46 protein-coding genes, 1 pseudogene and 1 riboswitch (1 of these 48 running past the window's edge) are annotated in these 57671 nt (G+C 51.4%); of the genes and pseudogenes, 26 read left to right on the forward strand and 21 right to left on the reverse strand.

Going from position 1 to position 57671, the window contains the following annotated elements; genetic code table 11:
* Nucleotides 1-268: 268 nt before the first annotated feature.
* Together murI and btuB are read right to left on the reverse strand one after the other, a co-directional pair.
* Nucleotides 269-1126, reverse strand: coding sequence for a glutamate racemase (gene murI / locus ACJHWR_RS15230; RefSeq protein WP_000201825.1), 858 nt, complete (start codon nucleotides 1124-1126; stop codon nucleotides 269-271).
* A complete protein-coding gene (btuB, locus tag ACJHWR_RS15235; protein WP_000591346.1) occupies nucleotides 1071-2915 on the reverse strand; it encodes a TonB-dependent vitamin B12 receptor BtuB in 1845 nt (614 codons plus the stop codon). Before btuB ends, murI begins: the two co-directional genes overlap by 56 nt.
* 64 nt (nucleotides 2916-2979) lie before the next feature.
* Nucleotides 2980-3170: riboswitch (cobalamin riboswitch) on the reverse strand.
* A 113-nt stretch (nucleotides 3171-3283) separates the two neighbouring features.
* Here btuB and trmA point away from each other — a divergent pair.
* Nucleotides 3284-4384 (forward strand): tRNA (uridine(54)-C5)-methyltransferase TrmA, encoded by a 1101-nt coding sequence (gene trmA / locus ACJHWR_RS15240; RefSeq protein WP_000187018.1) that lies wholly within the window; start codon nucleotides 3284-3286, stop codon nucleotides 4382-4384.
* Nucleotides 4385-4423: 39 nt separating this feature from the next.
* Here trmA and ACJHWR_RS15245 read toward each other — a convergent pair whose 3' ends face one another.
* Both ACJHWR_RS15245 and fabR read right to left on the reverse strand, forming a co-directional pair.
* Nucleotides 4424-4783 carry a YijD family membrane protein gene (locus tag ACJHWR_RS15245; protein WP_000806411.1) on the reverse strand — a complete coding sequence of 120 codons (360 nt, stop codon included), beginning with the start codon at nucleotides 4781-4783 and terminating at the stop codon, nucleotides 4424-4426.
* Entirely contained in the window at nucleotides 4783-5433 is a 651-nt protein-coding gene (gene fabR, locus ACJHWR_RS15250) for an HTH-type transcriptional repressor FabR (protein WP_001309117.1), read from the reverse strand. Before fabR ends, ACJHWR_RS15245 begins: the two co-directional genes overlap by 1 nt.
* Nucleotides 5434-5764: 331 nt before the next feature.
* On the opposite strand from fabR, the gene sthA reads away from it, so the two are divergent.
* Nucleotides 5765-7165, forward strand: a complete 1401-nt coding sequence (gene sthA, locus ACJHWR_RS15255; RefSeq protein WP_001120806.1) for a Si-specific NAD(P)(+) transhydrogenase — start codon at nucleotides 5765-5767, stop codon at nucleotides 7163-7165.
* Here sthA and oxyR read toward each other — a convergent pair.
* From oxyR to argC, 4 genes are all read right to left on the reverse strand, one after another.
* A complete protein-coding gene (oxyR, locus tag ACJHWR_RS15260; RefSeq protein ID WP_001025939.1) occupies nucleotides 7148-8065 on the reverse strand; it encodes a DNA-binding transcriptional regulator OxyR in 918 nt (305 codons plus the stop codon). The two genes, sthA and oxyR, sit on opposite strands and share 18 nt — an antisense overlap.
* 266 nt (nucleotides 8066-8331) lie before the next feature.
* Nucleotides 8332-9705 carry an argininosuccinate lyase gene (gene argH / locus ACJHWR_RS15265; RefSeq protein WP_001230093.1) on the reverse strand — a complete coding sequence of 458 codons (1374 nt, stop codon included), beginning with the start codon at nucleotides 9703-9705 and terminating at the stop codon, nucleotides 8332-8334.
* Between the two features lie 60 nt (nucleotides 9706-9765).
* A complete protein-coding gene (gene argB, locus ACJHWR_RS15270; RefSeq protein ID WP_001309116.1) occupies nucleotides 9766-10542 on the reverse strand; it encodes an acetylglutamate kinase in 777 nt (258 codons plus the stop codon).
* Between the two features lie 7 nt (nucleotides 10543-10549).
* Entirely contained in the window at nucleotides 10550-11554 is a 1005-nt protein-coding gene (gene argC, locus ACJHWR_RS15275; RefSeq protein WP_000935356.1) for an N-acetyl-gamma-glutamyl-phosphate reductase, read from the reverse strand.
* Between the two features lie 153 nt (nucleotides 11555-11707).
* On the opposite strand from argC, the gene argE reads away from it, so the two are divergent.
* From argE to ACJHWR_RS15295, 4 genes are all read left to right on the forward strand, one after another.
* A complete protein-coding gene (gene argE / locus ACJHWR_RS15280; RefSeq protein WP_001361903.1) occupies nucleotides 11708-12859 on the forward strand; it encodes an acetylornithine deacetylase in 1152 nt (383 codons plus the stop codon).
* A 301-nt stretch (nucleotides 12860-13160) separates the two neighbouring features.
* Nucleotides 13161-15812, forward strand: coding sequence for a phosphoenolpyruvate carboxylase (gene ppc / locus ACJHWR_RS15285; protein ID WP_001005578.1), 2652 nt, complete (start codon nucleotides 13161-13163; stop codon nucleotides 15810-15812).
* Nucleotides 15813-15994: 182 nt separating this feature from the next.
* The gene (locus ACJHWR_RS15290) at nucleotides 15995-17728 is read left to right on the forward strand and encodes a phosphoethanolamine transferase CptA (RefSeq protein ID WP_000556317.1); all 1734 of its coding nucleotides are present in this window, start codon (nucleotides 15995-15997) and stop codon (nucleotides 17726-17728) included.
* Nucleotides 17729-17876: 148 nt separating this feature from the next.
* Complete coding sequence (locus ACJHWR_RS15295) at nucleotides 17877-18728, forward strand: AraC family transcriptional regulator (RefSeq protein ID WP_000274636.1); 852 nt, start codon at nucleotides 17877-17879, stop codon at nucleotides 18726-18728.
* Here the strand turns inward: ACJHWR_RS15295 and ACJHWR_RS15300 are convergent.
* From ACJHWR_RS15300 to ACJHWR_RS15320, 5 genes are read right to left on the reverse strand one after another with little or no spacing between them, the layout of a single operon-like run.
* Nucleotides 18715-19056, reverse strand: coding sequence for a PTS fructose-like transporter subunit IIB (locus tag ACJHWR_RS15300; protein WP_000323846.1), 342 nt, complete (start codon nucleotides 19054-19056; stop codon nucleotides 18715-18717). The genes ACJHWR_RS15295 and ACJHWR_RS15300 overlap by 14 nt on opposite strands.
* Nucleotide 19057: 1 nt before the next feature.
* A complete protein-coding gene (locus ACJHWR_RS15305; protein ID WP_000204133.1) occupies nucleotides 19058-19936 on the reverse strand; it encodes a [formate-C-acetyltransferase]-activating enzyme in 879 nt (292 codons plus the stop codon).
* Nucleotides 19902-22199, reverse strand: coding sequence for a formate C-acetyltransferase (locus tag ACJHWR_RS15310; protein ID WP_000184837.1), 2298 nt, complete (start codon nucleotides 22197-22199; stop codon nucleotides 19902-19904). The genes ACJHWR_RS15305 and ACJHWR_RS15310 overlap by 35 nt, the downstream gene beginning before the upstream one ends.
* Nucleotides 22200-22249: 50 nt before the next feature.
* A complete protein-coding gene (locus ACJHWR_RS15315) occupies nucleotides 22250-22570 on the reverse strand; it encodes a PTS fructose-like transporter subunit IIB (RefSeq protein ID WP_000161265.1) in 321 nt (106 codons plus the stop codon).
* Nucleotides 22571-22584: 14 nt separating this feature from the next.
* Nucleotides 22585-23664, reverse strand: a complete 1080-nt coding sequence (locus ACJHWR_RS15320) for a PTS fructose transporter subunit EIIC (RefSeq protein ID WP_001004467.1) — start codon at nucleotides 23662-23664, stop codon at nucleotides 22585-22587.
* A 308-nt stretch (nucleotides 23665-23972) separates the two neighbouring features.
* Between ACJHWR_RS15320 and ptsP the strand changes: the two genes are divergently transcribed.
* The 4 genes from ptsP to ACJHWR_RS15340 all read left to right on the forward strand — a co-directional run bounded on the left by ptsP (nucleotide 23973) and on the right by ACJHWR_RS15340 (nucleotide 29154).
* Nucleotides 23973-26474, forward strand: coding sequence for a phosphoenolpyruvate--protein phosphotransferase (gene ptsP, locus ACJHWR_RS15325; RefSeq protein ID WP_001185129.1), 2502 nt, complete (start codon nucleotides 23973-23975; stop codon nucleotides 26472-26474).
* A gap of 11 nt (nucleotides 26475-26485) precedes the next feature.
* Nucleotides 26486-27148, forward strand: coding sequence for a fructose-6-phosphate aldolase (fsa, locus tag ACJHWR_RS15330; RefSeq protein WP_000424845.1), 663 nt, complete (start codon nucleotides 26486-26488; stop codon nucleotides 27146-27148).
* Between the two features lie 10 nt (nucleotides 27149-27158).
* The gene (gene gldA, locus ACJHWR_RS15335; protein WP_000374017.1) at nucleotides 27159-28262 is read left to right on the forward strand and encodes a bifunctional L-1,2-propanediol dehydrogenase/glycerol dehydrogenase; all 1104 of its coding nucleotides are present in this window, start codon (nucleotides 27159-27161) and stop codon (nucleotides 28260-28262) included.
* 274 nt (nucleotides 28263-28536) lie between these two features.
* Nucleotides 28537-29154 carry a DUF1287 domain-containing protein gene (locus ACJHWR_RS15340; protein WP_000648015.1) on the forward strand — a complete coding sequence of 206 codons (618 nt, stop codon included), beginning with the start codon at nucleotides 28537-28539 and terminating at the stop codon, nucleotides 29152-29154.
* A gap of 24 nt (nucleotides 29155-29178) precedes the next feature.
* Here ACJHWR_RS15340 and yijE read toward each other — a convergent pair whose 3' ends face one another.
* The 4 genes from yijE to ACJHWR_RS15360 all read right to left on the reverse strand — a co-directional run bounded on the left by yijE (nucleotide 29179) and on the right by ACJHWR_RS15360 (nucleotide 35512).
* Nucleotides 29179-30084, reverse strand: a complete 906-nt coding sequence (gene yijE, locus ACJHWR_RS15345) for a cystine transporter YijE (protein WP_001271242.1) — start codon at nucleotides 30082-30084, stop codon at nucleotides 29179-29181.
* A gap of 93 nt (nucleotides 30085-30177) precedes the next feature.
* On the reverse strand, nucleotides 30178-32358 hold the full coding sequence (gene katG, locus ACJHWR_RS15350; protein ID WP_001296626.1) for a catalase/peroxidase HPI: 2181 nt from the start codon (nucleotides 32356-32358) through the stop codon (nucleotides 30178-30180).
* A 328-nt stretch (nucleotides 32359-32686) separates the two neighbouring features.
* Nucleotides 32687-33577, reverse strand: coding sequence for a methylenetetrahydrofolate reductase (metF, locus tag ACJHWR_RS15355; RefSeq protein WP_000007512.1), 891 nt, complete (start codon nucleotides 33575-33577; stop codon nucleotides 32687-32689).
* A gap of 381 nt (nucleotides 33578-33958) precedes the next feature.
* Nucleotides 33959-35512: a bifunctional metallophosphatase/5'-nucleotidase gene (locus ACJHWR_RS15360; protein WP_000694763.1), complete on the reverse strand. Its 1554-nt coding sequence runs from the start codon at nucleotides 35510-35512 to the stop codon at nucleotides 33959-33961.
* A gap of 132 nt (nucleotides 35513-35644) precedes the next feature.
* Here ACJHWR_RS15360 and ACJHWR_RS15365 point away from each other — a divergent pair, with 132 nt between their 5' ends.
* The 4 genes and pseudogenes from ACJHWR_RS15365 to ACJHWR_RS15380 all read left to right on the forward strand — a co-directional run.
* Nucleotides 35645-36772 (forward strand): hypothetical protein, encoded by a 1128-nt coding sequence (locus tag ACJHWR_RS15365; protein ID WP_000067197.1) that lies wholly within the window; start codon nucleotides 35645-35647, stop codon nucleotides 36770-36772.
* Nucleotides 36773-37004: 232 nt separating this feature from the next.
* Nucleotides 37005-38555, forward strand: a complete 1551-nt coding sequence (locus tag ACJHWR_RS15370) for a bifunctional metallophosphatase/5'-nucleotidase (protein WP_001261171.1) — start codon at nucleotides 37005-37007, stop codon at nucleotides 38553-38555.
* Between the two features lie 40 nt (nucleotides 38556-38595).
* Nucleotides 38596-40215, forward strand: a complete 1620-nt coding sequence (locus tag ACJHWR_RS15375) for a bifunctional metallophosphatase/5'-nucleotidase (RefSeq protein ID WP_001361700.1) — start codon at nucleotides 38596-38598, stop codon at nucleotides 40213-40215.
* Between the two features lie 77 nt (nucleotides 40216-40292).
* A pseudogene (locus ACJHWR_RS15380) lies at nucleotides 40293-41138 on the forward strand (nucleoside-specific channel-forming protein Tsx); the annotation flags it as partial.
* Between the two features lie 231 nt (nucleotides 41139-41369).
* Here the strand turns inward: ACJHWR_RS15380 and metL are convergent.
* Complete coding sequence (gene metL / locus ACJHWR_RS15385; protein WP_000110774.1) at nucleotides 41370-43802, reverse strand: bifunctional aspartate kinase/homoserine dehydrogenase II; 2433 nt, start codon at nucleotides 43800-43802, stop codon at nucleotides 41370-41372.
* A 2-nt stretch (nucleotides 43803-43804) separates the two neighbouring features.
* Nucleotides 43805-44965 carry a cystathionine gamma-synthase gene (gene metB / locus ACJHWR_RS15390; protein WP_001361701.1) on the reverse strand — a complete coding sequence of 387 codons (1161 nt, stop codon included), beginning with the start codon at nucleotides 44963-44965 and terminating at the stop codon, nucleotides 43805-43807.
* A 276-nt stretch (nucleotides 44966-45241) separates the two neighbouring features.
* Here metB and metJ point away from each other — a divergent pair, with 276 nt between their 5' ends.
* Nucleotides 45242-45559, forward strand: a complete 318-nt coding sequence (gene metJ / locus ACJHWR_RS15395) for a met regulon transcriptional regulator MetJ (RefSeq protein WP_000852812.1) — start codon at nucleotides 45242-45244, stop codon at nucleotides 45557-45559.
* Nucleotides 45560-45618: 59 nt separating this feature from the next.
* On the forward strand, nucleotides 45619-46227 hold the full coding sequence (locus ACJHWR_RS15400) for a YiiX family permuted papain-like enzyme (protein WP_000702304.1): 609 nt from the start codon (nucleotides 45619-45621) through the stop codon (nucleotides 46225-46227).
* A 60-nt stretch (nucleotides 46228-46287) separates the two neighbouring features.
* On the opposite strand, the gene rpmE is transcribed toward ACJHWR_RS15400, so the two are convergent.
* Entirely contained in the window at nucleotides 46288-46500 is a 213-nt protein-coding gene (gene rpmE, locus ACJHWR_RS15405; protein WP_000710769.1) for a 50S ribosomal protein L31, read from the reverse strand.
* A 202-nt stretch (nucleotides 46501-46702) separates the two neighbouring features.
* Here rpmE and priA point away from each other — a divergent pair, with 202 nt between their 5' ends.
* The 9 genes from priA (at nucleotide 46703) to ACJHWR_RS15450 (ending at nucleotide 56151) form a co-directional block, all read left to right on the forward strand.
* Nucleotides 46703-48901: a primosomal protein N' gene (gene priA, locus ACJHWR_RS15410; RefSeq protein ID WP_012311784.1), complete on the forward strand. Its 2199-nt coding sequence runs from the start codon at nucleotides 46703-46705 to the stop codon at nucleotides 48899-48901.
* A gap of 155 nt (nucleotides 48902-49056) precedes the next feature.
* Complete coding sequence (gene cytR, locus ACJHWR_RS15415) at nucleotides 49057-50082, forward strand: DNA-binding transcriptional regulator CytR (protein ID WP_000644904.1); 1026 nt, start codon at nucleotides 49057-49059, stop codon at nucleotides 50080-50082.
* Between the two features lie 91 nt (nucleotides 50083-50173).
* Nucleotides 50174-51133 carry a cell division protein FtsN gene (ftsN, locus tag ACJHWR_RS15420; protein WP_000068834.1) on the forward strand — a complete coding sequence of 320 codons (960 nt, stop codon included), beginning with the start codon at nucleotides 50174-50176 and terminating at the stop codon, nucleotides 51131-51133.
* Nucleotides 51134-51225: 92 nt separating this feature from the next.
* Entirely contained in the window at nucleotides 51226-51756 is a 531-nt protein-coding gene (hslV, locus tag ACJHWR_RS15425) for an ATP-dependent protease subunit HslV (protein WP_000208242.1), read from the forward strand.
* A 9-nt stretch (nucleotides 51757-51765) separates the two neighbouring features.
* A complete protein-coding gene (gene hslU, locus ACJHWR_RS15430; protein WP_001293344.1) occupies nucleotides 51766-53097 on the forward strand; it encodes an HslU--HslV peptidase ATPase subunit in 1332 nt (443 codons plus the stop codon).
* Between the two features lie 66 nt (nucleotides 53098-53163).
* Nucleotides 53164-54090 (forward strand): 1,4-dihydroxy-2-naphthoate polyprenyltransferase, encoded by a 927-nt coding sequence (gene menA / locus ACJHWR_RS15435; RefSeq protein WP_001305044.1) that lies wholly within the window; start codon nucleotides 53164-53166, stop codon nucleotides 54088-54090.
* A gap of 92 nt (nucleotides 54091-54182) precedes the next feature.
* The gene (gene rraA, locus ACJHWR_RS15440; RefSeq protein ID WP_000872908.1) at nucleotides 54183-54668 is read left to right on the forward strand and encodes a ribonuclease E activity regulator RraA; all 486 of its coding nucleotides are present in this window, start codon (nucleotides 54183-54185) and stop codon (nucleotides 54666-54668) included.
* A gap of 59 nt (nucleotides 54669-54727) precedes the next feature.
* Entirely contained in the window at nucleotides 54728-55402 is a 675-nt protein-coding gene (locus ACJHWR_RS15445; protein WP_001572157.1) for a hypothetical protein, read from the forward strand.
* 122 nt (nucleotides 55403-55524) lie between these two features.
* The gene (locus tag ACJHWR_RS15450; RefSeq protein WP_122991692.1) at nucleotides 55525-56151 is read left to right on the forward strand and encodes a hypothetical protein; all 627 of its coding nucleotides are present in this window, start codon (nucleotides 55525-55527) and stop codon (nucleotides 56149-56151) included.
* Nucleotides 56152-56189: 38 nt separating this feature from the next.
* Here the strand turns inward: ACJHWR_RS15450 and zapB are convergent, their stop codons facing one another.
* Entirely contained in the window at nucleotides 56190-56435 is a 246-nt protein-coding gene (gene zapB / locus ACJHWR_RS15455) for a septal ring assembly protein ZapB (RefSeq protein WP_001296623.1), read from the reverse strand.
* A 424-nt stretch (nucleotides 56436-56859) separates the two neighbouring features.
* On the opposite strand from zapB, the gene glpF reads away from it, so the two are divergent.
* Nucleotides 56860-57671: the 5' portion of a glycerol uptake facilitator protein GlpF gene (gene glpF, locus ACJHWR_RS15460; protein ID WP_000084268.1), read on the forward strand. It continues 34 nt past the right edge of the window; 812 of the gene's 846 nt are visible here — the first part of the coding sequence; its start codon is at nucleotides 56860-56862; the stop codon falls past the right edge of the window.

The following is a 57671-nucleotide window of genomic DNA, read 5'->3' on the forward strand; positions in this document are numbered from 1 at the left end:
GAGTGCCCACACAGATTGTCTGATAAATTGTTAAAGAGCAGTGCCGCTTCGCTTTTTCTCAGCGGCGCGGGGTGTGCATAATACGCTTTCCCGCTACAGAGTCAAGCATTTTTTTGCTTTTCTCTGTTGAGATTCTCAGGAGAACCCCGCTGACGCGGCGGCGTGTTTGCCGTTGTTCCGTGTCAGTGGTGGCGCATTATAGGGAGTTATTCCGGCCTGACAAGAGGAAATTTAAAATAATTTTCTGACCGCGCAACATTCAACCAAATCAGCCTAAAACTGCCAGTTTTTCGAGCGTTTCGAAGCCGTAACGCTGTAAAACGGGCAATAATTGTTCAGCTTCTGGCGTCATTGCCATACAAAAGGCAATATTCGCATCGGCAGATTTTGCATCCGGGGCTTCATGTTCTAACAGCCAGGCCGTTCGGCGAGCAATCGCTGCGCCAGAATCCACCAGCCGGGTTCCCTCTGGCAGCACCTGTAACAGTTCTTCTTGTAGTAGAGGGAAATGGGTACACCCCAGTACAACGGTATCTGGCGGCTCTTTCATTCTTAACCACGGACGCAAGATACGTTTTAGCGCATCCAGAGAAACATCTTCGCCATGCAGCTTCGCTTCAGCCAACTCAACCATCTCTGCCGAGCCCAGCATTTCTATCTGGCATTCATTAGCGAAACGCGCGATCAGCTCATGAGTATAAGAACGTTTAACTGTTCCGCGGGTTGCCAGTAATCCGACAATGCCATTTGCCGTCAGACGTGCAGCAGGTTTAATCGCCGGCACGACACCAACAACCGGGAAGTCGAACTTTTCGCGTAATGCAGGAAGTGAAACGGTACTGGCAGTGTTGCAAGCGACCACAGCCAGCGCAAGGGGATAACGTTTTTGCACTGCGGTGACAATTGCCACCACTCGCTCAACAATAAACGCTTCGCTTTTTTCGCCATACGGGAAAGCGACGTTATCGAAAGCATAAATGTAATGGAGATCCGGTAAGAGATGCCGGATCTCGTCATAGACCGACAACCCACCGACGCCGGAGTCAAACACCAGCACGGTGGGACGTGGTTCAGAAGGTGTAGCTGCCAGACAAGGTGTATTCCCGTCCTGCAGTTTGGTAGCCATAGACTGTCTCATAATCTTTGTCGAACAGGTTGGCTATTTTACCACGAACTGTCAGATGAGAGGTGACCGGATACGCAACCGCAAGATCCCACAAGCTCACACCGCCCATTTTAACGGTTTGATAAGGATAAGATGAGTAATCCTTATCATAGCGAGTGCCTAAATACTGATAAGTAATACCCCAGTCGAAGTCATACAATTGCCAGTCGAGCTGGTATTTCACCTGCTGTTTAGCACGGCGTAACAACGGCACGTCGGTAATCGCATTACGCGCATCGACATAATCATAACTCACAGTATGCGTCAGTGGTCCGGTATCAAAATTGGCGGTCGCCTCGACCCCCTTAATCCGCGCTTTCCCTTCGTTGTAATATTTCAGGGTGTGATCATCATAATCGATCAAATCACTGACATCGTTACGATATCCGGAAATACGCCAGTTCACCCCAGCGGTTAAGCCTTCAAACGCGCCTTCCCACTGTTTGCTTTTCTCAGGATTCAGATTCGGATTTCCGTAGAAACCATACAGTTGCCCAAGATTAGGTGCCTTGTACGACGTGCCATAAGAAGCGATAAAACGATAGCCTTCGATGAATTCCCAACCGGCACTCGTTTGCCAGGTTCCATGACGACCAAACTGTGAGTTATCGTCGCTGCGGGCTGCGCCTTCAAATGTAAAATCGCCGACTTGTTGCAATCCGGTCAGATAGATACCAGTGTTACGTTGATCATACCCATCCTCAACATAACCAGTACCCGGCGTCGTAGTCTGTTTCTGCCAGTCAACGCCCGCACCAATATTACCGTGGCCAACGGTAACGTTATTTGCCCACTGGACGGTGTACTGCTTCATCTCATCCAGCGTCGCGGACGAATCATAACGACCATAATGGGGATCGTAGTTGTAATCTTTGCTATGGCTATAGCTGGTAATGAGTTGTGATTTAATCAGTTCACCGTTATAGCGCAGCCCGGCGTCCCAACTTTGGCTATAGAGTTTACGGGTATCGAGCAACGGTGAGCCGGGAGAATAATACGCGTCATAATTGGTACGGTTATCATAGCCATAGCCGCGCACAAAGCCGCTCCAGGCATCAGTAAAGTTATGCTCCAGCGCGCCATAAAGCGTTTTACTTAAAAAACCATCGTTATCTGTCTGCGCTTGCGTTCCGGTATTACCATAGGCAACAACATCATAACCATGAGTATGGGCATAATCGCCCAACAGCGTTACCCGTGTCTTATCCCCCAGTTGTTGCTGCGTGGAGACATCATAGTTCTGATAACTATTGCTTCCCCACCCTGCTGAAATTTCCGTTCCGGGTTCATCGCGCGTCGTGATGATATTCACCACCCCGCCTATTGCATCGGAACCATAAACAGCGGAGCGCGGTCCACGGATATATTCAATACGCTGGACAAGCGCAATAGGGAACTGGCTAAGGTCGGCAGAACCACTCACTCCCGCCAGATTCAGGCGGACGCCATCAATTAACACCAGCACATGACTGGCATTTGTACCGCGAATAAAAATAGATGAGAGCTGACCTGAACCGCCGTTTTGGGTGATATCGACGCCCGGAAGACGGCGCAGCACATCATTGACCGAGGTCGACTGCCAGCGGTCGATATCCTGACGGGTCACAACGGTGGTTGGTGCAAGCACAGTGCTGCGCGGCTGTTCAAAACGGTTAGCAGTAACGACGAGAGTATCCGGGCTGGTATCCTGTGCCCAAGCAGAAAAGGCTGTGACAGAACACGCCGTCAGCAGCGAAGCTTTTTTAATCATTGTAAAGCATCCACAATAGAAGAAGGATGCCGCAGGTTTCATCAATATTACGCGATGATGAGAACCAGATGCGACGTTAGCCGGCAGGTCTTCGGGCTTGGAGGGGTATCTAAGATACTAAGAGATGATGACTTCCCACCGGATGGCAGTGTCCGCATAACGCAATCATCGCACCTTTCCTTACCGCTGCGCGTCAGCTCCAGATTCGCACTGGATTCCCTATTAACTCACAGGACCGGCAAGTGGATGCTACAGGTTGTAACAAGTTACTGTCCAGACGTAGCTCACAAATAGGAATTCATCAAGATCTGGACATCTGATGAGCAATCCCTACAATCGCCGCGTACTTTAATTTTTCAGGATACATCATGACCCCCGAACACCTTCCAACAGAACAGTATGAAGCGCAGTTAGCCGAAAAAGTGGTACGTTTGCAAAGTATGATGGCACCGTTTTCTGACCTGGTTCCGGAAGTGTTTCGCTCGCCGGTCAGTCATTACCGGATGCGTGCGGAGTTCCGCATCTGGCACGATGGCGATGACCTGTATCACATCATTTTCGATCAACAAACCAAAAGCCGCATCCGCGTGGATAGCTTCCCCGCCGCCAGTGAACTTATCAACCAGTTGATGACGGCGATGATTGCGGGTGTGCGTAATAATCCCGTTCTGCGCCACAAGTTGTTCCAGATTGATTACCTCACCACGCTGAGTAATCAGGCGGTGGTTTCCCTGCTGTACCATAAGAAGCTGGATGATGAGTGGCGTCAGGAAGCGGAAGCCCTGCGCGACGCACTGCGAGCGCAGAATCTGAATGTGCATCTGATTGGTCGGGCAACGAAAACCAAAATCGAGCTGGATCAAGATTACATCGATGAACGTCTGCCGGTCGCAGGGAAAGAGATGATCTACCGTCAGGTAGAAAACAGCTTTACCCAGCCGAACGCGGCGATGAATATTCAGATGCTGGAATGGGCGCTGGACGTAACCAAAGGCTCAAAAGGCGATTTACTGGAGCTGTACTGCGGCAACGGTAACTTTTCATTAGCACTGGCGCGCAATTTTGATCGGGTATTAGCCACCGAAATCGCTAAGCCGTCGGTCGCTGCCGCGCAATACAACATTGCCGCTAACCATATTGATAACGTACAAATTATTCGTATGGCGGCAGAAGAATTTACTCAGGCGATGAATGGCGTACGCGAGTTTAACCGCCTGCAAGGGATCGATTTAAAGAGTTATCAGTGCGAAACCATTTTTGTCGACCCACCACGCAGCGGTCTGGACGGTGAAACCGAGAAAATGGTGCAGGCGTATCCACGTATTCTGTATATCTCCTGCAATCCGGAAACGTTATGCAAGAATCTGGAAACATTAAGTCAGACGCACAAGGTCGAACGTCTGGCTCTGTTTGATCAGTTCCCCTACACGCACCATATGGAGTGCGGCGTATTACTGACCGCGAAGTAAAACCCATGCCGGATGCATCAGCATCCGGCATGATACCGATTACTCAGCAACTTCCTGCTTACGGTTACGCATCTTCGCGCCAATCCAGAACACCATAATGACGGACAGTACTGCCGGGAAGAAGTTAGAGCCGATATCCGGATACTCCGCACGAACTACCGTGCTGTACAGCAGTACGCCGAGAATAAAACAGGCAGCTGCCAGACCCGGCAAGCCTACCGGCATAGTGCGATTAAGATAACGTTGATGCAGGCAGTAAACCGTCAGCACCAGGGAAATAATCGGGAATACAGAAAATGGCACAATGGAGCTAAACAGCGCTGCGAAAGTACCATTAATCGATAAGCCAGCAACTAACGCCAGCAGCAGCGTACCTCTATCTTGATTTGCTTGTTTCATTACTCGTCCTTCACATTTCCCGGAATAATTGCGGTTTTCTCTTGTTCACGGCGATACCAGTAATAAGCCCCTTTCGAAATCATTCGCAGTTGCAGTACCAGTCGCTCTTCTAATTGCCGACGTTGTTCAACGCCGACGTCCAACGCCTCGGCACCCGCACTGAAGACAATCGTCACCATGGCTTCGGCTTGCGCTTCAGTAAACGCACGCGGCATATGGTTTTCGAGTTCCAGATAGTCCGCAAGTTCCGCAATGAAGTGCTGAATTTCACGCGCAACGGCGGCACGAAACGCAGCGGAGGTACCGGAGCGTTCCCGCAATAATAACCGGAAGGCGTTAGGATTATTACCGATGAACTCCATAAATGTGGAGACCGAGGTGCGGATCACACTCCCGCCTTTGGCGATACGCTGACGCGCCTGGCGCATGAGTTGGCGTAGCATTAAACCGCTCTCATCAACCATGGTCAGACCCAGTTCGTCTACGTCGCGGAAATGCCGATAAAAAGAGGTGGGAGCAATGCCCGCTTCACGCGCCACTTCACGCAAACTCAGGCTGGCGAAGCTGCGTTCAGCACTTAATTGGCTAAATGCGGCTTCCACCAGCGAACGGCGGGTTTTTTCTTTTTGTTGCGCTCTTACGCCCATCACGATGTCTGAATCCTTGCCAAAAGTACTGCTGGCACTATACCAGAGAATGAACATACTGGATTGCTCCAGTGTTGTGAATGAACGGTAACGCAATAAAACATATTTACTGCAATTCTTTGGCCGGTTCTTTTACGTACAACGGAAACCTGCCGCTTAAACGGAGAGTATCGTCGATAAAAATCCAATAAAACGTTCAGGTCAAAAGTAAGAAACAGACAAAGCAAAGGCCGCTCACGATATAGCCAGATAAATGACGGGGATCAATTGGCTTACCCGCGATAAAATGTTACCATTCTGTTGCTTTTATGTATAAGAACAGGTAAGCCCTACCATGCCACATTCCTACGATTACGATGCCATAGTAATAGGTTCCGGCCCCGGCGGCGAAGGCGCTGCAATGGGCCTGGTTAAGCAAGGTGCGCGCGTCGCAGTTATCGAGCGTTATCAAAATGTTGGCGGCGGTTGCACCCACTGGGGCACCATCCCGTCGAAAGCTCTCCGTCACGCCGTCAGCCGCATTATAGAATTTAATCAAAACCCACTTTACAGCGACCATTCGCGACTGCTCCGCTCTTCTTTTGCCGATATCCTTAACCATGCCGATAACGTGATTAATCAACAAACGCGCATGCGTCAGGGATTTTACGAACGTAATCACTGTGAAATATTGCAGGGAAACGCTCGCTTTGTTGACGAGCACACGCTGGCGCTGGATTGCCCGGACGGCAGCGTTGAAACACTAACCGCTGAAAAATTTGTTATTGCCTGCGGCTCTCGTCCATATCATCCAACAGATGTTGATTTCACCCATCCACGCATTTACGACAGCGACTCAATTCTTAGCATGCACCACGAACCGCGCCATGTACTTATCTATGGTGCTGGAGTGATCGGCTGTGAATATGCGTCGATCTTCCGCGGTATGGATGTAAAAGTGGATCTGATCAACACCCGCGATCGGCTGTTGGCGTTTCTCGATCAAGAGATGTCAGATTCTCTCTCCTATCACTTCTGGAACAGTGGCGTAGTGATTCGTCACAACGAAGAGTACGAGAAGATCGAAGGCTGTGACGACGGTGTGATCATGCATCTGAAGTCGGGTAAAAAACTGAAAGCTGACTGCCTGCTCTATGCCAACGGTCGCACCGGTAATACTGATTCGCTGGCGTTACAGAACATTGGGCTGGAAACTGACAGTCGCGGACAGCTGAAGGTCAACAGCATGTATCAGACCGCACAGCCGCACGTTTACGCGGTGGGCGACGTGATTGGTTATCCGAGCCTGGCGTCGGCAGCCTATGACCAGGGGCGCATTGCCGCGCAGGCGCTGGTGAAAGGTGAAGCCAACGCACATCTGATTGAAGATATCCCTACCGGCATTTACACCATCCCGGAAATCAGCTCTGTGGGCAAAACCGAACAGCAGCTAACCGCGATGAAAGTGCCATATGAAGTGGGCCGCGCCCAGTTTAAACATCTGGCACGTGCACAAATCGTCGGCATGAACGTGGGCACGCTGAAAATTTTGTTCCATCGGGAAACAAAAGAGATTCTGGGTATTCACTGCTTTGGCGAGCGCGCTGCCGAAATTATTCATATCGGTCAGGCGATTATGGAACAGAAAGGTGGCGGCAACACTATTGAGTACTTCGTCAACACCACCTTTAACTACCCGACGATGGCGGAAGCCTATCGGGTAGCTGCGCTAAATGGCTTAAACCGCCTGTTTTAACACTTTATCGAAATGGCCATCCATTCTTGCGCGGATGGCCTCTGCCAGCTGCTCATAGCGGCTGCGCAGTGGTGAGCCAGGACGATAAACCAGGCCAATAGTGCGGCGTGGTTCCGGCTTAATGCACGGCAGATAAACAACCCCATCGCGTTTGCGTTCCGGCGGCACAGCCAGCGCAGGCAGTAAAGTGATTCCGCTACCTGCCGCCACCATGTTGCGCAGCGTCTCCAGGCTGGTCGCGCGGAAGTGTGTATCTTCATCCGCCCCGGCTTCAAAACAGAACCCCATTGCCTGATCGCGCAAACAGTGACCATCTTCCAGCATCAGCAGTTTTTCTCCTGCCAGATCGGCCATCGGTACGCATTCGCGGTTCGCCCACGGGTGATCTTCATAGATAGCCAGCAACATTGGCTCATCAAACAACGGCACTTCAATGAATGCTTCGCTCTCTTTCACCAGCGCGAGGATCACGCAATCGAGCTTGCCGCTGTCCAGTTGCGCCAGTAACTGGTGGGTCTGTGCTTCATGCAGATACATTTCCAGCTTTGGAAAGGTCTGGTGCAGCATCGGGATAATATGCGGTAGCAGATACGGTCCAACCGTGGGAATCAAACCAATATGCAGCGGCCCGGACATCGTCTCGCCCTGCTGGCTTGCCATCTCTTTAAGGACTTTCACCTCACGCAGCACGGTACGCGCCTGATCCACCAGCAGCATTCCCGCCTGGGTGAACAATACTTTACGGCTGGTCCGCTCCAGCAACATCACGCCCAGCTCATCTTCCAGCTTACGAATTTGCCCGCTAAGCGTCGGCTGGCTAACGTGGCAGGAATCTGCCGCACGCCGAAAATGGCGGTGTTCAGCCAATGCCACCAGGTACTCAAGATCACGAATATTCATTATCCATCCTCCATTGCCACGATAGTTCGCGGCGATAGGTAGCATAGCAACGAACGATTATCCCTATCAAGCATTCTGACTGATAATTGCTCACAGAAACGGAGCGGCACCTCTTTTAACCCTTGAAGTCACTGCCCGTTTCGAGAGTTTCTCAACTCGAATAACTAAAGCCAACGTGAACTTTTGCGGATCTCCAGGATCCGCTTTTTTTTTGCCATAAAAAGCCCAGCGATAAGCCAAGCTCAAATTAATACATATAAATGTTCTTACCCCAACCGAGCCTGCGCAAAAGCAATCGCCTGCGCCACCTGCTGCGGTGAGACGCCGCCTTTTGCCGCACGCTTGTCGAGGCACGATTGTAGCGACAGAATCGGATAGACATCTTCGCCAATCACCTGACTGAATTTCTGCAACTCACTGAGCGGTAGTTCTTCCAGCGGTTTGCCCTGACGAATGGCTTCCACCACCGCTTCACCCACAATATGATGCGCCTCGCGGAACGGTACGCCTTTCGCCACCAGGTAATCCGCCAGTTCAGTGGCGTTCGCATACCCCTGCTGCGCCGCTTCCTGGCAACGCGGACGTTTCACCTGAATGCCGTCCAGCACCAGCGCCGCCATATGCAGGCAGTCCAGCCAGGTATCGAGCGCGTCGAACAGACCTTCTTTGTCTTCCTGCATATCTTTGTTGTAAGCCAGCGGCAAACCTTTCAGCGTCATCATCATGCCGGTTAACGCACCCTGCACCCGGCCGCATTTACCGCGAATCAGCTCCAGCGCATCCGGGTTTTTCTTCTGCGGCATTAATGATGAACCGGAAGTCACGCGGTCCGAAAGCTCGACAAACCCCGCTTCGCCGGTGTTAAAGAAAATCAGATCTTCAGCAAAACGCGACAGATGCACCATGCCGATAGCGGCAGCAGAAAGCAGTTCCAACACATGGTCACGGTCAGAAACGCTGTCGAGACTGTTACGGGTCGCCGAAGCAAAGCCCAGCCAGCCTGCTAACTGTTCTCGGTCGATTTCATAGGCCGTTCCTGCCAGTGCGCCACAGCCTAGCGGGCTGACATCCAGACGCTTAAGCGCGTCCTGCAAACGGCTTTCATCACGCGCCAGCATCTCAACGTAGGCCAGGCACCAGTGCGCGAACGTCACCGGTTGAGCACGTTGCAGGTGAGTGTAACCCGGCATCACCGCGTCCTGATTGTTCTGCGCGGTCTCGACCAGAGCGGATTGTAACTGCCGGTTAGCCGTCAGCAACTCGCTAACGGTATCTTTGCACCACAGTTTCAGGTCAGTTGCTACCTGATCATTACGGCTACGCCCGGTATGCAGTTTTTTGCCTAACTGACCCACTTTGTCGATCAGTTTACCTTCCACCCAGCTATGGATATCTTCGGCGTCGCTTTCAAGGATTTGTTGTGGCCTGGCGCGAACATCTTCCAGCAGCACGTTCAGCGCCTCTTCCAGTTGCGCCTGCTCTTCTGCGGTTAACACGCCGACCGTTACCAGGGCTTTGGACCAGGCCACAGAGCCAACAATATCCTGCTCCGCCAGACGGTAATCAAAGCGCAGTGAGTCGTTGAATTGTTTGAACCGTTGATCTGCTGCCTGGGTAAAACGCCCGCCCCAAAGTGCCATAACTCTGTTTCCTTATTTTGAAATTCAATGCCGGAAAGCTGCGCCTCCGGCCAACAAAACTTAAGCTAAAATCCGCGTACCCATCGGCATACCGTTAAACAGTGCCGGAAGCTGTTCCGCATGACGCCAGGAGGCGATATCCACCGGGCGGCCCAGCGTGCGCGCAGCATCCAGCGCCGCGTTCACTTTCACTATCATGCCGTCAGTAATAATGCCCTGCTCAATCAGTTGTTCTGCTTTCGCGGCGGTCATTTCGGCAATACGTTGCCCTTTGCCGTCGAGAATGCCGCTGACGTCGGAGAGCAAAATCAGATCCGCGCCCAGCGTTGCCGCCAGCGCCGTTGCCGCCTGATCGGCATTGACGTTCATCAGTTGCCCTTCGTCTGTTACGCCAATGGAGCTGACCACCGGCAGATAACCGTTCTCCAGCAAGGAGTTGATAAGCTTAGGCGAACCTGGCTGCGCCAGTCCAACATGGCCTAACTCTTCATCAAGCTGGGTCACTTTGACGCTGTCGCCGTCACCGAGAAACAAACCTACGGCCGCAATCTGATGTTTCTTCGCCCATGCCAGCAGGGTTTTATTTGCCGTTCCCGCCAGTGCTCCGGTGATAATGTCAATCTGATCAGCAGGCGTCACCCGCAGGCCGTTTTTCTTTTTCACCGGCAGATTCAGCCCTTTCATCAGCTCATCCACCACGCAACCGCCGCCGTGCACAATCACCAGCGGACGCTGATGTGACACACGATAATTCACCAGTGCACTAAACAGACGTTCCAGCGCCTCTTCACTATCCAGCAGTACGCCGCCCAGTTTGATAATTAATGGATTCATCATTGCACCCTTAAATAAGAGACTGCGTTTCCGCATAGCCGAAACGAATATTGGCGCACTGTACCGCTTGTGCCGCCGCGCCTTTCAGTAAGTTGTCTTCGGTCGTCACAATAATCAGATGCTCGCCCTGAACGGCAAACCCGATATCGCAAAATGGCAGCCCAACGACATTTTTCAGCGCCGGAACGCCTTTGTCATACAGCCGCACCAGCGGTTTATGGGCATACGCCTGCTGTAACACTTGCGCGACTTGCGCCTGGGTCACACCCGATTTCAGGCGGCAGGTAATGGTTTCGAGAATGCCGCGCGGGAAATTGCCCAGATGCGGGGTGAAGATAACGTCAGCACCGAGATGTGTGGCGATCTCTGGTTGATGGCGATGGGTAAAGACGCCATACGGTTGCAGGCTAACTTCACAAAAACTATTTGAAATCGCTGCCTTACGTCCTGCACCGCTCACGCCGCTGGTAGCGTTGATCACCGGCCACTGAATGAGGTCAAGAAGATCGGCATCAATCAACGGTTTCAGCGCCAGCTGTGCTGCCGTCGGATAACAGCCTGGCACCGCAATCAAGTTTGCTTCTTTTAATTTATTACCGCACCACTCCGCCAGACCGTAGGCTGCCTGTTCCAGCAGTTCCGGGTATTGATGGGTAAAGCCGTAATATTTTTCATAGAAGGCGGCGTCGTTAACACGAAACGCGCCGGAAAGGTCGAACACCACGCAGCCGGCTTCAAGAAATTGCGGCGCTAAATCGTGGCTAACTTCATGGGCGGTGGCGAGAAACACCACGTCCACCCCTGGGCTAAACTCGCTGATATCCGACATCGGCTGCAACGGCAGATCAACGATGCCTTTTAGCTGCGGATGCAAATCGGAGATTAACTTTCCCGCATCATTGCTTTGCGCTGAAACAGTCAAAGCGGTTATGTTCATATGCGGATGGCGATTTACATAGGTCACTAGCTCTGCGCCAGCGTAGCCGCTGGCACCCACAATCAGCGTATTCAACATCGGGGCTATTCACCTTCTTATGTCTGGTTGCCAGGTTAAACGTAAAACATTCACCTTACGGCTGGTGGGTTTTATTACGCTCAACGTTAGTGTATTTTTATTCATAAATACTGCATGAATATTGATACTATCATGACCAGAGGTGTGTCAACAATGAAAAACAAATTACCGCCATTTATCGAGATTTACCGTGCTCTGATTGCCACACCTTCAATAAGCGCCACGGAAGAGGCACTCGATCAAAGCAATGCAGATTTAATCACTCTGCTGGCGGACTGGTTTAAAGATTTAGGCTTCAATGTGGAAGTGCAGCCTGTGCCAGGAACTCGCAACAAATTTAATATGCTGGCAAGTACCGGACAGGGGGCTGGCGGTTTGTTGCTGGCGGGGCATACCGATACGGTGCCATTTGATGACGGACGCTGGACGCGCGATCCGTTTACACTGACGGAGCATGACGGCAAGCTTTACGGCTTAGGCACCGCCGACATGAAAGGCTTTTTTGCGTTTATCCTTGATGCGCTACGCGATGTCGACGTCACGAAGCTTGCAAAACCGCTCTACATTCTGGCGACTGCCGATGAAGAAACCAGTATGGCCGGAGCGCGTTATTTTGCCGAAACTACCGCCCTGCGCCCGGATTGCGCCATCATTGGCGAGCCAACGTCGCTGCAACCGGTACGCGCCCATAAAGGTCATATCTCTAACGCCATCCGTATTCAGGGCCAGTCGGGCCACTCCAGCGATCCAGCACGCGGAGTTAACGCTATCGAACTGATGCACGACGCCATCGGGCATATTTTGCAATTGCGCGATAAGCTGAAAGAACGTTATCACTATGAAGCGTTTACCGTGCCATACCCCACGCTCAACCTCGGGCATATTCACGGTGGCGACGCTTCTAACCGTATTTGTGCTTGCTGTGAGTTGCATATGGATATTCGTCCGCTGCCGGGCATGACACTCAATGAACTTAATGGCCTACTCAACGATGCGCTGGCTCCGGTGAGCGAACGCTGGCCGGGTCGTCTGACGGTCGACGAGCTGCATCCGCCGATCCCTGGCTATGAATGCCCGCCAAATCATCAACTGGTTGAAGTAGTTGAGAAATTGCTCGGAGCAAAGACCGAAGTGGTGAATTACTGTACCGAAGCGCCGTTTATTCAAACGTTATGCCCGACGCTGGTTCTGGGTCCTGGCTCAATTAATCAGGCTCATCAACCTGATGAATATCTGGAAACACGGTTTATCAAGCCCACCCGCGAACTGATCACCCAGGTGATTCACCATTTTTGCTGGCATTAAAACGTAGGCCAAACAATGTCGGATGCGATGCTTGCGCATCTTATCCGACCTACACCTTTGGTGTTACTCGAGGCGATTTTTTAACATTCCCATAAGTTACGCTTATTTAAAGCGTCGTGAATTTAATGGCGTAAATTCCTGCTATTTATTCGTTTGCTGAAGCGATTTCGCAGCATTTGACGTCACCGCTTTTACGTGGCTTTATAAAAGACGACGAAAAGCAAAGCCCGAGCATATTCGCGCCAATGCGACGTGAAGGATACAGGGCTATCAAACGATAAGATGGGGTGTCTGGGGTAATATGAACGAACAATATTCCGCATTGCGTAGTAATGTCAGTATGCTCGGCAAAGTGCTGGGAGAAACCATCAAGGATGCGTTAGGAGAACACATTCTTGAACGCGTAGAAACTATCCGTAAGTTGTCCAAATCTTCACGCGCTGGCAATGATGCTAACCGCCAGGAGTTGCTCACCACCTTACAAAATTTGTCGAACGACGAGCTGCTGCCCGTTGCGCGTGCGTTTAGTCAGTTTCTGAACCTGGCCAACACCGCCGAGCAATACCACAGCATTTCGCCGAAAGGCGAAGCTGCCAGCAACCCGGAAGTGATCGCCCGCACCCTGCGCAAACTGAAAAACCAGCCGGAACTGAGCGAAGACACCATAAAAAAAGCAGTGGAATCGCTGTCGCTGGAACTGGTCCTCACGGCTCACCCAACCGAAATTACCCGTCGTACACTGATCCACAAAATGGTGGAAGTGAACGCCTGCTTAAAACAGCTCGATAACAAAGATATCGCTGACTACGAACACAACCAGCTGATGCGCCGCCTGCGCCAGTTGATCGCCCAGTCATGGCATACCGATGAAATCCGTAAGCTGCGTCCAAGCCCGGTAGATGAAGCCAAATGGGGCTTTGCCGTAGTAGAAAACAGCCTGTGGCAAGGCGTACCGAATTACCTGCGCGAACTGAACGAACAACTGGAAGAGAATCTCGGCTACAAACTGCCCGTCGAATTTGTTCCGGTCCGTTTTACCTCGTGGATGGGCGGTGACCGCGACGGCAACCCGAACGTCACTGCCGATATCACCCGCCACGTCCTGCTGCTCAGTCGCTGGAAAGCCACCGATCTGTTCCTGAAAGATATTCAGGTGCTGGTTTCTGAACTGTCGATGGTTGAAGCGACCCCTGAACTGCTGGCGCTGGTTGGCGAAGAAGGTGCCGCAGAACCGTATCGCTATCTGATGAAAAACCTGCGTTCTCGCCTGATGGCGACACAGGCATGGCTGGAAGCGCGCCTGAAAGGCGAAGAACTGCCAAAACCAGAAGGCCTGCTGACACAAAACGAAGAACTGTGGGAACCGCTCTACGCTTGCTACCAGTCACTTCAGGCGTGTGGCATGGGTATTATCGCCAACGGCGATCTGCTCGACACCCTGCGCCGCGTGAAATGTTTCGGCGTACCGCTGGTCCGTATTGATATCCGTCAGGAGAGCACCCGCCATACCGAAGCGCTGGGCGAGCTGACCCGCTACCTCGGTATCGGCGACTACGAAAGCTGGTCAGAGGCCGACAAACAGGCGTTCCTGATCCGCGAACTGAACTCCAAACGTCCGCTTCTGCCGCGCAACTGGCAACCAAGCGCCGAAACGCGCGAAGTGCTCGATACCTGCCAGGTGATTGCCGAAGCACCGCAAGGTTCCATTGCCGCCTACGTGATCTCGATGGCAAAAACGCCGTCCGACGTACTGGCTGTCCACCTGCTGCTGAAAGAAGCGGGTATCGGGTTTGCAATGCCGGTTGCTCCGCTGTTTGAAACCCTCGATGACCTGAACAACGCCAACGATGTCATGACCCAGCTGCTCAATATCGACTGGTATCGCGGCCTGATTCAGGGCAAACAGATGGTGATGATTGGCTATTCCGACTCAGCAAAAGATGCGGGCGTGATGGCAGCTTCCTGGGCGCAATATCAGGCACAGGATGCATTAATCAAAACCTGCGAAAAAGCGGGTATTGAGCTGACGTTGTTCCACGGTCGCGGCGGTTCCATTGGTCGTGGCGGCGCACCTGCTCATGCGGCGCTGCTGTCACAACCGCCAGGTAGCCTGAAAGGTGGCCTGCGCGTGACTGAACAGGGCGAGATGATCCGCTTTAAATATGGTCTGCCAGAAATCACCGTCAGCAGCCTGTCGCTGTACACCGGGGCGATTCTGGAAGCCAACCTGCTGCCACCGCCTGAGCCGAAAGAGAGCTGGCGTCGCATTATGGATGAACTGTCAGTCATCTCCTGCGATCTCTACCGTGGCTACGTACGTGAAAACAAAGATTTTGTGCCTTACTTCCGCTCCGCTACGCCGGAACAAGAATTGGGCAAACTGCCGTTGGGTTCACGTCCGGCGAAACGTCGCCCAACCGGCGGCGTCGAGTCGCTGCGCGCCATTCCGTGGATTTTTGCCTGGACGCAAAACCGCCTGATGCTCCCCGCCTGGCTGGGTGCAGGTACGGCGCTGCAAAAAGTGGTCGAAGATGGCAAGCAGAGCGAACTGGAAGCCATGTGCCGCGATTGGCCATTCTTCTCGACGCGTCTCGGCATGCTGGAGATGGTCTTCGCCAAAGCAGACCTGTGGCTGGCGGAATACTATGATCAACGTCTGGTAGACAAAGCACTGTGGCCGTTAGGTAAAGAGTTACGCAATCTGCAAGAAGAAGACATCAAAGTGGTGCTGGCGATTGCCAACGATTCCCATCTGATGGCCGATCTGCCGTGGATTGCAGAGTCTATTCAGCTACGGAATATTTACACCGACCCGCTGAACGTATTGCAGGCCGAGTTGCTGCACCGCTCCCGCCAGGCAGAAAAAGAAGGCCATGAGCCGGATCCTCGCGTCGAGCAGGCGTTAATGGTCACTATTGCCGGGATTGCGGCAGGTATGCGTAATACCGGCTAATCTTCCTCTCCTGCAAACCCTCGTGCTTTTGCGCGAGGGTTTTCTGAAATACTTCTGTTCTAACACCTTCGTTTTCAATATATTTCTGTCTGCATTTTATTCAAATTCTGAATACACCTTCAGATATCCTTAAGGAATTGTCGTTACATTCGGCGATATTTTTTTCAAGACAGGTTCTTACTATGCATTCCACAGAAGTCCAGGCTAAACCCCTTTTTAGCTGGAAAGCCCTGGGTTGGGCACTGCTCTACTTTTGGTTTTTCTCTACTCTGCTACAGGCCATTATTTACATCAGTGGTTATAGTGGCACTAACGGCATTCGCGACTCGCTGTTATTCAGTTCGCTGTGGTTGATCCCGGTATTCCTCTTTCCGAAGCGGATCAAAATTATTGCCGCAGTGATCGGCGTGGTGCTATGGGCGGCCTCTCTGGCGGCGCTGTGCTACTACGTCATCTACGGTCAGGAGTTCTCGCAGAGCGTTCTGTTTGTGATGTTCGAAACCAACACCAACGAAGCTAGCGAGTATTTAAGCCAGTATTTCAGCCTGAAAATTGTGCTTATCGCGCTGGCCTATACGGCGGTGGCAGTTCTGCTGTGGACACGCCTGCGCCCGGTCTATATTCCAAAGCCGTGGCGTTATGTTGTCTCTTTTGCCCTGCTTTATGGCTTGATTCTGCATCCGATCGCCATGAACACCATCATCAAAGGCAAACCGATTGAAAAAACGCTGGATAGTCTGGCATCGCGAATGGAACCCGCAGCACCATGGCAATTTATTTCCGGCTACTACCAGTACCGCCAGCAACTTAACTCGCTGACCAAATTACTCAACGAAAACAATGCGCTGCCGCCGCTGGCTAATTTCAAAGATGAATCGGGTAACGAACCGCGCACCTTAGTGCTGGTGATTGGCGAGTCGACCCAGCGTGGACGCATGAGTCTGTACGGTTATCCGCGTGAAACCACGCCGGAGCTGGATGCGCTGCATAAAACCGATCCGAATCTGACCGTGTTTAATAACGTGGTGACGTCTCGTCCGTACACCATTGAAATCCTGCAACAGGCGCTGACCTTTGCCAATGAAAAGAACCCGGATCTGTATCTGACGCAGCCGTCGCTGATGAACATGATGAAACAGGCGGGTTATAAAACCTTCTGGATCACCAACCAGCAGACGATGACCGCCCGCAATACCATGCTGACGGTATTTTCGCGCCAGACCGACAAGCAGTACTACATGAACCAGCAACGTACACAGAGTGCGCGTGAATACGACACTAACGTGCTGAAGCCGTTCCAGGAAGTGCTGAAGGACCCTGCGCCGAAGAAACTGATCATCGTTCATCTGCTGGGTACGCATATCAAATACAAATACCGCTACCCGGAAAATCAGGGCAAGTTTGATGGCAATACCGATCATGTCCCGCCGGGGTTAAACGCGGAAGAGCTGGAGTCATATAACGATTATGACAACGCTAACCTGTATAACGATCATGTGGTTGCCAGCCTGATTAAAGACTTTAAAGCGGCAGACCCGAACGGATTCCTGGTTTACTTCTCTGACCACGGTGAAGAGGTTTACGACACGCCGCCGCATAAAACCCAGGGGCGTAATGAGGACAACCCGACGCGCCACATGTACACCATTCCGTTCCTGCTGTGGACGTCGGAAAAATGGCAAGCGACTCATCCGCGTGATTTCTCACAGGATGTTGATCGTAAATACAGCCTGGCGGAATTGATCCACACCTGGTCAGATTTAGCGGGCTTATCTTACGACGGTTACGACCCAACCCGTTCAGTGGTGAATCCGCAGTTCAAAGAAACTACCCGCTGGATTGGTAACCCGTACAAGAAAAACGCGCTGATCGATTACGACACGCTGCCGTATGGCGACCAGGTAGGTAATCAGTAAATGACCTTTGTATCGCGTCTGGCGCTATTTGCCGGATGCGATACTGTCGCAATGTTTACATCGAACTCCCCTCAGGCCACACTTTTCAGGTGGCCTTTTTTCATAATGCCAGTTACTGTTTTCCCGTCTACATACCTAAGGGAATAACATGTATCACGACGTCAGCTATCTGCTCTCCCGCCTGATCAACGGCCCGCTGTCCCTGCGCCAGATTTACTTTGCCAGCAGTAACGGCCCGGTGCCCGATCTTGCGTATCAGGTCGATTTTCCACGACTGGAAATTGTGCTGGAAGGTGAGTTTGTTGATACCGGCGCTGGAGCAACGTTAGTTCCCGGCGATGTGCTGTACGTTCCCGCTGGTGGCTGGAATTTTCCACAATGGCAAGCCCCCGCCACTACCTTTAGCGTGCTGTTTGGCAAACAGCAACTCGGCTTCAGCGTCGTGCAATGGGATGGCAAACAATATCAAAATCTGGCGAAGCAACACGTCGCCCGACGCGGCCCGCGCATTGGTTCTTTTCTGCTACAAACGCTCAATGAAATGCAAATGCAGCCGCAGGAGCAGCAAACGGCAAGGCTTATCGTCGCCAGCCTGCTTAGCCACTGCCGCGATTTGCTCGGCAGCCAAATCCAGACCGCCTCACGTAGCCAGGCTCTATTCGAAGCTATTCGCGATTATATCGACGAACGCTATGCCTCCGCGCTTACCCGCGAATCTGTCGCACAGGCATTCTATATTTCGCCAAATTACCTCTCGCACCTGTTTCAAAAAACGGGGGCCATTGGTTTTAACGAATACCTGAATCACACGCGACTGGAGCACGCTAAGACGTTATTGAAAGGCTATGACCTGAAGGTAAAAGAAGTGGCGCACGCCTGCGGCTTTGTCGACAGCAACTACTTCTGCCGTCTGTTTCGTAAAAATACCGAACGCTCACCGTCGGAATATCGTCGGCAGTACCACAGCCAACTGACAGAAAAACCGACTACTCCAGAATAAGATGGGTTTGCTGCGGCGCAGAAAGCACTTTGCGTACTGCGCTCATCACCCGCTGCGGCTCACGCAGGAAAGCGTAGATGCTGCATTGCACGTAGCGGCAATGTTCAAATCGCTCGGCACCGGCAAGCTCGATATCCGTAATCAACAGAGCAACATCCGCCCGACGGATATCCTCGTCCGCTAAACGATTCTCCGTTCCCAGCGCGCCCTGAGTTTCAATGCTGACGCCCCACTTCTCTAACAGGCACAACTTTTCCAGCCGTTCCGCCGCCATATAAGTATGCGCCACGCCGCTGACGCAGGCGGTTACTGCCACCAGGTATGCCATTTTAACCTCCCACGGTAACCTGAAATCCGGCCCGCTCTGCCATTTCACGCATCGTTGCCACATCGGCTGACGACGGCGCAGACACCTCTTTCATCGACCATGTTTTCCCCAGCAGGCGGTATTTCGGTTCGCCGTACTGATGAAACGGTAACAGATGGATCTGCCTGATATTCAGCGGGATCAGCACGTCCAGCGCCTGCTGCATATTCTCCCGGCTGAGCGTGAAACCAGGGATCAGCGGTAAACGCGGGATCACGTTGACGCCCTCACTCACCAGCAAACGCAGATTCTCCAGCACGCGTGGCAGGTTCATCTTCACCACATCCCGCGCCTGAGTCGCGTCCATAATTTTTAAATCGAACAACACTTCATCGCACAATTTCGCCAGCGGTAACAGCTTGCTGGCTGGCGCGTCTCCGGCAGTTTCGATGGCGCATGACACACCCCACAACCGCAGCCGCTGTAAAAAAAGAGTAGCAAACTCCGCCTGCATTAACACTTCGCCGCCAGAAAGCGTGACGCCGCCGCCGGACGTGCGAAAGAAAATGTCATCTTTCATCACTTCCCGTTCCAGAGCGTCAAGGCTGATATCGCGACCAATCCGTTCAAACGCACCGGAGGGGCATTCATCCGCATCACGCAAACATTTCGCACAGTGCAGACATTTCGCCTCTCTGCGTACAGTCTGGATTTTGCCGGAGATCGACTCCGGATTAGCACACCACGGGCAAAGATGTGGACAGCCTTTAAAAAAGACCACCGTACGAATGCCCTCGCCGTCATTCAGTGAATAACGCTGAATGTTGAAAATGCGCGCCACATCATTGCGGCGCGTTTCCACAACGTTACAGCTGATGCGCTGTCCGGCGGATGATGTCATCCTGGATCTCCTTCGACAATTCGACAAAGAAGGCGCTGTATCCGGCAACGCGCACCACCAGCCCGGCATAATCTTGTGGGCGCTGTTGCGCTTCCCGCAACGTGTCGGCGTTCACCACGTTAAACTGAATATGCTGCAACTTAAGCTGGGTAAACGCCCGTAAGAAGTCGGCCAGTTTGCGTAATCCCGCTTCACCTTCCAGGGTCGCCGGAGTGAATTTCACGTTCAGCAACGTACCGTTAGACAGCAGCGTATTATCGAGCTTACTGACTGACTTCAGTACCGCCGTTGGCCCTTGTGCGTCCTGGCCCAGCATGGGTGACAAGCCGCCGTCTGCCAGCTGTTCTCCGGCAAAACGACCGTCTGGCGTCGCGCCAACCACCGATCCCAACGGGACGTGAGCAGAAACGGTATACGATCCCGGCGTGAAGTAGCCGCCGCGCGGGTTCTGGTATTTTTCCACTTCTTTGCAGTAGTGGCGTAACAGTTCGGCGCTGATGTTATCCACCTCGTCGATATCGTTACCGTATTTCTCGAAGCGGTTAATTAAGCGAGCACGGACTTTTTCGCCTTCTGGCGTTGCGAAGTTGGCTTTTAATACCGACAGCAATTCGTCAAAACTTAAACGCTGTTGCTCAAAAACCATACCTTTCAACGCATGGAGAGAATCGCTCAGGTTGGCGATACCGATCCCCTGTACGCCGGAGAAGTTATAACGCGCACCGCCATCGGTAATATCGCGGCCTTTTTCCAGACAATCGCTGATAAACGATGAGAGCAGCGGTACAGGTGCCCAGTCACGGTGACCGATATCGCAAATATTGCTGCCCTCAACCATCAGGGTGATGTAGTGGCTGATCTTGGCGCGGATCTGCTCCAGTAAACCTTCATAAGTCAGCGCAGCATTGCCTTCATTTTCATGCAGGCAGATTTCCATCACTTTCAGCAGATTAAACATCGCGATGTCATGCAAGCCGTAGGTTCTGCCGGGAATAGATAATTCCACACAGCCCACTACGGAATAGTCGCGTGCATCTTCCAGCGAAACGCCACGGTTGAGGAACGCTGGCACCACTACTTCATCGTTAAAGATTTGCGGAATACCGGTGCCGAGGCGAATGGTTTCGGCGGTTTTCATCAGGAACGGCGTGTCGATCAAGGCGTTAGTGCGCACCCCCAGGTTCGGTTGCGGTAATTGCACGCTTTGATAGGCGTCAAGGCAAAGGAACGAAAGCACGTTCACCGCGCTACGTCCGTTCTCGGTTAACCCGCCGAGCAGTGCGGTATAGCCGGTCGGGAAACCGGCGAAATAACGCGCGCTACTGGTGGAGCGCAACAGCACGATGTCGTTGCATTTCACCCATAAAGATTCGAGCAGTTCTTTCAGGAACGCCGGATCTTCGCCCTGGGTTAATGATGCCTGATAGAACGGCAACATATACTGGTCGAAGCGCCCTAAAGACAGCGAACTGGCGTTGGATTCGTATTGCAGAATGATGTTCATGTACCAGAATAACTGGCACGCCTGCCAGAACGTCTGCGGCTTATGTTCGGCGTTATGGCGGGAGATCTCCGCAATAGTCAGCAGTTCTTCGCGACGCTGGCCATCAGTGCAGCTTGCCGCCATCGTTTCCGCCAGTTCGGCGTAACGCAAAATATGTTTCTGCGAGGCTTCCAGCAGTAACAGCGCTGCCTGATAAAAGTGATTCTCCGGCTGTTGCTGACAATGTTGCTGCATCTGTGCCACCAGCTCCCCCAGCCCGTGATTCAGCAGGCGCGGGTAATCAATAATAATGTGCCCCTGGCCTTTATCCGTCTGGTTGATGCTGAAAATCTGCGTGCTGGTCGCGGCTTTTACTTCATCCGTCATCTGCCCGTTAATGAAATCTTTCATCGAACGTTTTTCCCAGTACGGGAACAACTCTTCGCGGTAGATACGTTTATCTTCTTCGCTGATAGCAAAGCGGTCCTGCGGACGCGTCGGGAATTGATCCAGCTCTTTCAGCAGCCAGTAAGGGTCCATTTCCGGCGACATAATCCCGGCGCGTGGTTTTACGGTGCGGTTACCGGCAATCAGTTCTTCATCACGAATCGAAATTTCAACGTGTTCAAGGATATACGCTGTTGCTTTCGCCCGGCGCAATATCACCGGTTCGCCTTCGGTTTGCCGATGGCTGGCGGTATAAAGCAGCGCCCGCTCCAGCGAGATTTCACGGGTATTGGCAAACAGTGCAGTTTTGAGGCGAGAGATACGATTCGTCATGAGGAACTCCTGTGGGAAAGCGAACCCGCCCTTACGGGCGGGATAAGAACTTAAGCGGTTTGTGCCAGGTGAGCTTCAATTTTGCTCATAATGGCATCAGCGCGTTTTACCGCGTCGCTGATGTTGACGCGCACGATGGTCTTGCCAGCAAAACGCTCTTCAAACTTGATGCCGATATCTTTGGTCAGAATCACCATATCGGCGCTCGCCACGTCTTCCGCAGTCAGTTCATTTTCCAGACCAATCGAGCCCTGGGTTTCTACTTTCACTTCCCAGCCTTTCGCTTTCGCGGCACTTTCCAGCGCCTCTGCCGCCATATAGGTATGGGCAACACCAGATGGACACGCGGTTACTGCAATAATTTTCGTCATGGCTCGTTCCTCAATTAATTAATTTCAAAATCCAAATCCAGGTCGTCTTCTTTTTCATCAGTCGAAGACCCATTTTTACGCGCCAGACTTTTCAGCACGTTCACACAAACAGCCGTCACCACTGCTCCGACAGCCACTGCTGCGATATAACCCAGCTTGCCTTCAACCACCGGCAGCACAATCAGACCACCCCAGCCTGCATAGCACTGCGCACCGACCAGCGCCGCAGTTACTGCACCACAAACTGAACCGATCATGATGGAAGGAATAACACGCAGCGGATCGGCAGCGGCGAAAGGAATCGCCCCTTCAGTAACCCCAACACAGCCCATCACCAGTGCCGCCTTGCCGGTTTCGCGCTCTTCTGCGGAGAAATTTTTACGACCAATCAGCGTCGCCAGCCCCATCCCCAGCGGTGGAACACAAATCCCAACAGCGGCAATAGCCACCACGGTATAAACACCCTGAGCAACGCAAATCAGCATGAAGGCATAGGCCACTTTGTTAACCGGGCCGCCCATATCGAACGCCAGCATCAGACCCATGATCACCGCCAGCATAACAATGCTGCCCTGCTGCATCCCCTGAAGCCACTGAGTCAGGCTGTTGGTCAACGCCCCTACAGGCTCGCCCAGCCCCCACATCATGACGCCAGCGGTAATCAGTGTGCCGACGATAGGAATGATGAAGATTGGCATCACCGAGCGCAGAACTTTATGCACCGGAATTTTCTTCAGGTAATGCACCACGATGCCGCCGATAATCCCGGCGATCAGTGCACCAAAGAAGCCCGCACCAAAGCTGTTACCAACCCAGGCACCGATAGCGCACGGAGCCAGCGCAGAGCGTTCTGCAATGGAATAACCGATGTAAGCGGCGAGGAAAGGCACCATCAGCGTCAAACCTGCAACGCCGATATCAAACAGTTTTTTCAGATTCGGATCGGCGACGGCATCCGGCACTGCGCCTTTGCCATACAACATGACGGAAACCGCCAGCAAAATACCGCCCGATACCACGAAGGGAATCATGTGTGAAACGCCCGTCATTAAATGCTGACGAGTATTTTTCAGGATCTGCACCAACTCATTCATAAGCTGCTCCCGGGCTTGCGAAAGCCCATGTCCATATTTTTGATGGAAGAAACAATAGGCAATCGCAGGCGGAGCAAACAGTGGATAAAAAGGCCATTTACTGGACTTTTGTAATATCAGTACAAAAATGCGATCCGCCTCATAACTTGCGATAACCCGGAAGCATGCCGCAAAACGGCGTCTTGTGAGACGCGTCGCAAATTGGCGGTTACATTACATTTGTCCAGCTTTTGGCAGATTTGTCACATGGCAGGCCGTTGCCGTGCGCTCTTATCCTGTAAACAGAAAACCGTACCGGGAGAGAGGCAATGGCCCTGATTGTGGAATTTATTTGTGAGCTACCTAACGGCGTACATGCGCGTCCGGCAAGCCACGTTGAAACGCTGTGTAATACTTTTTCATCACAAATTGAGTGGCATAACCTGCGCACTGACCGCAAGGGCAACGCCAAAAGCGCCCTTGCGCTGATTGGCACCGATACGCTGGTGGGCGATAACTGCCAGTTACTGATTTCCGGGGCCGACGAACAGGAAGCGCACCAGCGTTTAAGCCAATGGCTGCGCGATGAATTCCCCCACTGCGACGCACCGCTGGCGGAAGTAAAATCTGACGAACTGGAACCACTGCCGGTTTCACTGACCAATCTGAATCCGCAAATTATCCGTGCCCGCACCGTGTGCAGCGGTAGCGCAGGCGGCATTCTGACGCCGATCTCTTCTTTAGATCTCAATGCGCTGGGTAATCTTCCCGCAGCCAAAGGCGTTGACGCCGAACAATCCGCACTGGAAAACGGTCTGACGCTGGTACTGAAAAACATAGAGTTTCGTCTGCTGGATAGCGACGGTGCTACCAGCGCGATTCTGGAAGCGCACCGATCCCTGGCTGGCGATACTTCCCTGCGCGAACATTTACTGGCAGGTGTCAGCGCCGGATTAAGCTGCGCCGAAGCGATTGTTGCCAGTGCGAATCACTTTTGCGAAGAGTTCGCCCGTTCCAGCAGCAGCTACCTGCAAGAACGTGCCCTGGACGTACGCGACGTCTGCTTCCAGTTACTCCAGCAAATCTACGGTGAGCAACGCTTCCCGGCACCGGGCAAACTGACGCAGCCCGCCATTTGTATGGCTGATGAACTGACCCCCAGCCAGTTCCTCGAACTGGATAAAAATCACCTCAAAGGATTGTTGCTCAAAAGCGGCGGCACCACCTCACATACGGTGATCCTTGCCCGTTCGTTCAACATTCCGACGCTGGTTGGTGTGGATATTGATGCCCTCACTCCGTGGCAGCATCAAACGATTTATATCGACGGCAACGCTGGGGCGATTGTGGTTGAGCCAGGGGAATCCGTGGCCCGTTATTATCAGCAAGAAGCCCGCGTACAGGACGCTCTGCGTGAGCAACAGCGTGTCTGGCTGACCCAACAAGCCCGTACCGCTGACGGTATCCGCATTGAAATTGCTGCTAACATCGCTCACTCCGTGGAAGCGCAGGCCGCATTCGGCAATGGTGCGGAAGGCGTTGGTTTATTCCGCACTGAAATGCTCTATATGGATCGCACCAGCGCACCGGGCGAAAGCGAGCTGTACAACATTTTTTGTCAGGCGCTGGAGTCCGCCAACGGACGCAGCATTATTGTGCGCACTATGGATATTGGCGGTGACAAACCCGTTGATTATCTGAACATTCCCGCAGAGGCAAACCCGTTCCTCGGTTATCGCGCCGTGCGTATTTATGAAGAGTACGCGTCGTTATTTACCACACAACTACGGTCGATTCTCCGTGCCTCCGCTCACGGCAGCCTGAAAATCATGATCCCGATGATCTCCTCAATGGAAGAGATCTTATGGGTAAAAGAAAAACTGGCAGAAGCCAAACAGCAACTACGTAACGAACACATTCCGTTTGATGAGAAGATCCAGCTCGGCATTATGCTGGAAGTGCCGTCGGTGATGTTCATCATCGATCAATGCTGCGAAGAGATTGATTTCTTTAGTATCGGTAGTAATGACCTGACGCAATATCTGCTGGCAGTGGATCGCGATAACGCTAAGGTTACTCGTCACTATAACAGCCTGAATCCGGCCTTCTTGCGGGCGCTCGATTACGCCGTGCAGGCGGTGCATCGCCAGGGCAAATGGATTGGTCTGTGCGGTGAACTGGGAGCGAAAGGTTCCGTGCTGCCTTTGCTGGTCGGTTTAGGGCTGGATGAACTCAGCATGAGCGCACCATCAATTCCGGCGGCGAAAGCGCGGATGGCGCAACTTGATAGCCGTGAGTGCCGCCAGTTGCTCAACCAGGCAATGGCCTGCCGTACGTCGCTGGAAGTGGAACACCTGCTGGCGCAATTCCGCATGACCCAACAAGACGCACCGCTGGTCACCGCCGAGTGCATCACACTGGAAAGCGACTGGCGCAGCAAAGAAGAAGTGCTCAAAGGCATGACCGATAACCTGCTGCTGGCGGGCCGCTGCCGCTATCCGCGTAAACTGGAAGCCGACTTGTGGGCGCGCGAGGCCGTTTTCTCTACCGGTCTGGGCTTTAGTTTCGCCATTCCCCACAGCAAATCAGAACACATTGAGCAATCCACCATCAGCGTGGCGCGTCTGGCAGCGCCGGTGCGCTGGGGCGATGATGAAGCGCAATTCATCATTATGTTAACCCTGAACAAACATGCTGCGGGCGATCAGCACATGCGCATTTTCTCGCGCCTCGCTCGTCGCATCATGCACGAAGAATTCCGTAACGCGCTGGTTAACGCCGCCTCTGCCGACGCTATCGCCAGCCTGCTGCAACATGAACTGGAACTGTAAAAGGAAACATCATGGAACTGTATCTGGACACCGCTAACGTCGCAGAAGTCGAACGTCTGGCACGCATATTCCCGATTGCCGGGGTGACAACTAACCCGAGCATTATCGCTGCCAGCAAGGAGTCCATCTGGGAAGTGCTGCCGCGTCTGCAAAAAGCGATTGGTGATGAGGGTATTTTGTTTGCTCAGACCATGAGTCGTGACGCGCAGGGTATGGTGGAAGAAGCGAAGCGCCTGCGCGACGCCATTCCGGGCATTGTGGTGAAAATCCCGGTAACTTCCGAAGGTCTTGCCGCCATAAAAATGCTGAAAAAAGAGGGTATTACTACACTTGGCACCGCTGTATATAGCGCCGCACAAGGGTTATTAGCCGCGCTGGCAGGGGCAAAATATGTTGCTCCGTATGTTAACCGCGTCGACGCCCAGGGCGGTGACGGCATTCGTACGGTTCAGGAGCTGCAAGCGCTGTTGGAAATGCACGCGCCAGAAAGCATGGTGCTGGCAGCCAGCTTTAAAACGCCGCGTCAGGCGCTGGACTGTTTACTGGCAGGATGTGAATCCATCACCCTGCCCTTAGATGTAGCGCAACAAATGCTCAACACCCCTGCGGTAGAGTCAGCTATAGAGAAGTTCGAACACGACTGGAATGCCGCATTTGGCACTACTCATCTCTAAAGGAGCAATTATGGACCGCATTATTCAATCACCGGGTAAATACATCCAGGGCGCTGATGTGATTAATCGTCTGGGCGAATACCTGAAGCCACTGGCGGAACGCTGGTTAGTGGTGGGTGACAAATTTGTTTTAGGTTTTGCTCAATCCACTGTCGAGAAAAGCTTTAAAGATGCTGGACTGGTAGTAGAAATTGCGCCGTTTGGCGGTGAATGTTCGCAAAATGAGATCGACCGTCTGCGTGGCATCGCGGAGACTGCGCAGTGTGGCGCAATTCTCGGTATCGGTGGCGGAAAAACCCTCGATACTGCCAAAGCACTGGCACATTTCATGGGTGTTCCGGTAGCGATCGCACCGACTATCGCCTCTACCGACGCACCGTGCAGTGCGTTGTCTGTTATCTACACCGATGAGGGTGAGTTTGACCGCTATCTGATGTTGCCAAATAACCCGAATATGGTCATTGTCGACACCAAAATCGTCGCTGGCGCACCTGCACGTCTGTTAGCGGCGGGTATCGGCGATGCGCTGGCAACCTGGTTTGAAGCACGCGCCTGTTCCCGTAGCGGCGCTACCACCATGGCGGGCGGCAAGTGCACTCAGGCGGCGCTGGCACTGGCAGAACTGTGCTACAACACTCTGCTGGAAGAAGGCGAAAAAGCGATGCTTGCCGCCGAACAGCATGTAGTGACTCCGGCGCTGGAACGCGTGATTGAAGCGAACACCTATTTGAGCGGTGTTGGTTTTGAAAGCGGCGGGCTGGCGGCGGCACACGCGGTACATAACGGCCTGACCGCTATCCCGGACGCGCATCACTATTATCATGGTGAAAAAGTGGCATTTGGTACGCTGACGCAGCTGGTACTGGAAAATGCGCCGGTGGAGGAAATCGAAACCGTAGCTGCCCTTAGCCATGCGGTAGGTTTGCCAATAACGCTCGCTCAACTGGATATTAAAGAAGATGTCCCGGCGAAAATGCGAATTGTGGCAGAAGCGGCATGTGCAGAAGGTGAAACCATCCACAACATGCCTGGCGGCGCAACGCCAGATCAGGTTTACGCCGCACTGCTGGTAGCTGACCAGTATGGACAACGTTTCCTGCAAGAGTGGGAATAACCTACTCCAAACTCCCGGCTTGTCCGGGAGTTTGAACGCAAAATTGCCTGATGCGCTACGCTTATCAGGCCTACGCAATCTCTGCAATATATTGAATTTGCGTGCTTTTGTAGGCCGGATAAGGCGTTCACGCCGCATCCGGCACTCTGTGCCAGTAATCTGAAACTCCCACGTTGTTCAGGAATTTTTTATCCGCTTCTGGACATTTTCTCTACAGAACAATCGTTAGCCCGGAAGGTCGAATCTGTGACTCTTATTTTCACGGACGAACCAGATGAAAGCTTCACTGGTGCTGGTCAGCCTGCTAACGGCAATTACCAGCCACTCCTTAAAATCTCCCGCCGTTCCACCAACCGTGGTACAGATCCAGGCCAACACCAACCTTGCCATCGCAGACGGTGCCAGACAGCAAATCGGCAGCACGCTATTTTACGATCCGGCGTATGTGCAGCTTACCTATCCTGGCGGTGATGTCCCGCAAGAACGCGGCGTATGTTCCGATGTGGTGATCCGTGCATTGCGCAGCCAGAAGGTCGATTTGCAGAAACTGGTGCACGAAGATATGGCGAAGAATTTTGCTGCGTACCCGCAAAAATGGCAGTTAAAGCGCCCGGACAGCAACATCGATCACCGTCGGGTGCCTAATCTGGAAACCTGGTTTACCCGCCACGATAAAACACGCCCCACCAGCAAGAACCCCAGTGACTATCAAGCGGGCGATATTGTCTCCTGGCGATTAGATAACGGGCTGGCACATATTGGGGTGGTGTCAGATGGCTTTGCCCGCGACGGTACGCCGCTGGTGATACATAACATTGGCGCAGGCACGCAGGAAGAAGATGTACTGTTTAGCTGGCGGATGGTGGGGCACTATCGGTATTTTGCTAAATGAGCGCTCGCCCCACATGTAAAAAATTCAGATCCTTTTTACGCTGACGGCTTCTTTTTTCTTACGGCTCACCAGCGCCAGTGCCAGCACAATCAGCACAATGCCGCTACCTTCAACGGCCCCCGGATTTTCACCGAGCAGCCACCAGGAAAAGAGTACGCCGCAAACGGGAACGGCCAGTGTGCTTAAGCTGGCAATACTGGCAGGCAAGTTTTTCAATACAAACAACCATAAGCTCCACGCCAGCGCTGTCGCCAGAATCGCACTGTAGGCCAGCGCCCAGAACACGGTGGGTTGCCAGTCAATTTCACGTTGCGGCACCAGTAAAGCGACCACGCTCATCACCAGCGCCGCATACAGCATCTGCCAGGATGTTAGCGACAATAAATCCACGCGCGGATGGCGGGCATACAGACGTTTAGCAACAATCGCGCTCGCCCCCCAACTCACACCGGAGAGGATTGCCAGCATGGCGCTTTTCATCGAAGAGAAATCGAGTTGCCACGGCTGCAACACCAAAAATAAGCCGAAAGCGGCAATCAGAATCGCGAAATATTGTCCGCGTCGCAGGCGTTCACCGAGAAACAACGCGGCGAAAATTACCACCCAGAACGGCATGGTATAGCTCAGGATTGCCACCTTCCCCGCTCCTCCGCTGACCAGCGCCCACTGCGCCAGGCCGACCATCCCGCAGGTTTGTAACAGGGCAATGGCTAAGGTGTATTTAAACGGCGTCGGGCGCATGCCGCGACCGCGTAATAAAAGGACGATGAATAAAACGAGAGCGCCGAAAATGCAGCGTAAGGCGGTAAAGTCGAAGGCACCGATGTAGCTGGTGACTTGCTTCATGAAAATCCAGCTATAACTCCAGATAAGTGTGAGCACAACCAGGCCACTGATTGCCAGTGGGTTGCTCTTTCCTGCGGCAGACATGAGAGATCCAGTGTGTAGTTTTCCTGTGGACACTATACGCCGGTAAAGAAACTTCAGCGACTGCCTGAAAGGCAGTCGCTGAAGAAGGTCAGATTACAGCAGGTCGAAACGGTCGAGGTTCATCACTTTCACCCATGCCGCCACGAAGTCTTTAACAAACTTCTCGTGGGCATCGCTGCTGGCGTAAACTTCCGCCACCGCACGCAGGACAGAGTTAGAACCAAAGACCAGATCCGCACGGCTGGCTGTGTATTTCACTTCGCCGGTTTCGCGGTCACGGCCTTCGAACAGCTCTTTCGATTCGTCGGTCGCTTTCCACTCGTAACGCATATCCAGCAAGTTCACGAAGAAGTCATTGCTCAATACGCCAACGCGGTCAGTGAAGACGCCGTTTTTGCTGCCATCGAAGTTGGCACCCAGTACGCGCATCCCGCCCACCAGCGCAGTCATTTCCGGCGCGGTCAGGGTCAGTTGCTGGGCTTTATCAATCAGCAGTGACTCGGTGGTGGAAACGTCCAGACGAGCGCGATAGTTACGGAAACCGTCAGCAATTGGCTCCAGCAGTTCGAACATCTCAATGTCAGTCTGATCCTGACGCGCATCAACGCGACCCGGCGCAAACGGTACATGAATGCTCAAACCTGCGGCGCTTGCGGCTTTCTCAACACCAACCACACCAGCCAGCACGATGATATCTGCCAGCGAGGCTTTACCAGACTCTTTCTGAATTTTCTCCAGAACTGGCAGAGCACGAACGGCTGCGGCGTTCACATCCCAGTCGCGCTGCGGCATTAATGCCAGACGTGCACCATTGGCACCACCACGTTTGTCGCCACCACGGAAGGTAGAAGCAGACGCCCAGGCCACCGATACCAGCTCGCTGACAGACAGACCAGAATCCGCAATCGCGAATTTCAGATCGATAATGTCCTGCTCGGTCGGGTTGTAGATCGGCTGCGGCAGAGGATCTTGCCAGATCAGATCTTCTTTCGGTACTTCCGGCCCGATGTAGCGAGATTTCGGCCCCATATCCCTGTGCGTCAGTTTGAACCAGGCACGGGCAAAGGCTTCGTTGAACGCCTGCGGATCGTTGAGGAAACGACGAGAAATCTTCTCGAACTCAGGATCAAAACGCAGCGTCAGGTCGGTCACCAGCATTGTCGGTTTACGTTTCTTCGACGGATCGAACGGATCCGGGATAATTTCCGGTGCGTCTACCGCTTCAAACTGGATTGCGCCAGCCGGGCTGCGGGTCTGTACCCACTCATATTTGAACAGGTTCTCGAAGAAATAGTTGCTCCACTGGGTCGGTGTCTGGGTCCAGACCACTTCCAGACCAGAGGTGATGGCATCTGCGCCAACGCCGCTGCCGTAAGTGCTCGCCCAGCCTAAACCTTGTTCTTCAATCGGTGCAGCTTCTGGATCAGGACCTACATTTGATGTCGGACCGGCACCGTGAGTTTTACCCAGCGTATGACCACCCGCAATCAGCGCCACGGTTTCTTCGTCGTTCATGCCCATGTTGCCGAAGGTCGCGCGGATAGCTGCTGCCGCAGAAAGCGGTTCGCCGCTGTGATCCGGGCCTTCCGGGTTAACGTAAATCAGGCCCATCTCGGTTGCGCCCAGCGGTGCTTTCGCCAGTGCTTCCGGATGACGGTGGGTCAGCCAGGCTTTTTCATCACCCCAGTTAACATCCAGATCCGGTTCCCAGACGTCTTCACGACCGGCACCAAAACCGAAGGTACGGAAGCCGGAGTTTTCCAGCGCCACGTTACCCGCGAGGATAAACAGGTCGGCCCAGGAGATTTTCTGACCATATTTCTGTTTGATTGGCCACAGCAGGCGACGCGCTTTATCGAGGCTTACGTTATCCGGCCAGGAGTTCAGCGGTGCAAAACGTTGCTGACCACGACCCGCGCCGCCGCGTCCGTCGATGGAACGGTAAGTACCCGCGCCGTGCCAGGCCATACGAATAAACAGACCGGCATAGCTGCCCCAGTCGGCAGGCCACCACGGCTGAGATTCTGTCAGCAGGGCTTTCAGATCTTTTTTCAGGCCGTAGTAATCTAATTTGCTGAATTCTTTGCGGTAGTCAAAGTCCTCACCCAGCGGGTTAGAACGATTAGAATGTTGGTTTAACAGGTCAACACGGAGTTGATTTGGCCACCAGTCGCGCGTGGTTGTGCCCCCACCCGCGCTCTGGTCGTGACCGCCCTGATGGAACGGGCATTTGCCAGTGGCTGTCGTGTTATGGATATCGTCTGACGTGCTCATCAATGTGCTCCCCTCTACAGTGTTACCGTTACGATACACAGCGTTAGAGAGAAGTTATAATTGAATTAATCCACGGATGCGATAGTTGAGATCTTACATATTGTTGGTTAAAGAGATGTAGATCAAATTGATCGTAATTAAGCTTTTTTGATTATGTCCGAATTCGGACAAATGCTTTATAAAAAAGGATTTTAGCTTCATATCCTTCAAGTAATGAGGGAGAAAACAAGGCTGACAACCTTATTTTCCCGCCCTCATTTCGAGGCAGCATTTTGTGCTCTGTTTAAAATTTGTGATCACTGTGTGATTTTCACAAAAGCCACACTATTTATAAACCAGGTCGAACACCCAGCGTATGGCAAATCGCGTAACTCATTTCAGCACGGTTAAGCGTATAGAAGTGGAAATCTTTTACCCCTTCACGACTTAAAATCTTCACCATATCCATGGCAATATTCGCGCCCACCAGCTTGCGGGTTTCAGCGTCGTCGTCCAGCCCGTCAAACATTTGCGCCATCCACGCCGGAATACGCACGTTGGTCATGTCAGCGAATTTCTTCGCCTGTTTAAAGTTAGATACCGGCAAAATGCCCGGAATGATTTCCACATCAATGCCTGCCGATACGCAGCGGTCACGAAAACGCAGGTAGCTTTCGACATCAAAGAAGAACTGAGTAATCGCGCGGTTGGCTCCGGCATCGACTTTGCGTTTCAGGTTGAGCAAATCCGCCTGAGCGCTTTTTGCTTCCGGGTGAACCTCCGGATACGCCGCCACGGAGATATCGAAATCTGCCACTTCTTTTAACAGCGTCACCAGGTCAGAAGCATACATTTCCGGCTTACCGCTTCCCGGCGGCAGATCGCCACGCAGCGCCACGATATGACGAATACCGTTATTCCAGTAGTCACGTGCAATGGTGCGCAGCTCGTCGGGCGTCGCATCAATGCAAGTAAGATGCGGTGCCGCTTCCAGACCAGTGCGATCTTTAATGCCTTTAATAATGCTGTGCGTACGGTCACGCTCGCCGGAGTTCGCGCCATAGGTCACCGACACAAACTTCGGTTTCAGGTTGCTAAGGCGATCGATGGAGTTCCACAGGGTCTGCTCCATTTCACTGGTACGCGGCGGGAAAAACTCGAACGAAACGTTAATCTGCCCCTGGACTTCTGCCAGACTCTGATTCAGGGCATCCCGCTGGCTGGCGTGAAAAAAGCTCATACCTTACCTCATCAATCGCTTGTAGTTATATGTTGTGTTGTGAACATCTATCCATTTAGACGTCCAGATGTAAAGATGAAGGAAAAGCCGAGGGGCGTCAACCGAAAAATGACCAATGATGGTGAGGAAAAATCAGGGAAGTTGAAAAAAACTCATCTTAATTAGAGGCGATAAAAGATTTCTCTATAGCGCAATCCACCTCGCACGTTTTGACTGATATTCTGACAACACAGCGACACCTGGGCTTATTCGAAAAACAACGTCCTGCCACCGGATGGTGATGCTAAGGCATCTGATTCGGCCTGCGCCCTCGCGTAGGCCGAATACTGGATCTGCAAAATCAACTGGTAACAAACAGATGAATCAACTCAATACGTACTTTTACTTGATATCTTTCACGCGCATACCGTTGATCTGTTCATCCGTGATGGTGTTACCCGCTTTGAAGTAATCAACCACGGCGTGATAAACGTAATAACCGCCCGTTGTGTTACGCGCTTTCCCTTCGGTAAAGGCGGTAAAACCATCTCCACCATCAGCAAGGAAACTCTGAGTAGCAATGTGGTAAATCGTCGCATCTTCAATGGGTTTGCCATTCAGAGTCAGCGTGATTACCCGCTGACCAACCGGCTTACTGCTGTCGTACTTCATTTCCAGGCCTTTCGATACCTGTAAAACGCCATTACTCAAACTTGCGCCGTGTTCCATCAAACTGCGTAATTGTTTACCCGTGAGATCCATCGTCACCAGTTCGTTGGGGAACGGGAAGGTACTGATGACGCCACCCATCGTAATTGCACCCGCCGGGATCTCATTGCGAATCCCGCCAGAGTTGGTTAACGCCAACTGGGTATTTTTACCCGCCGCTGCCAGCAAAGCGTCTGCCGCCAGGTTCCCGAGAGAAGCTGATTCACCATAGGCACGTTTTAGTTCAACCGGCGATTGCGCCACCGTTTGTTGCACGACTTCATCCAGCTTTTTGTTCCAACTATCAATCACCTGTTTCGTTTGCGGATCGGGCTTCCACTCATCGGCGTAAAGGGTTTTAAGCTCGAAGTTTTTCACCGTAAAAGTGTGCGGCTTCTCTTTGTAGTCGAGAACCAGTTTACCGACATCAATCCCGCCGCTGTCAGTGGAGAGGATTAACGTATTGCCGACTTTAATCGGTTCCGGCGTACCCACATGTGCATGCCCGGTGATCAAAATATCCAACCCTTTCACCTGACTTGCCGTCTGAATATCTTTATCCAGTGCGCGACGCACATCCGTGCCTCCCATACTGGACTGGCGGGCCGGAACACCTTCGTGGATCAGGGCGACGGTTAGATCAACCTTGCCTTTGAGTTCATCGATATAACGTTGTAGCCATTTAATTTCATCACGCGCCTCAATACCCACTCGCGTTGCCGCAGATACCGTATCATTAAAGGCAAATACACCGTGCAAACCAATCACGCCAATTTTCACGCCGTCTTTTTCAATGATGGTATAGGGCTTATCCCAGAATGATTTACTGCTGTTCTGATAAAAAACATTACCCTGCACAATCGGGAATTTTGCCTGACTCAACTGTAATAACGTATTGTCCCAGCCGTGATCAAATTCATGATTACCTATAGTGACCGCATCGAATGGCATGGTATTCATAATATCGATAATCGCCTTGCCTTTAGTCAGGCTGCTGATATACGGTCCGGTAAAATAGTCACCCGCATCAAAAAACCAGGTCGCTTTGTTTTTAGCTTTTTCTTGTTTAACAAGCGTAGTGATATTTGCCCAGCCGCCAATATCCCGTTTACCGTCAGCAATCCACGGCACTTTATAAGGCTCTACATGTGCATGGAGGTCGTTGGTATAAATGATGGTGACATCTTTGGCGCAAGCCCAAAACGGCAGTGTTAATGCGATACCCGCAGCAAGCATTTTAATTTTCATAAACAATCCCTTCCAGTGAGATAAAGGATTGCTACATTACGTTCTGAAAGGCTTTTTTATGTGAGAATACTCACATCCAGAGGCGATAACTGTAGGACAAAATCAACGACCTTATGAAATCGTTGGTGATATATGTCAAATCTGTTTGCGATTAATGTCTGTAAAACGTTCGGTTGTCGAAATTTGGGATTGGCCTCATCGGAAGATTACAGTTGGCCAGACTATAAACTGGGTTTTCCGGCACTGCACTGCCAGGCATGCGGAAGTTACCCCCCTTTGTTTGATGAACAACAATTTCGTGACTGGTTGTCAGTTCACATGACTGCGTGTGCCATAGAAACAGGGCATTTTTGTCCATCATGCTATTGTAAAGAAAAGATTTTTTATGGCCACAACCCGCAGGGAACACAACGCGTTCAATGCCGTTCATGCAAAAAAGTCTGGACTCCGAAACAGCAGCCAGCAAGAGAAATTACGTATCCCCAGTCCATTGAAACCGTTCAACTGTTCATGCCCTTTCAAGGAGCCAGCGCAGTACAAAAGCTCTATGTTTTAGTCAGTCTTGACGCCACTCGTGGCAACATCCTTCATCTCTCCACGAATTATACGCAACATCAGACAGGAGACAGTCTGCGGTACAGTTACAGAGGCAATACAGAACCAACTGAGCACCATAGCGATATTGTGCAGAGGGTAGATATGCGTGAAGCGCAATTCTTGCGCCGGAGCCAGTTCGATGAAATTCAGTATGGCAGTGCTGTGCTCAAGCGCAACGGCAAGGGAGCCATACTACGCCCGGTTATCACGGCACACGGGCATTTCAGAATACTGAAAATCCGCTTTCCACATGTCAAAACGCATATCATTTCACACGAATGTTTTCTGAGAGGCGCAATTATTACAGCCTGGGCAGATCAGTTCCGCCAACAACAAGGCGAACTTTGGTTCGTAGAAGAAGAAATCAGCGACCGTAACGCTGATATTCCCTGGCATTTTCAGGGAACGACATACCATGGTTGGTGGCAAAATCAGTGGCAACGCTGGGGGCAGGGGAATAACAGCAAGATGGTCTGCCTGCTCACAGGAGTCTCCTTAGAAAGGGGCGCAAATGTTTCTCTGGCAACCAGTCGTTGCTTTATCACATGGCTGACAGACCAACACGACTTTACCCAAAGCGCGTTATTATCCGCAGGTCGCGTAACGAAAATGCTGACCTCACTGGCGTTAAAATACAATGAATCGCTCACTCCATCTTGTTAGTCAATACACTCGACAAACGACCATAAATTAATGGGATCACTATTTCTCATTTAATTAAATATATGAATATATGACTGAAAAATATAATCACAGTCAATGTTTAATTAATAACATTATTTGTTACCAAGATCACATAATACTTTCCTGACCTATGCTTACATAAAAATAAGACACGGTGTTCCTTTTATTTAAATAATTCAACCAATGTAACAACCCCTATCAAGGAGGGATGATGAGAACTGTATTTACGACTTTATCAGTCATATTCAGCGTGATGTTTTCTCACAGTATACTAGCTCAGGACGTTACTATTTATTATACGAATGATATTCACGCACATGTCAATCCGGCAAAAATTCCCGCTGTTGATAAGAACAGACTTGTAGGTGGTATGGCTAATATTGCAGGCATCGTTAATGAAGCGAAGAAAAAAAACAAAGATGTCTTTTTCTTTGATGCAGGCGACTATTTTACCGGTCCGTATATCAGTACCCTGACCAAAGGTGAAGCTATTATTGATATCATGAACACCATGCCCTTTGATGCGGTGTCCGTTGGTAATCACGAGTTCGATCACGGCGTGCCCAATATGGTATCTCAGTTATCAAAAGCAAAATTCCCCATTCTGCTGGGAAATATTTACTACACCGATACAAATAAACCAGTTTGGGATCATCCGTGGACCATTATCGAAAAAGATGGTTTAAAGATTGGTGTGATTGGATTGCATGGTGCATTCGCTTTCTATGATACAGTCGCGGCAAAAGCACGTGAAGGCGTAGAAGCCAGAGACGAAATTAAATATTTAAATAAAGCACTTGCAGAATTAAAAGGTAAAGTCGACATTACCGTTTTGCTAATTCACGAAGGTGTTCCGGCGCGTCAATCAAGCTTTGGTAGTAAAGATGTGGAGCGGCTACTACAGGCAGATATTGAGACAGCTAAAAAAGTGAATGGTGTTGATGTCTTAATTACCGGTCACGCACATGTCGGAACACCGCAACCAATAAAAGTTAATAACACATTAATTGTATCTACCGATGCATACGGCACCGACATCGGAAAACTTGTGCTTGATTACAATCCGAAAACAAAGAAAATTGATAGTTATAATGGTGAGTTAATCACCATCTTTGCAGATCAATTTAAACCTGACACCATCGTTCAAAATACTATCGATAAATGGAGCGTAAAGCTTAACAAAATAACACAGGAAGTTGTCGGCCATTCTCCCGTAGTTTTAACACGTGAGTATGGCAGTTCTTCTTCTACCGGTAATCTTATTCTGGATGCAATGATGGAAAAAACACCTGATGCCATTGCCGGATTTCAAAATAGCGGTGGGATGCGAGCTGATTTTCCTAAAGGTGATATCACACTGGGAGATGTTATTAGCACATTCCCCTTTAATAATGACCTCATCGAGATGGATTTGACGGGCCGCGATCTCAAATCGTTGATGACGCATGCAACCAATCTAACTAACGGTGTGTTACAGGTTTCAAAAAGCGTTGCGGTTGTCTATGACAGCAAAAAACCACTCAACCAACGGTTAATCTCTTTCACCATTAACGGCAAACCCGTGGAAGATAATCAAACATATCGTATTGCCACGCACTCCTTTTGTGCCAGTGGTGGTGACGGTTTTGAAGCATTTTTGAATGGAAAAAATGTGAAGACGATACCGGGAACAACCTCGGCGGAATCTATCATCGATTATTTCAAAAATCATAAACCTGTCACCCCAGACTTAACTAAACGAGTCATGGACGTCGCCAAATAAAATATCATTTATCAGTCTATATATTTAACAAGGAATGCGAATGAAAACAGTGCAGCGTACTTTACTTGCCGCAACATTGCTGACTATTTTTTCGGTCTCAGTCATGGCGCAGGATGTCACGATTATTTATACAAATGATCTTCACGCTCATGTGGATTCTTATAAAGTGCCGTATATCGCAGACGGAAAACGCGACATTGGCGGCTTTGCCAATATATCTACTTTAGTAAAACAGGAGAAAGCGAAAAATAAAGCCACCTTTTATTTTGATGCTGGAGACTATTTCACCGGCCCTTATATCAGCAGTCTGACAAAGGGCGAAGCAATAATTGACATTATGAATACCATGCCTTTTGACGCAGTATCAATCGGTAATCATGAGTTTGACCATGGCTGGGATAATGCCCTGCGACAATTAAGCAAAGCGAATTTTCCTGTTTTATTGGGCAATGTTTATCATAAAGAGAGTGAGAACCCCTTCTGGAACAAGCCCTACACCATCCTGGAAAAAGATGGCATCAAGATTGGTATTATTGGGCTACACGGCGTATTTGCATTTAATGATACGGTCTCGGAGCTCTCTCTCCAGGGACTCGATAATGACAATAATAACCGCTTTGATAAATCTTCCGAGACCCTTAAGAATCAGGGGATTGAAGCACGTGATGAAGTGAAGTATTTGCAGCATTATATCGACGAGTTACGTGATAAGGTTGACCTCACTGTGGCGCTGGTTCATGAAGGCGTTCCGGCGCGTCAGTCCAGCATTGGCAATACAGATGTTAGACGCGCTCTTGATAAAGATATTCAAACCGCTAGCAAGGTGAAAGGATTGGATATTCTGATTACCGGGCATGCCCACGTCGGAACGCCAGAACCAATCAAAGTCGGCAACACCTTAATCCTTTCAACTGATAGTGGAGGTATCGATATTGGTAAATTAGTCCTTGATGTCAACCCTACAGCTCGTACCCATAAAATGAAGAGCTTTGAGCTGAAAACAGTTTATGCCGATGAATGGATACCCGATCCAACGACACAAAAAGTTATCAATGGCTGGAATAAAAAACTGGCGGATATTGTACGCCAACCAGTGGGTGAATCATCGATTGCATTAACTCGCGCCTATGGTGAGTCATCGCAACTAGGCAACCTGTTTACCGATGCAATGCTTGTCGCTGCTCCGACTGCACAGATTGCATTGATAAACTCCGGCAGCTTACGTGCGGATATAAATGCAGGCACGATTACCTTTGGCGACATTACCAGTACATTCCCCTTCAAGAATGAACTTACTGAAATGGATCTCAGCGGTAAGGATCTGCGTAACCTACTGGAACACGGGGCATCGCTTACCAATGGCATCCTGCAAATGTCAAAAGGCGCAGAAATGCGCTATACCCCGCAGAAACCAGTAGGTCAGCGCATAGTATCTTTTAAAATTAATGGTGAAGAGATCGTTGATACGAATATTTACCATGTTGCAACAACGACTTTCCTTGCACTGGGGGGCGATGGTTTTCTGGCATTCAAAGAAGGGAAAAATGTTCAGGTCCGCGCCGGAAATAACATGTCCGATGTCGTGATCGATTATTTGAAGAAAGGCCACAAGATTACGCCTGCACAGGTAAATGAAATGCGGGTGGACGTTAGCAAATAATAAAAAAATTATAATGCCATTCATTCACTGAATGGCATTATTTTCTCTAAATCAACAATAGATAATGAGATATATTTATGTGTATAAAAAAGCACGGGATAGCTTTATCGATTCTATTAATACCTTGCATTGGAAACGCTCAGGAAATTAAAAGTGAGGAAGGCTGGTTACATCAAAGCTTGAATGTCATTGGTCGCACAGACTCTCGCTTTGGCCCAAGGCTGACTAACGACCTCTACCCTGAATATACTGTAGCAGGAAGAAAAGACTGGTTTGATTTTTATGGTTATGTTGATCTACCAAAATTCTTTGGCGTCGGCAGTCACTATGATGTTGGGATCTGGGATGAGGGCTCACCACTATTTACGGAAATAGAACCTCGGTTTTCCATTGACAAATTGACCGGATTAAATCTTGCGTTCGGCCCTTTTAAAGAATGGTTCATTGCAAACAACTATGTCTATGATATGGGTGACAACCAGTCATCCCGGCAAAGTACATGGTATATGGGGCTTGGTACAGATATCGACACGGGTCTACCAATTAAGCTTTCTGCCAATATATACGCCAAGTATCAGTGGCAAAACTATGGTGCCGCTAATGAAAATGAATGGGACGGATATCGATTCAAAATAAAATATAGCATTCCTCTTACCCATTTATTCGGAGGGCGATTGGTATACAATAGTTTTACTAACTTTGATTTTGGCTCCGATCTTGCGGACAAATCACACAATAATAAACGAACCAGTAATGCTATTGCTTCAAGCCATATCCTTTCCCTGCTATATGAACACTGGAAATTTGCATTTACACTACGTTATTTTCACAACGGTGGACAATGGAATGCTGGGGAGAAAGTTAACTTCGGAGATGGTCCATTTGAATTAAAAAACACAGGATGGGGAACCTATACTACTATTGGTTATCAATTTTAAATCAGGTGATGTTTTAGATATTTTTACTTAATGCCATTTTGTAATTGTCATAAATAACTTCACCATTCACACTGTGAATTCATCGCTCAACACAAAAGCCCCCTTATTACCGGGGCACTGACCAAAGGCAAAATGACAATCAATCACCACCTCCGCAGGAGGTGGTTTAGAGGTGACAACAAAAGCTGGCAACTGCCAGCTTTTGTTCAATAATCACTACAACAACTGCGCCAGACGGTTAATATCCGACTGAATCGCCCCGGCGGTGACATCGCGCCCTGCACCTGGCCCGCGGATCACCAGCGGGTTGTCGCGATACCAGCGGCTTTCGATGGCAAAGACGTTATCGCACGGTAGTAGTGATGCCAGCGGATGGTCTTCTCGCACCGCTTCCACGCCTACTCGCGCTTTGCCGTTGGCATCGAAACGCGCCACGTAGCGCAACACCAGCCCCATTTCACGGGCCGCTTCCAACCGTTGTACCATCTGCTCATTAAGTTCATCGCCATTTTCAAAGAAATGGTCGATGCTTCCACCTTCGCAATGGGTTGGCACCAGTGATTCAACACGCACCTGGTCCGGTTCAATGTTGTAACCCGCTTCACGCGCCAGAATCACCAGCTTGCGCATCACGTCTTTGCCGGAAAGGTCATCACGCGGATCAGGCTCGGTTAAGCCCTGCTGCCACGCCTGATCCACCAGCTCGGTAAACGGCACGCTACCGTCGAATTGCAGGAACAGCCAGGAGAGCGTGCCAGAGAAGATCCCACTGATCGACAAAATGGTATCGCCGCTGTCGATCAGATCGCGCACGGTATGGTTGATCGGCAAACCCGCACCGACAGTGGCATTGTACAGCCAGTGACGCCCGGTTTTTTCGAAGGCGTCGTGGATCTGGCGATATTTATTGCTGTCGCTGGCTCCCGCCAGTTTGTTGGCGCTGATGACGTGGAAACCGTGGCTGGCAAAATCGAGATACTGATCAGCAAGCTGCTGGCTGGCGGTAACGTCCAGCACCACTAAATCATCATACGGATGGGCGCGCATCCACAGGAACAGCGACTCTTCATCCTGCTCGACCGCTTCATCGTTGAAGAAGGCTAACGCGCGGCTGGCGTCCAGCCCGTCATAGCTCAACAGGCTGCGGCGGCTGTCCACCACGCCTGCCAGCACAAATTCAAAGCCGGTACGCGCCGAAAGCGTGCTCTGCTCACGGGCGAACAGTTCCAGCCAGCGGGAACCGATATTGCCCTTGCCGAACAATACCAGGCCGATGCGTTTTTCCGCGCGAAAGACGGACTGATGCAGACCCTGAATCAGGCTTTCGGTCGGCCCGGTGCGCAGTACTGCCACCAGGCTGATGCCGTCATCGGACTGCCAGGTAAATTCGACCGGCTGGCCTTTCAGTTGCTGCCAGAAGCGGTGGCAATGCAGCGGGTTACGGGTTACGCCCGCCCCAACCATCGCCACCAGCGCCAGCCCCTGACGCAGGCGCAGTTCGCCAGGTAATCCCGCTTCGTCGAGAATTTTCAGCGCACTGTCAGCGACTTCTGAGGTGTAGCAAAATTGCAGCAACTGGCGATCGTTATGTACGCCAACCGCCAGTGGGCGCACCTGAGCACGTTTCAGGATCTGGTCGATCTCTTTATGCGCCAGTTTGAAATCCTGACTGGCGGGCACCTGAAACTCAATCAAACAGACATCATCGTGGCTGGTGACAATACGCGCGCCAGTACCTGAGGCCAGCACGCGTTCAATGCGCGTGGAACCTTGATCCGGCGTGTAGCTACAGCGCAGTTGCAGGTCGATTTCACTACCGGATACTGGCTGTAAAGTACGGGCGTGAAGAACGGGGGCCGCCAGACGCGCCAGTTCACTGGCTTCATCAAGACGCAGCAATGGCAGCAGACAGGCATCTTTCACTTTACGCGGGTCGGCGCTGTATACCCCGGCGACGTCGCTCCAGATGGTTACGCGAGAAACACCCGCCAGCGCACCGATTTGTGTCGCGGAATAGTCGGAACCGTTACGCCCCAGCAGCACCGTTTCACCGGCGTTGTTACGGCTGATAAACCCGGTCACCACCAGACGTTTGCCCGGATGTTGTACCAGTAGCTGTTGCAGCAACGGGTAAGAAAGCCCTTCATCAACCTGCGGCTGCGCGGCGCGTTCAGCGCGTAAAAACTCGCGGGCATCAAGCCAGGCCGCTGGCAGCCCTTGTTGATTAAGTACCGCAGACATCAGGCGCGCCGACCACACTTCACCGTGGCCCACCACTTCTGCATACACCGCATCGTTAATACCGCTGTCGAGCAGCGCCGCCAGGCGTTCCAGATCGCTGACAAAAGCGCTAATGAGGCTATCGGCTTCTTCAGCGGGTAGCAGGCCGCTAATCAGATCGCACTGATAACGACGTAGCGTTTGTTGAACCTGATGCGCAGAGAGACGATCGGTCTGGCTTAGTTTCAACCAGTTAATCAACTGGTTAGTGGTGCTACCGGCGGCGGAAACCACCATCATATCGTCAGGCTGAGAGTACTCCGCCATAATGCCCGCGACACGCAAATAACACTTCACATCAGCCAGACTACTGCCACCAAATTTATGCAGTTGACGACCTTTCGCCCCTGCCTGCGCAATCACACTCATTTTTACCCCTTGTTTGCAGCCCGGAAGCCATTTTCCAGGTCGGCAATTAAATCTTCGCCATCTTCAATACCGGTGGAGATACGCAGCAGCGTCTCGGAGATCCCGGCGGCAGCACGCGCTTCTGGTGCCATGCCTGCATGTGTCATGGTTGCGGCGTGAGAGATTAAACTTTCCACTCCCCCTAATGATTCCGCCAGCGTAAACAACGACAGCCCACCCAGGAAACGACGCAGCGTCTGCTCATCGCCATCCAGTTCAAAACTCAACATTGCGCCAAAGCCTTTTTGCTGGCGCGCGGCAATTTCATGCCCCTGATTTTCCGGCAGCGACGGGTGATACAGTTTTTTCACCAACGGCTGGGTTTGTAGATATTTCACAATCGCCTGCGCGTTGCGCTGGGCCAGCTCCATACGCGGCACCAGCGTTCGCAAACCACGTAGCAGCAGATAGCTGTCAAACGCGCCGCCCGTCACGCCAATATTGTTTGCCCACCAAGCAAGTTCAGTGACAACGTCCGGGTCTTTAGCAATCACCACGCCAGCCACCACGTCTGAGTGACCGTTCAGATATTTCGTGCATGAATGCAACACCAGATCGGCACCTAATGCCAGCGGATTTTGTAATGCCGGGCTTAAGAAGGTGTTATCCACCACGCTCACCGCCCCGGCTTCCCTTGCCAGATGGCAGATTTTCGCAATATCCACGACGCGTAACAATGGATTACTTGGGCTTTCTACCAGTACCAGTTTGGGGTTTTCTGCCAGCGCTGCCCGTAATGCCTGTTCATCGCCTTGATCAACAAACAACACGCGATAGCAACCGCGTTTTGCCAGACTGTCGAACAGGCGATAGCTACCGCCGTAGCAGTCGTGCGGCGCAACCAGCAGATCGCCAGGTTTCAAAAAGACGGTCGTTACCAGGTGAATCGCGGACATGCCGGTATTAGTAAGTACGGCACCGGCACCGCCTTCCAGTTCTGCCAGCGCACGCTGAACCACATCGCGCGTTGGGTTGCCACGACGCGAGTAATCATGCGCGCGCGGTTCATTAAATCCGGTAAAGTTATAGGTGCTGGAAAGATGGATGGGAGGGACAACGCAACCATACTGTTCGTCGTCATTTAACCCGCTACGCACTGCGATGGTGGCCTGTTTACGCGTCATGTGATGAAGTTCCCTGGGCTTGGTCGGTGAAATGTCAGGCACCAGAGTAAACATTGTGTTAATGGACGTCAATACATCTGGACATCTAAACTTCTTTGCGTATAGATTGAGCAAATCCCAAATAGCCGTTAAAATTATATGCATTATCACGCCGACAGGTGCATTACACGATGTCACGGTAGCGCCTGTACGGTAAACTATGCGGGTTTACGGTCAGTACCCACATTAACTATGTGGTCTGGTCTCAATTTATTGACGAAGAGGATTAAGTATCTCATGGCTGAATGGAGCGGCGAATATATCAGCCCATACGCTGAGCACGGCAAGAAGAGTGAACAAGTCAAAAAGATTACGGTTTCCATTCCTCTTAAGGTGTTAAAAATCCTCACCGATGAACGCACGCGTCGTCAGGTGAACAACCTGCGTCACGCGACCAACAGCGAGCTGCTGTGCGAAGCGTTTCTGCATGCCTTTACCGGGCAACCTTTGCCGGATGATGCCGACCTGCGTAAAGAGCGCAGCGACGAAATCCCGGAAGCGGCAAAAGAGATCATGCGTGAGATGGGGATTAACCCGGAGACGTGGGAATACTAAAGCGGAAAAGAGCGGCGCGGAGTTAACCAGCCGCTTTTTTCATACATGGACGTTTAACGATGAAAATCAGGCTACTGATCCTCAGCCTGCTGGTTTCTGTGCCTGCCTTTGCCTGGCAGCCGCAAACTGGCGACATCATCTTTCAAATCTCTCGCTCATCGCAAAGTAAAGCGATCCAACTGGCGACCCATTCCGATTACAGCCACACCGGTATGCTGGTGATGCGTAACAAAAAGCCCTACGTTTTTGAAGCGGTCGGCCCGGTGAAATACACCCCGCTCAAGCAGTGGATCGCCCACGGTGAAGATGGCAAATACATTGTTCGCCGCGTTGAAGGTGGGCTGAATACCGAACAACAGCAAAAACTGGCGCAAACGGCAAAACGTTATCTCGGCAAACCGTATGACTTTAGTTTCTCGTGGAGCGACGATCGCCAGTACTGCTCGGAAGTCGTTTGGAAGGTTTATCAGAACGCGCTGGGAATGCGCGTGGGCGAGCAGCAGAAGTTGAAAGAGTTCGATCTCAGCAACCCGCTGGTCCAGGCAAAGCTCAAAGAACGTTACGGCAAGAATATTCCGCTTGAGGAAACGGTAGTTTCACCACAAGCCGTTTTCGATGCGCCACAACTCACTACGGTCGCCAAAGAATGGCCGCTGTTTTCGTGGTAATACGACCAAAATTCAGGCACAAAAAAAGCGCCGTGCGGCGCTTTTTTCGGAAATCCGGTCTTATTTGCTGCCCGGGATGTTGAAACGCTTGTTGAAGCGGTCAACACGGCCACCGGTAGCAACATCACGCTGTTTGCCAGTGAAGAACGGGTGGCACTTGCTGCACACGTCGAGGTTCAGGTCATGACCAACGGTGGAGCGGATTTTCATTACGTTACCGCAAGAGCAGCTAGCAGTAATTTCTTCGTATTTCGGGTGAATATCTTTTTTCATGGGAAAACCTCGGTTTAAGGCCGCGTCGCTCTTCCAGCCCTAACGCCAGACACCACGCGATGTTAAAAGTATAGCTTCAATACGATCATTTCGTACGAAGGCGCGAAATCATACAGAAATTAACCAGCGTATGCAAACTGATCCGCACTCTTCTACGGCAATGTGTATACTAACCCACCGAATTTCAAGTCAGGATGATGCTATGCCCGTTGCCCACGTTGCCTTGCCCGTTCCGCTTCCTCGTACCTTTGACTATCTGCTGCCAGAAGGCATGACGGTTAAAGCCGGGTGTCGCGTGCGCGTGCCGTTTGGCAAACAGCAGGAGCGCATCGGGGTTGTGGTGTCAGTTAGCGACGTCAGCGAGCTGCCGCTCAACGAGCTGAAAGTGGTAGTAGAAGTGCTGGACGTTGAGCCGGTATTTACTCACTCCGTCTGGCGATTACTGCTATGGGCGGCAGATTACTATCATCATCCGATTGGCGATGTGCTGTTTCATGCCTTGCCGATTTTACTGCGCCAGGGGCGGCCTGCGGCGAACGCGCCGATGTGGTACTGGTTTGCCACTGAACAAGGTCAGGCGGTGGATCTGAACAGCCTGAAACGTTCGCCAAAGCAACAACAGGCACTGGCAGCATTGCGACAAGGGAAAATCTGGCGCGATCAGGTCGCCACGCTCGAATTTAATGATGCTGCACTGCAGGCGCTGCGCAAAAAAGGTCTGTGTGATTTAGCAAGTGAAACACCAGAGTTTAGCGACTGGCGAAAGAATTATGCCGTTTCTGGTGAGCGGTTGCGATTGAATACCGAACAGGCCACCGCCGTTGGCGCAATTCATAGCGCGGCAGATACCTTCTCTGCCTGGCTGCTGGCGGGCGTCACCGGTTCCGGTAAAACAGAAGTTTATTTGAGCGTACTGGAAAACGTGCTCGCTCAGGGCAAGCAGGCGCTGGTGATGGTGCCGGAAATCGGCCTGACGCCGCAAACTATCGCCCGTTTTCGTGAACGTTTTAATGCCCCCGTGGAAGTTCTGCATTCCGGCCTGAACGACAGCGAGCGCCTTTCGGCGTGGCTGAAAGCGAAAAATGGCGAGGCGGCGATTGTGATTGGCACCCGCTCCGCGCTGTTTACGCCGTTTAAAAATCTCGGCGTGATTGTCATTGATGAAGAGCACGACAGCTCCTACAAGCAGCAGGAAGGCTGGCGCTATCATGCCCGCGACCTGGCGGTGTATCGTGCGCACAGCGAGCAAATCCCGATTATTCTTGGCTCCGCAACGCCCGCGCTGGAAACGTTATGCAACGTCCAGCAGAAAAAATACCGCCTGCTGCGCCTGACCCGTCGGGCGGGCAATGCGCGCCCGGCAATTCAACATGTGCTGGATTTAAAAGGTCAGAAGGTGCAGGCAGGTCTGGCTCCGGCGTTAATCACCCGTATGCGCCAGCATTTACAGGCCAACAATCAGGTTATCCTCTTTCTTAACCGCCGGGGTTTTGCGCCTGCGCTACTGTGCCACGACTGTGGCTGGATAGCCGAATGCCCACGTTGCGATCACTACTACACGCTGCATCAGGCGCAACAGCATTTGCGTTGCCACCACTGTGACAGTCAGCGTCCGGTGCCGCGCCAGTGCCCTTCTTGCGGTTCCACGCACCTGGTCCCCGTGGGGCTGGGCACCGAACAGCTTGAACAGACGCTCGCACCGTTGTTCCCTGGTGTGCCCATTTCTCGTATCGACCGCGATACCACCAGCCGTAAAGGTGCGCTGGAACAACAACTGGCGGAAGTACATCGCGGTGGCGCGAGGATTTTGATCGGCACGCAAATGCTGGCGAAAGGTCACCACTTTCCGGATGTGACGCTGGTGGCGTTACTGGACGTAGACGGCGCGCTGTTTTCTGCCGATTTTCGCTCGGCAGAGCGTTTCGCCCAGCTTTACACCCAGGTCGCCGGTCGTGCCGGGCGTGCGGGTAAACAGGGCGAAGTGGTGCTGCAAACGCACCATCCTGAACATCCGCTGTTGCAAACGTTGCTCTATAAAGGCTACGACGCCTTTGCCGAACAGGCACTGGCTGAACGACGCATGATGCAGCTGCCGCCGTGGACCAGCCATGTGATTGTGCGTGCGGAAGATCATAACAATCAGCACGCGCCGCTGTTCCTGCAACAACTGCGTAATCTCATCCTCTCCAGCCCGCTGGCAGACGACAAACTGTGGGTTCTCGGTCCGGTTCCGGCGCTGGCTCCGAAACGTGGTGGTCGCTGGCGCTGGCAAATTTTGTTGCAGCACCCTTCCCGCGTGCGCTTACAGCACATCATCAATGGTACGCTGGCACTTATTAATACAATACCGGATTCCCGCAAGGTGAAATGGGTACTGGATGTTGATCCGATTGAGGGTTAAACCGCTCACGATGCGAGGCGGATCGAAAAATTCAATATTCATCACACTTTTCATGAAAATTCTGTAACCGTTTTCACGCGCTATCTGCTAAAAATGTTGCCGATGTGAAGTAAACATGGATGTAGTACGCCTGACGTGCCAGGCGAGGAGTGAGTGTGAAAGCGAAGAAGCAGGAAACTGCCGCGACCATGAAAGACGTTGCCCTCAAGGCAAAAGTCTCTACAGCGACTGTCTCCCGAGCATTAATGAATCCCGATAAAGTCTCCCAGGCCACCCGTAATCGGGTTGAAAAAGCGGCCCGGGAAGTGGGTTATTTACCGCAGCCTATGGGGCGCAACGTCAAGCGTAATGAATCCCGCACCATTCTGGTGATTGTCCCGGATATCTGCGACCCTTTCTTTAGCGAAATTATTCGCGGTATCGAAGTTACGGCGGCAAATCACGGATATCTGGTGCTGATTGGCGACTGTGCGCATCAAAATCAGCAGGAAAAAACCTTTATCGATTTGATCATCACCAAGCAAATTGATGGCATGTTGCTGCTGGGTTCAAGGCTGCCGTTTGATGCCAGCATTGAGGAACAGCGTAATCTGCCGCCGATGGTGATGGCGAACGAATTTGCACCGGAACTGGAGCTACCTACCGTTCATATAGACAATCTGACCGCCGCATTTGATGCAGTAAATTATTTATATGAGCAAGGGCATAAACGGATTGGCTGTATAGCCGGTCCCGAAGAGATGCCGCTGTGTCACTACCGCCTGCAAGGTTACGTTCAGGCGCTGCGTCGCTGCGGCATTATGGTTGATCCGCAATACATCGCCCGTGGCGACTTCACCTTCGAAGCCGGAAGCAAAGCAATGCAACAGCTGCTTGATCTTCCACAACCGCCTACTGCTGTCTTCTGCCATAGCGATGTGATGGCGCTCGGCGCACTTTCTCAGGCAAAACGTCAGGGGCTGAAAGTCCCGGAAGACCTTTCCATAATCGGTTTTGATAACATCGACCTGACGCAATTTTGTGATCCGCCGCTGACAACCATCGCGCAGCCGCGTTACGAAATCGGTCGGGAAGCTATGCTGTTATTGCTTGATCAAATGCAGGGGCAGCACGTTGGCAGTGGCTCTCGTTTAATGGACTGCGAACTTATCATCCGGGGATCAACACGCGCGTTACCTTAAAGTAAACCTTTAAGACTGCCGTGACTGGTCAAAGGCCCGCCGCTTAAGTAACATGGCGGGCTGACGAACGAATAAATACAGCGAAACGATAGTGGCACAACGAGATTATGTACGCCGCAGCCAACCGGCACCTTCGCGGCGAAAAAAGAGCACCTCACGGAAAAAGCAACGAAATCTGCCTGCGGTTTCTCCCGCTATGGTCGCTATTGCTGCCGCCGTTCTTGTGACCTTTATCGGTGGTCTGTACTTCATTACGCATCACAAGAAAGAAGAGTCCGAGACGCTGCAAAGCCAGAAAGTGACCGGAAATGGACTACCACCAAAACCAGAAGAACGCTGGCGCTACATTAAAGAGCTGGAAAGTCGCCAGCCGGGTGTGCGTGCGCCCACAGAACCTTCTGCCGGTGGTGAAGTGAAAACGCCGGAGCAACTGACACCAGAACAACGCCAGCTTCTTGAACAAATGCAGGCTGATATGCGCCAGCAGCCAACGCAGCTGGTTGAAGTTCCGTGGAATGAGCAGACGCCGGAACAGCGTCAGCAAACGCTACAGCGCCAGCGTCAGGCGCAGCAATTAGCGGAGCAGCAACGCCTGGCTCAGCAGTCACGTACGACTGAACAAAGCTGGCAGCAGCAGACGCGTACGTCGCAAGCCGCACCGGTACAGGCGCAACCGCGCCAGTCTAAACCGGCTTCTACTCAGCAGCCTTACCAGGATCTGCTGCAAACCCCTGCGCACACCACCGCGCAGTCGAAGCCGCAGCAAGCTGCGCCAGTTGCTCGTGCCGCTGACGCGCCAAAACCGACGGCGGAGAAAAAAGACGAACGCCGCTGGATGGTGCAGTGCGGTTCGTTCAGAGGCGCGGAACAGGCAGAGACGGTACGTGCTCAGCTGGCGTTTGAAGGCTTTGACTCAAAAATTACCACCAACAATGGCTGGAATCGTGTGGTCATTGGCCCGGTGAAAGGCAAAGAGAACGCAGACAGCACCCTCAATCGGTTGAAGATGGCGGGTCATACAAACTGCATTCGGCTCGCCGCCGGGGGTTGAAACCCTCAAAATCCCCCCCATCTATAATTGCATTATGCCCCGTACTTTTGTACGGGGTTTGTACTCTGTATTTGTAACCAAGGGGTCAGCTCGTGACAACTATAGTAAGCGTACGCCGTAACGGCCATGTGGTCATCGCTGGTGATGGTCAGGCCACGTTGGGCAATACCGTAATGAAAGGCAACGTGAAAAAGGTCCGCCGTCTGTACAACGACAAAGTCATCGCGGGCTTTGCGGGCGGTACTGCGGATGCTTTTACGCTGTTCGAACTGTTTGAACGCAAACTGGAAATGCATCAGGGCCATCTGGTCAAAGCCGCCGTTGAGCTGGCAAAAGACTGGCGTACCGATCGCATGCTGCGCAAACTTGAAGCACTGCTGGCAGTCGCGGATGAAACCGCTTCGCTTATCATCACCGGTAACGGTGACGTGGTGCAGCCAGAAAACGATCTTATTGCTATCGGCTCCGGCGGCCCTTACGCCCAGGCTGCAGCGCGCGCGCTGTTAGAAAACACTGAACTTAGCGCCCGTGAAATTGCTGAAAAGGCGTTGGATATTGCAGGCGACATTTGCATCTATACCAACCATTTCCACACCATCGAAGAATTAAGCTACAAAGCGTAAGGATCTCCCATGTCTGAAATGACCCCACGCGAAATCGTCAGCGAACTGGATAAGCACATCATCGGCCAGGACAACGCCAAGCGTTCTGTGGCGATTGCTCTGCGTAACCGCTGGCGTCGCATGCAGCTCAACGAAGAGCTGCGCCATGAAGTGACCCCGAAAAATATCCTGATGATCGGCCCGACCGGTGTCGGTAAAACTGAAATCGCCCGTCGTCTGGCTAAGCTGGCGAATGCGCCGTTCATCAAAGTTGAAGCGACCAAATTCACCGAAGTGGGCTATGTCGGTAAGGAAGTGGATTCTATTATTCGCGATCTGACCGATGCCGCCGTGAAAATGGTACGCGTCCAGGCTATCGAGAAAAACCGTTATCGCGCTGAAGAACTGGCAGAAGAACGTATTCTCGACGTGCTGATCCCACCTGCTAAAAACAACTGGGGACAGACCGAACAGCAGCAGGAACCGTCCGCTGCTCGTCAGGCATTCCGCAAAAAACTGCGTGAAGGCCAGCTTGATGACAAAGAAATCGAGATCGATCTTGCCGCAGCACCGATGGGCGTTGAAATTATGGCTCCTCCGGGCATGGAAGAGATGACCAGCCAGCTGCAGTCCATGTTCCAGAACCTGGGCGGTCAGAAGCAAAAAGCGCGTAAGCTGAAAATCAAAGACGCCATGAAGCTGCTGATTGAAGAAGAAGCGGCGAAACTGGTGAACCCGGAAGAGCTGAAGCAAGATGCTATCGACGCTGTTGAGCAGCACGGGATCGTGTTTATCGACGAAATCGACAAAATCTGTAAGCGCGGCGAGTCTTCCGGTCCGGATGTTTCTCGTGAAGGCGTTCAGCGTGACCTGCTGCCGCTGGTAGAAGGTTGCACTGTTTCCACCAAACACGGGATGGTCAAAACTGACCACATTCTGTTTATCGCTTCTGGCGCGTTCCAGATTGCGAAACCGTCTGACCTGATCCCGGAACTGCAAGGTCGTCTGCCAATCCGCGTTGAGCTGCAGGCACTGACCACCAGCGACTTCGAGCGTATTCTGACCGAGCCGAATGCCTCTATCACCGTGCAGTACAAAGCATTGATGGCGACTGAAGGCGTAAATATCGAGTTCACCGACTCCGGTATTAAGCGGATCGCGGAAGCAGCATGGCAGGTGAACGAATCTACCGAAAACATCGGTGCTCGTCGTTTACATACTGTTCTGGAGCGTTTAATGGAAGAGATTTCCTACGACGCCAGCGATTTAAGCGGTCAAACCATCACTATTGACGCAGATTATGTGAGCAAACATCTGGATGCGTTGGTGGCAGATGAAGATCTGAGCCGTTTTATCCTATAATCGCGTTCAATCATTTTCATCATTGTTTGATGGGGCTGAAAGGCCCCATTTTTATTGGCGCGTATTATGACTGAACAACAAATTAGCCGAACTCAGGCGTGGCTGGAAAGTTTACGACCTAAAACCCTCCCCCTCGCCTTTGCTGCAATTATCGTCGGGACGGCGCTGGCATGGTGGCAAGGTCACTTCGATCCACTGGTCGCCCTGCTGGCATTGATTACCGCCGGGCTATTACAGATCCTTTCTAACCTCGCCAATGATTACGGCGATGCGGTAAAAGGCAGCGATAAACCTGACCGCATTGGGCCGCTACGCGGCATGCAAAAAGGGGTCATTACCCAGCAAGAGATGAAACGGGCGCTCATTATTACCGTTGTGCTCATCTGTCTTTCCGGGCTGGCACTGGTTGCAGTGGCGTGCCATACGCTGGCCGATTTTGTCGGTTTCCTGATTCTTGGCGGGTTGTCGATCATTGCCGCTATCACCTACACCGTGGGCAATCGTCCTTATGGTTATATCGGTTTGGGTGATATTTCCGTACTGGTTTTCTTTGGCTGGTTGAGCGTCATGGGGAGCTGGTATTTACAGGCTCATACATTGATTCCGGCACTGATCCTTCCGGCAACCGCATGCGGCCTGCTGGCAACGGCAGTACTGAACATTAATAACCTGCGTGATATCAATAGCGACCGCGAAAACGGCAAAAACACGCTGGTGGTGCGCTTAGGTGCAGTAAACGCGCGTCGTTATCATGCCTGCCTGCTGATGGGCTCTCTGGTGTGTCTGGCGCTGTTTAATCTCTTTTCGCTGCATAGCCTGTGGGGCTGGCTGTTCCTGCTGGCGGCACCGTTGCTGGTGAAGCAAGCTCGTTATGTGATGCGCGAAATGGACCCGGTGGCGATGCGACCAATGCTGGAACGCACTGTCAAAGGAGCGTTACTGACTAACCTGCTGTTTGTTTTAGGGATATTCCTAAGCCAGTGGGCAGCATAACTGACAAATATCAATTAACAATTGATGATTTTGCCAACAGCCTACATAGCGCGATATACTGAAAATTCTCGCAGCAACTGAATGTTAAGCCTATGAAATACGATACTTCCGAGCTTTGTGACATCTATCAAGAAGATGTTAACGTCGTGGAACCGCTGTTCTCCAACTTTGGCGGACGGGCGTCGTTTGGCGGACAAATAATCACGGTAAAATGTTTCGAGGACAACGGGTTGCTGTACGATCTGCTCGAACAGAATGGCCGTGGTCGTGTTCTTGTCGTCGATGGCGGTGGTTCTGTTCGTCGCGCACTGGTCGATGCTGAACTGGCGCGTCTGGCAGTACAAAATGAATGGGAAGGTCTGGTCATTTACGGCGCGGTGCGTCAGGTAGATGACCTGGAAGAGCTGGATATCGGCATCCAGGCGATGGCGGCAATTCCGGTTGGTGCCGCTGGCGAAGGCATTGGCGAAAGCGATGTCCGCGTCAATTTTGGCGGTGTCACCTTCTTCTCCGGCGACCATCTTTATGCCGACAATACCGGGATTATTCTTTCAGAAGATCCGCTGGATATTGAATAAGTACCTGCCATGCGTTAAAAGGGGAATTAAATTCCCCTTTTTTATACATGGACGTATTCATGCAAAATATTATTCTTTTATTTATATATTTATTACTTATAGTCGTTAACCATTTCCGCTACAAATTCCTTTTGTCTGGCAACACGGGTGAAATGATTTTATATTTTGCTAACGTATTTTTTAACCCACTTGCCTTATCATTTATTATCGCCACAATCATCTGTATAACGATAAAAAAAAGAAGCAGCCACAGCTTTATTCGCGGCACTTGTTGGTTAATGGGATTATTTCTTATCTATAGCAGCTATACAGTGTGGGAACGACACAGCACATGGGATTATACTTTCCCGGGGCCAGGTATCACCGTCACAGTTCCGAGCAAACAGTGGGTTGCCAATATAGTAAAACAAGGACCAATCCTGGTGACTCGGGATGCCCATGCTATTTTAGTTATTGTTGCCTTCTCACAAAATGAACTCGGTGTGCATTCAATCGAGGAACTTACCGCGACTCAAAACGGAACTGCAGAAATGCATGTTTGTGATGTTAAGGGATTTGCCTGCGCTTATCAGGAAGGAATTCAAACAATGAGTGATGGCAAAATAAGACATGCTATTTTCATGACTCTACTGGATAACACTAATTTGATACGACTGGTCGCAGCTATCGACCCAGATTATTTGGACGAATATCAAGAAGAAGTAATGAAAATGATACTTTCTGCCCATCAATAATCTGATGTGCATGTTAATAATAAGGGATTGATATGAGATACGTTATCTTATTAATACTATGGATAATAACTACTTTTCTTAGTCATCTTCAGCACAGCAACCTACTGTCTGGAGATCCTGGCATGGTTGGCGAGTATATCGGTTCAGTATTTCTGGGGCCGTTGTTACTTCCCGTGCTTGTGTCAGGTATTCTGTGCGCATTTATTAAAAAAACACGTAACTTCGCCAGTTTTACTCGCGGGTGCTGTTGGGTATTGGGAATCCTGCTTTTATCCAAAGTCGGCAATACGTTTCGTATGTTTACCCCGTGGCAATATACCTTTGAGAATGCTGCGATAACCGTGACTATCCCGAACCGACACTGGAATACGGTTTCCATTAGTACTAATGAAACCATTGATATAAGAAGTGAGGATAATAGCGTCTTCATTTCTGCTTTCCGCCTGCCCGCAGGACGTAGCGCCGATGACCCGCTGGAAGCGTTAAAGAAGAAGCAGCGAGACAATCTCAAGGATCAATACAATGAGGAAGCCTTCCAGTTTCATGTTTGTAATGCCAAACATTTCACCTGTAAGTATCAGGATGTGTTGATAAATTTTGATGGTCAGCAGAAAAGAACCATCAGTGTTTATCTTGAAGACACCCCCAGGGCTGTGGGGATCATTGCATTAATGGCGCCAGATACGGCAGATAAATATCGCCAACAGGCGATGGAGATTATGCTTTCCGCTAAAAATGCAGTGAAGTAAAAAATAAGGCGCCTTGCGGCGCCTCTGCATGGAAGAGATTAAACCTCTTCCATGCGACCCAGCAGGGCCTGCAGACGTTCCTGCCAGCCGTTCTGCTGTTCTTTCAGATGGTTGTTCTCACGCTCCAGCTCTTCGCGCTGATGCTGGGCATTTTGAACTTCCTGCGACAGTGAGTTGTTTTTTTCTTTCAGCTCTTCGATTTCCATCTGCAACAGAGTGATGGTATCAATCGCCTGCTGTACTTTTGCTTCCAGTTTCTCAAACACTTCTAATGACATTGTCATACCTCTCCTGAATTGCAAGGCGTTGATGGATAAAAATCCTCGTCCCGATTACCGGTGACGCCTTAATAAATACGAGCGCACTTTAGTTAGCTCCGATTGTATGAAGCCGCGCCATCGCTGTCCAGCGGCACGCCTTGCAGATTACGGTTTGCCACACTTTTCATCCTTCTCCTGGTGACATAATCCACATCAATCGAAAATGTTAATAAATTTGTTGCGCGAATGATCTAACAAACATGCATCATGTACAATCAGATGGAATAAATGGCGCGATAACGCTCATTTTATGACGAAGCACACACATTTTAAGTTCGATATTTCTCGTTTTTGCTCGTTAACGATAAGTTTACAGCATGCCTACAAGCATCGTGGAGGTCCGTGACTTTCACGCATACAACAAACATTAACTCTTCAGGATCCGATTATGAGTCAAACATCAACCTTGAAAGGCCAGTGCATTGCTGAATTCCTCGGTACCGGGTTGTTGATTTTTTTCGGTGTGGGTTGCGTTGCAGCACTAAAAGTCGCTGGTGCGTCTTTTGGTCAGTGGGAAATCAGTGTCATTTGGGGACTGGGGGTGGCAATGGCCATCTACCTGACCGCAGGGGTTTCCGGCGCGCATCTTAATCCCGCTGTTACCATTGCATTGTGGCTGTTTGCCTGTTTCGACAAGCGCAAAGTTATTCCTTTTATCGTTTCACAAGTTGCCGGCGCTTTCTGCGCTGCGGCTTTAGTTTACGGGCTTTACTACAATTTATTTTTCGACTTCGAGCAGACTCATCACATTGTTCGCGGCAGCGTTGAAAGTGTTGATCTGGCTGGCACTTTCTCTACTTACCCTAATCCTCATATCAATTTTGTGCAGGCTTTCGCAGTTGAGATGGTGATTACCGCTATTCTGATGGGGCTGATCCTGGCGTTAACGGACGATGGCAACGGTGTACCACGCGGCCCTTTGGCTCCCTTGCTGATTGGTCTACTGATTGCGGTCATTGGCGCATCTATGGGTCCATTGACGGGCTTTGCCATGAACCCAGCGCGTGACTTCGGTCCGAAAGTCTTTGCCTGGCTGGCGGGCTGGGGCAATGTCGCCTTTACCGGCGGCAGAGACATTCCTTACTTCCTGGTGCCGCTTTTTGGCCCTATCGTTGGCGCGATTGTAGGTGCATTTGCCTATCGCAAACTGATTGGTCGCCATTTGCCTTGCGATATCTGTGTTGTGGAAGAAAAGGAGAC

Origin of the sequence: Escherichia sp. WS568 (assembly GCF_046486085.1) — a bacterium.
GTDB lineage: Bacteria > Pseudomonadota > Gammaproteobacteria > Enterobacterales > Enterobacteriaceae > Escherichia > Escherichia coli.

Bases quoted from the DNA above. Each gene is read 5' to 3' on its own strand.
- murI (WP_000201825.1), bottom strand. From the start codon at position 1,126: ATGGCTACCAAACTGCAGGACGGGAATACACCTTGTCTGGCAGCTACA.
- btuB (WP_000591346.1), bottom strand. From the start codon at position 2,915: ATGATTAAAAAAGCTTCGCTGCTGACGGCGTGTTCTGTCACAGCCTTT.
- trmA (WP_000187018.1), top strand. From the start codon at position 3,284: ATGACCCCCGAACACCTTCCAACAGAACAGTATGAAGCGCAGTTAGCC.
- ACJHWR_RS15245 (WP_000806411.1), bottom strand. From the start codon at position 4,783: ATGAAACAAGCAAATCAAGATAGAGGTACGCTGCTGCTGGCGTTAGTT.
- sthA (WP_001120806.1), top strand. From the start codon at position 5,765: ATGCCACATTCCTACGATTACGATGCCATAGTAATAGGTTCCGGCCCC.
- oxyR (WP_001025939.1), bottom strand. From the start codon at position 8,065: ATGAATATTCGTGATCTTGAGTACCTGGTGGCATTGGCTGAACACCGC.
- argH (WP_001230093.1), bottom strand. From the start codon at position 9,705: ATGGCACTTTGGGGCGGGCGTTTTACCCAGGCAGCAGATCAACGGTTC.
- argB (WP_001309116.1), bottom strand. From the start codon at position 10,542: ATGATGAATCCATTAATTATCAAACTGGGCGGCGTACTGCTGGATAGT.
- argC (WP_000935356.1), bottom strand. From the start codon at position 11,554: ATGTTGAATACGCTGATTGTGGGTGCCAGCGGCTACGCTGGCGCAGAG.
- argE (WP_001361903.1), top strand. From the start codon at position 11,708: ATGAAAAACAAATTACCGCCATTTATCGAGATTTACCGTGCTCTGATT.
- ppc (WP_001005578.1), top strand. From the start codon at position 13,161: ATGAACGAACAATATTCCGCATTGCGTAGTAATGTCAGTATGCTCGGC.
- ACJHWR_RS15290 (WP_000556317.1), top strand. From the start codon at position 15,995: ATGCATTCCACAGAAGTCCAGGCTAAACCCCTTTTTAGCTGGAAAGCC.
- ACJHWR_RS15295 (WP_000274636.1), top strand. From the start codon at position 17,877: ATGTATCACGACGTCAGCTATCTGCTCTCCCGCCTGATCAACGGCCCG.
- ACJHWR_RS15300 (WP_000323846.1), bottom strand. From the start codon at position 19,056: ATGGCATACCTGGTGGCAGTAACCGCCTGCGTCAGCGGCGTGGCGCAT.
- ACJHWR_RS15305 (WP_000204133.1), bottom strand. From the start codon at position 19,936: ATGACATCATCCGCCGGACAGCGCATCAGCTGTAACGTTGTGGAAACG.
- ACJHWR_RS15310 (WP_000184837.1), bottom strand. From the start codon at position 22,199: ATGACGAATCGTATCTCTCGCCTCAAAACTGCACTGTTTGCCAATACC.
- ACJHWR_RS15315 (WP_000161265.1), bottom strand. From the start codon at position 22,570: ATGACGAAAATTATTGCAGTAACCGCGTGTCCATCTGGTGTTGCCCAT.
- ACJHWR_RS15320 (WP_001004467.1), bottom strand. From the start codon at position 23,664: ATGAATGAGTTGGTGCAGATCCTGAAAAATACTCGTCAGCATTTAATG.
- ptsP (WP_001185129.1), top strand. From the start codon at position 23,973: ATGGCCCTGATTGTGGAATTTATTTGTGAGCTACCTAACGGCGTACAT.
- fsa (WP_000424845.1), top strand. From the start codon at position 26,486: ATGGAACTGTATCTGGACACCGCTAACGTCGCAGAAGTCGAACGTCTG.
- gldA (WP_000374017.1), top strand. From the start codon at position 27,159: ATGGACCGCATTATTCAATCACCGGGTAAATACATCCAGGGCGCTGAT.
- ACJHWR_RS15340 (WP_000648015.1), top strand. From the start codon at position 28,537: ATGAAAGCTTCACTGGTGCTGGTCAGCCTGCTAACGGCAATTACCAGC.
- yijE (WP_001271242.1), bottom strand. From the start codon at position 30,084: ATGTCTGCCGCAGGAAAGAGCAACCCACTGGCAATCAGTGGCCTGGTT.
- katG (WP_001296626.1), bottom strand. From the start codon at position 32,358: ATGAGCACGTCAGACGATATCCATAACACGACAGCCACTGGCAAATGC.
- metF (WP_000007512.1), bottom strand. From the start codon at position 33,577: ATGAGCTTTTTTCACGCCAGCCAGCGGGATGCCCTGAATCAGAGTCTG.
- ACJHWR_RS15360 (WP_000694763.1), bottom strand. From the start codon at position 35,512: ATGAAAATTAAAATGCTTGCTGCGGGTATCGCATTAACACTGCCGTTT.
- ACJHWR_RS15365 (WP_000067197.1), top strand. From the start codon at position 35,645: ATGTCAAATCTGTTTGCGATTAATGTCTGTAAAACGTTCGGTTGTCGA.
- ACJHWR_RS15370 (WP_001261171.1), top strand. From the start codon at position 37,005: ATGAGAACTGTATTTACGACTTTATCAGTCATATTCAGCGTGATGTTT.
- ACJHWR_RS15375 (WP_001361700.1), top strand. From the start codon at position 38,596: ATGAAAACAGTGCAGCGTACTTTACTTGCCGCAACATTGCTGACTATT.
- metL (WP_000110774.1), bottom strand. From the start codon at position 43,802: ATGAGTGTGATTGCGCAGGCAGGGGCGAAAGGTCGTCAACTGCATAAA.
- metB (WP_001361701.1), bottom strand. From the start codon at position 44,965: ATGACGCGTAAACAGGCCACCATCGCAGTGCGTAGCGGGTTAAATGAC.
- metJ (WP_000852812.1), top strand. From the start codon at position 45,242: ATGGCTGAATGGAGCGGCGAATATATCAGCCCATACGCTGAGCACGGC.
- ACJHWR_RS15400 (WP_000702304.1), top strand. From the start codon at position 45,619: ATGAAAATCAGGCTACTGATCCTCAGCCTGCTGGTTTCTGTGCCTGCC.
- rpmE (WP_000710769.1), bottom strand. From the start codon at position 46,500: ATGAAAAAAGATATTCACCCGAAATACGAAGAAATTACTGCTAGCTGC.
- priA (WP_012311784.1), top strand. From the start codon at position 46,703: ATGCCCGTTGCCCACGTTGCCTTGCCCGTTCCGCTTCCTCGTACCTTT.
- hslU (WP_001293344.1), top strand. From the start codon at position 51,766: ATGTCTGAAATGACCCCACGCGAAATCGTCAGCGAACTGGATAAGCAC.
- menA (WP_001305044.1), top strand. From the start codon at position 53,164: ATGACTGAACAACAAATTAGCCGAACTCAGGCGTGGCTGGAAAGTTTA.
- rraA (WP_000872908.1), top strand. From the start codon at position 54,183: ATGAAATACGATACTTCCGAGCTTTGTGACATCTATCAAGAAGATGTT.
- ACJHWR_RS15445 (WP_001572157.1), top strand. From the start codon at position 54,728: ATGCAAAATATTATTCTTTTATTTATATATTTATTACTTATAGTCGTT.
- ACJHWR_RS15450 (WP_122991692.1), top strand. From the start codon at position 55,525: ATGGTTGGCGAGTATATCGGTTCAGTATTTCTGGGGCCGTTGTTACTT.
- zapB (WP_001296623.1), bottom strand. From the start codon at position 56,435: ATGACAATGTCATTAGAAGTGTTTGAGAAACTGGAAGCAAAAGTACAG.